The 43,224-nt window shown below is 65.5% G+C and carries 37 protein-coding genes (1 of these 37 cut by a window edge); 11 read left to right on the top strand and 26 right to left on the bottom strand.

The features are described 5' to 3' along the window. The 9 genes from HB681_RS25950 to HB681_RS25990 form a co-directional block, all read right to left on the bottom strand. Nucleotides 1-135, bottom strand: partial view of an acyl-CoA dehydrogenase gene (locus HB681_RS25950; RefSeq protein ID WP_213957752.1) — the beginning only. 849 nt of this gene lie to the left of the window's left edge; only the first 135 of its 984 coding nucleotides appear in the window; its start codon is at nucleotides 133-135; its stop codon lies off the left edge, out of view. A gap of 19 nt (nucleotides 136-154) precedes the next feature. Further along, on the bottom strand, nucleotides 155-1,315 hold the full coding sequence (locus HB681_RS25955; protein ID WP_213957753.1) for an acyl-CoA dehydrogenase family protein: 1,161 nt from the start codon (nucleotides 1,313-1,315) through the stop codon (nucleotides 155-157). Between the two features lie 58 nt (nucleotides 1,316-1,373). Beyond that, nucleotides 1,374-2,324 carry an SDR family oxidoreductase gene (locus HB681_RS25960; protein ID WP_213957754.1) on the bottom strand — a complete coding sequence of 317 codons (951 nt, stop codon included), beginning with the start codon at nucleotides 2,322-2,324 and terminating at the stop codon, nucleotides 1,374-1,376. Between the two features lie 14 nt (nucleotides 2,325-2,338). Next, a complete protein-coding gene (locus HB681_RS25965; RefSeq protein ID WP_213957755.1) occupies nucleotides 2,339-3,331 on the bottom strand; it encodes a tripartite tricarboxylate transporter substrate binding protein in 993 nt (330 codons plus the stop codon). 23 nt (nucleotides 3,332-3,354) lie between these two features. Further along, on the bottom strand, nucleotides 3,355-4,479 hold the full coding sequence (locus HB681_RS25970; RefSeq protein WP_213957756.1) for an acyl-CoA dehydrogenase: 1,125 nt from the start codon (nucleotides 4,477-4,479) through the stop codon (nucleotides 3,355-3,357). Nucleotides 4,480-4,485: 6 nt separating this feature from the next. After that, nucleotides 4,486-5,658 carry an acyl-CoA dehydrogenase family protein gene (locus tag HB681_RS25975; RefSeq protein WP_213957757.1) on the bottom strand — a complete coding sequence of 391 codons (1,173 nt, stop codon included), beginning with the start codon at nucleotides 5,656-5,658 and terminating at the stop codon, nucleotides 4,486-4,488. Nucleotides 5,659-5,674: 16 nt separating this feature from the next. Further along, nucleotides 5,675-6,862: a lipid-transfer protein gene (locus HB681_RS25980; RefSeq protein ID WP_213957758.1), complete on the bottom strand. Its 1,188-nt coding sequence runs from the start codon at nucleotides 6,860-6,862 to the stop codon at nucleotides 5,675-5,677. A gap of 24 nt (nucleotides 6,863-6,886) precedes the next feature. After that, nucleotides 6,887-8,026 (bottom strand): acyl-CoA dehydrogenase family protein, encoded by a 1,140-nt coding sequence (locus tag HB681_RS25985; protein WP_213957759.1) that lies wholly within the window; start codon nucleotides 8,024-8,026, stop codon nucleotides 6,887-6,889. A gap of 84 nt (nucleotides 8,027-8,110) precedes the next feature. Then, nucleotides 8,111-9,139 (bottom strand): LacI family DNA-binding transcriptional regulator, encoded by a 1,029-nt coding sequence (locus tag HB681_RS25990; RefSeq protein WP_213957760.1) that lies wholly within the window; start codon nucleotides 9,137-9,139, stop codon nucleotides 8,111-8,113. A 150-nt stretch (nucleotides 9,140-9,289) separates the two neighbouring features. On the opposite strand from HB681_RS25990, the gene HB681_RS25995 reads away from it, so the two are divergent. Genes HB681_RS25995 through HB681_RS26005 form a run of 3 tightly spaced genes read left to right on the top strand, consistent with a single transcriptional unit; the run spans nucleotide 9,290 to nucleotide 12,791 of the window. Further along, nucleotides 9,290-10,654: a nucleobase:cation symporter-2 family protein gene (locus tag HB681_RS25995; RefSeq protein ID WP_213957761.1), complete on the top strand. Its 1,365-nt coding sequence runs from the start codon at nucleotides 9,290-9,292 to the stop codon at nucleotides 10,652-10,654. Further along, nucleotides 10,651-12,081: an amidohydrolase family protein gene (locus HB681_RS26000; protein WP_213957762.1), complete on the top strand. Its 1,431-nt coding sequence runs from the start codon at nucleotides 10,651-10,653 to the stop codon at nucleotides 12,079-12,081. Before HB681_RS25995 ends, HB681_RS26000 begins: the two co-directional genes overlap by 4 nt. Nucleotides 12,082-12,083: 2 nt before the next feature. Beyond that, nucleotides 12,084-12,791 (top strand): sulfite exporter TauE/SafE family protein, encoded by a 708-nt coding sequence (locus HB681_RS26005; RefSeq protein WP_345944747.1) that lies wholly within the window; start codon nucleotides 12,084-12,086, stop codon nucleotides 12,789-12,791. A 55-nt stretch (nucleotides 12,792-12,846) separates the two neighbouring features. Here HB681_RS26005 and HB681_RS26010 read toward each other — a convergent pair whose 3' ends face one another. Then, on the bottom strand, nucleotides 12,847-13,161 hold the full coding sequence (locus HB681_RS26010; RefSeq protein ID WP_213957763.1) for a type II toxin-antitoxin system RelE/ParE family toxin: 315 nt from the start codon (nucleotides 13,159-13,161) through the stop codon (nucleotides 12,847-12,849). Beyond that, nucleotides 13,158-13,427, bottom strand: coding sequence for a type II toxin-antitoxin system ParD family antitoxin (locus HB681_RS26015; RefSeq protein WP_213957764.1), 270 nt, complete (start codon nucleotides 13,425-13,427; stop codon nucleotides 13,158-13,160). Before HB681_RS26015 ends, HB681_RS26010 begins: the two co-directional genes overlap by 4 nt. A gap of 153 nt (nucleotides 13,428-13,580) precedes the next feature. Between HB681_RS26015 and HB681_RS26020 the strand changes: the two genes are divergently transcribed. Continuing rightward, nucleotides 13,581-16,412: a LuxR C-terminal-related transcriptional regulator gene (locus HB681_RS26020; protein WP_213957765.1), complete on the top strand. Its 2,832-nt coding sequence runs from the start codon at nucleotides 13,581-13,583 to the stop codon at nucleotides 16,410-16,412. A gap of 577 nt (nucleotides 16,413-16,989) precedes the next feature. Here the strand turns inward: HB681_RS26020 and HB681_RS26025 are convergent. Then, nucleotides 16,990-17,856 carry a toll/interleukin-1 receptor domain-containing protein gene (locus tag HB681_RS26025; protein ID WP_213957766.1) on the bottom strand — a complete coding sequence of 289 codons (867 nt, stop codon included), beginning with the start codon at nucleotides 17,854-17,856 and terminating at the stop codon, nucleotides 16,990-16,992. 778 nt (nucleotides 17,857-18,634) lie between these two features. Here HB681_RS26025 and HB681_RS26030 point away from each other — a divergent pair. The 4 genes from HB681_RS26030 (at nucleotide 18,635) to HB681_RS26045 (ending at nucleotide 23,442) form a co-directional block, all read left to right on the top strand. Further along, nucleotides 18,635-19,381: an NAD(P)-binding domain-containing protein gene (locus HB681_RS26030; RefSeq protein WP_213957767.1), complete on the top strand. Its 747-nt coding sequence runs from the start codon at nucleotides 18,635-18,637 to the stop codon at nucleotides 19,379-19,381. Further along, nucleotides 19,378-20,718, top strand: a complete 1,341-nt coding sequence (locus tag HB681_RS26035) for an MFS transporter (RefSeq protein WP_213957768.1) — start codon at nucleotides 19,378-19,380, stop codon at nucleotides 20,716-20,718. The genes HB681_RS26030 and HB681_RS26035 overlap by 4 nt, the downstream gene beginning before the upstream one ends. A 156-nt stretch (nucleotides 20,719-20,874) precedes the next feature. After that, nucleotides 20,875-21,849, top strand: a complete 975-nt coding sequence (locus tag HB681_RS26040) for a tripartite tricarboxylate transporter substrate binding protein (protein ID WP_213957769.1) — start codon at nucleotides 20,875-20,877, stop codon at nucleotides 21,847-21,849. 21 nt (nucleotides 21,850-21,870) lie between these two features. After that, entirely contained in the window at nucleotides 21,871-23,442 is a 1,572-nt protein-coding gene (locus HB681_RS26045; RefSeq protein ID WP_213957770.1) for an AMP-binding protein, read from the top strand. Nucleotides 23,443-23,551: 109 nt separating this feature from the next. Here HB681_RS26045 and HB681_RS26050 read toward each other — a convergent pair whose 3' ends face one another. From HB681_RS26050 to HB681_RS26070, 5 genes are all read right to left on the bottom strand, one after another. Continuing rightward, entirely contained in the window at nucleotides 23,552-24,124 is a 573-nt protein-coding gene (locus tag HB681_RS26050; RefSeq protein ID WP_256735109.1) for a M15 family metallopeptidase, read from the bottom strand. 150 nt (nucleotides 24,125-24,274) lie between these two features. Continuing rightward, the gene (locus tag HB681_RS26055; RefSeq protein ID WP_256735110.1) at nucleotides 24,275-24,895 is read right to left on the bottom strand and encodes a tripartite tricarboxylate transporter substrate-binding protein; all 621 of its coding nucleotides are present in this window, start codon (nucleotides 24,893-24,895) and stop codon (nucleotides 24,275-24,277) included. A gap of 112 nt (nucleotides 24,896-25,007) precedes the next feature. Further along, nucleotides 25,008-25,388 carry a VOC family protein gene (locus HB681_RS26060; protein WP_213957773.1) on the bottom strand — a complete coding sequence of 127 codons (381 nt, stop codon included), beginning with the start codon at nucleotides 25,386-25,388 and terminating at the stop codon, nucleotides 25,008-25,010. After that, the gene (locus HB681_RS26065) at nucleotides 25,385-26,380 is read right to left on the bottom strand and encodes a hydroxymethylglutaryl-CoA lyase (RefSeq protein WP_213957774.1); all 996 of its coding nucleotides are present in this window, start codon (nucleotides 26,378-26,380) and stop codon (nucleotides 25,385-25,387) included. Before HB681_RS26065 ends, HB681_RS26060 begins: the two co-directional genes overlap by 4 nt. A 20-nt stretch (nucleotides 26,381-26,400) precedes the next feature. After that, complete coding sequence (locus HB681_RS26070; protein ID WP_213957775.1) at nucleotides 26,401-27,567, bottom strand: CoA transferase; 1,167 nt, start codon at nucleotides 27,565-27,567, stop codon at nucleotides 26,401-26,403. Nucleotides 27,568-27,684: 117 nt separating this feature from the next. Between HB681_RS26070 and HB681_RS26075 the strand changes: the two genes are divergently transcribed. Then, nucleotides 27,685-28,614, top strand: a complete 930-nt coding sequence (locus HB681_RS26075) for a LysR family transcriptional regulator (RefSeq protein WP_213957776.1) — start codon at nucleotides 27,685-27,687, stop codon at nucleotides 28,612-28,614. A gap of 18 nt (nucleotides 28,615-28,632) precedes the next feature. On the opposite strand, the gene HB681_RS26080 is transcribed toward HB681_RS26075, so the two are convergent. From HB681_RS26080 to HB681_RS26090, 3 genes are all read right to left on the bottom strand, one after another. Further along, nucleotides 28,633-29,037 (bottom strand): type II toxin-antitoxin system VapC family toxin, encoded by a 405-nt coding sequence (locus tag HB681_RS26080; protein WP_256735111.1) that lies wholly within the window; start codon nucleotides 29,035-29,037, stop codon nucleotides 28,633-28,635. A gap of 8 nt (nucleotides 29,038-29,045) precedes the next feature. Next, on the bottom strand, nucleotides 29,046-29,312 hold the full coding sequence (locus HB681_RS26085; RefSeq protein WP_213957778.1) for an AbrB/MazE/SpoVT family DNA-binding domain-containing protein: 267 nt from the start codon (nucleotides 29,310-29,312) through the stop codon (nucleotides 29,046-29,048). Nucleotides 29,313-29,449: 137 nt separating this feature from the next. Then, entirely contained in the window at nucleotides 29,450-30,364 is a 915-nt protein-coding gene (locus tag HB681_RS26090) for a transporter (RefSeq protein WP_256354088.1), read from the bottom strand. Nucleotides 30,365-30,643: 279 nt separating this feature from the next. On the opposite strand from HB681_RS26090, the gene HB681_RS26095 reads away from it, so the two are divergent. Further along, complete coding sequence (locus HB681_RS26095; RefSeq protein ID WP_256735112.1) at nucleotides 30,644-33,652, top strand: PAS domain S-box protein; 3,009 nt, start codon at nucleotides 30,644-30,646, stop codon at nucleotides 33,650-33,652. A gap of 493 nt (nucleotides 33,653-34,145) precedes the next feature. On the opposite strand, the gene HB681_RS26100 is transcribed toward HB681_RS26095, so the two are convergent. From HB681_RS26100 to HB681_RS26125, 6 genes are all read right to left on the bottom strand, one after another. Then, nucleotides 34,146-36,044 carry an NACHT domain-containing protein gene (locus HB681_RS26100; RefSeq protein ID WP_213957779.1) on the bottom strand — a complete coding sequence of 633 codons (1,899 nt, stop codon included), beginning with the start codon at nucleotides 36,042-36,044 and terminating at the stop codon, nucleotides 34,146-34,148. Nucleotides 36,045-36,201: 157 nt separating this feature from the next. After that, nucleotides 36,202-37,443 (bottom strand): hypothetical protein, encoded by a 1,242-nt coding sequence (locus tag HB681_RS26105; protein WP_213957780.1) that lies wholly within the window; start codon nucleotides 37,441-37,443, stop codon nucleotides 36,202-36,204. Between the two features lie 680 nt (nucleotides 37,444-38,123). Continuing rightward, nucleotides 38,124-38,330: a hypothetical protein gene (locus HB681_RS26110; protein ID WP_213957781.1), complete on the bottom strand. Its 207-nt coding sequence runs from the start codon at nucleotides 38,328-38,330 to the stop codon at nucleotides 38,124-38,126. A gap of 179 nt (nucleotides 38,331-38,509) precedes the next feature. Further along, nucleotides 38,510-39,850, bottom strand: coding sequence for an MFS transporter (locus HB681_RS26115; protein WP_213957782.1), 1,341 nt, complete (start codon nucleotides 39,848-39,850; stop codon nucleotides 38,510-38,512). Nucleotides 39,851-39,880: 30 nt separating this feature from the next. Further along, nucleotides 39,881-40,990, bottom strand: coding sequence for a M14 family metallopeptidase (locus HB681_RS26120; protein ID WP_213957783.1), 1,110 nt, complete (start codon nucleotides 40,988-40,990; stop codon nucleotides 39,881-39,883). 41 nt (nucleotides 40,991-41,031) lie between these two features. Further along, nucleotides 41,032-41,832: a gamma-glutamyl-gamma-aminobutyrate hydrolase family protein gene (locus HB681_RS26125; RefSeq protein WP_213957784.1), complete on the bottom strand. Its 801-nt coding sequence runs from the start codon at nucleotides 41,830-41,832 to the stop codon at nucleotides 41,032-41,034. A gap of 100 nt (nucleotides 41,833-41,932) precedes the next feature. Here HB681_RS26125 and HB681_RS26130 point away from each other — a divergent pair, with 100 nt between their 5' ends. Continuing rightward, nucleotides 41,933-42,898, top strand: coding sequence for a LysR family transcriptional regulator (locus HB681_RS26130; protein ID WP_213957785.1), 966 nt, complete (start codon nucleotides 41,933-41,935; stop codon nucleotides 42,896-42,898). Nucleotides 42,899-43,224: the final 326 nt, after the last annotated feature.

Here is a 43,224-nt window from a genome sequence, read left to right on the forward strand (position 1 = left end):
GGCCATGAGTTCGAGGAACCCGTTCTCGGCCAGCGACTTCCACAGTTCGGCAGGTGAGCCGCCGCTCTCGATTGCACGGATCGCAGCCGGCGTGCACTGGTCCATGAGGATGGCCTCGATGGCTTCTGTAAACATGTTCTTGTCTCCTTGTGCTTCAGCGCAAACCGAGGCCGCGCGCGATCATGCCGCGCAGGATTTCGCGCGTGCCGCCACGCAGCGAGAAGGTCGGCGAGATCTGGCTCAGGTAGGTGAGGGTGCGGTACAGGTCGGCGTCGACTTCGCGCGTCGGGTCGGCGGCGACGGCGGCCTCGATGGCGGCTGGAATCGTCTGCTCGAACTCGGTGCCGATGTCTTTCACCAGCGCCGCTTCGACCACGGGGCTTTCTCCGCGCGCCAGCTTGGTGGTCACGGCGACCGACAGGCTGCGCAGCGTGGCGAGTTGGGTCGTGAAGCCGCCGATCAATCCCGCATCGGATGGCGAGGCGCCTGCCTTGCGCAGTGAAGCCAGCCACGTGTCGAGCAGCACGATGCTGGAATACAAGCGCTCCGGCCCGCTGCGCTCGAAAGCCAGTTCGGCGTTCACCTGCATCCAGCCGCTGCCCTCGTCGCCGATGAGCGCGTCGTCCTTCAGGAACACGTCGTCGAAGGTCACTTCCGAGAAGTGCGCATCGCCCGTCAGGTCGACGATCGGGCGGATGTCGATGCCCGGCAGCGAGAGGTCGACGATGAGTTGCGACAAGCCGCCTTGCCGATCCTCCGGCGCACCCGAGGTGCGAACCAGCGCGATCATGTAGTGCGAGCGGTGCGCATTGGTCGTCCAGATCTTGCGGCCGGTCAGGCGCCAGCCGCCGTCGACCTTGGTCGCGCGCGTGCGCACGCTGGCCAGGTCGGAGCCCGAGTTGGGCTCGCTCATGCCGATGCAGAAGAAGGCCTCGCCGCGGCAGATGCGCGGCAGGTAGAAGTCCTTCTGCGCCTCGGTGCCGAACTTGTTGATCAGCGGACCGCTCTGGCGGTCAGCAATCCAATGGGCGGCGACCGGCGCGCCGGCTGCGAGCATCTCCTCGACGAGCACGAAGCGGCGAAAGGCATCGAGCCCCGCGCCACCGTATTGGGCGGGCAGCGTGATGCCGACCCAGCCGCGCTCGGCCAGTCGCCGGCTGAACGCCGCGTCGAAGCCCATCCACGTGCGTGCCCGCACTTCAGGTGCGGCGGGGTCCATCTGTTTTGCGAGGAACTCGCGCACTTCCGCGCGAAAAGCCTGCGCCTCCTTGGGCAACTGCGCAAGGCGAAATGCTTCGAGCAACTGGGTCGTCATTCCAAAATCTCCGTGCAATGCGGGGTGTGCTTGAAGCAGTCTCGCATGGCGATGGCGCTCACGCCGCCACTCCATCGACCTGAGGAATCTCGCCCGTCGTCAACGCGTTCGGCGCAGCCGTGTTGACCAGGTCCGGAATCAGGTCACCCAACTCTTCCACTGTCCAGCGCCCCGTCTTCTCGATGCGCGGACCGGCATGCCAGCCTTCGGCCACCGTGATGCGTCCACCACGCGCACCGAACACACGCCCGGTGATGCCGCTCGAAGCCTCGCTGCCCAGCCACGCCACCAGCGGCGCGACGTTCGACGGGTCGAGCGGGTCGAAGCCGGGCGCTTCGTTGCGGATCGCCTGCCACTTGGGGCTGGCGAAGATGTCTTCGGTCAGGCGGCTCGTCGCAGTCGGGTAGATGGCATTCACCGTGACGCCGTAGCGGTCCAGCTCGCGCGAAGCTATCACCGACAGCGCGGCGATGCCGGCCTTGGCTGCGCCGTAGTTCGATTGACCTGCGTTGCAATACAGGCCCGACGAGGAACTCGTGTTGATGATGCGCGCGACGCGCTGGCGTCCGGCCTTCGACTCTTCGCGCCAGTACGCAGCGGCGTGGCGCGAGGGCGCGAACGTGCCGCGCATGTGCACGCGGATCACGGCGTCCCAGTCTTCCTCTTCCATGTTGACCAGCGTGCGGTCGCGCAGGATGCCGGCGTTGTTCACCAGCACGTCGAGGCCGCCGAAGGCTTCGATGGCGCAGTCGATCATGCGCTTGGCACCTTTCCAGTCGGCCACGTCGTCGGCGTTGGCGATGGCTTGCCCGCCCATGGCTTCGATCTCGGCCACGACTTCCAGTGCCGGGCCGGTGGCCGAGCCGGGGCCGCCGTCACCGCGGCCGCCCAAGTCATTGACCACGACCTTGGCGCCCTGGCGCGCGAATTCGAGTGCGTACTCGCGGCCGATGCCGCGGCCAGCGCCGGTGATGACGACCACGCGGTCCTTGCAAAGTTGCTTGCTCATGTCTTGCTCCTGAATCATTTCTGCGAGATGTCGACCTGCTTCGACAGGGCGCGGTAGCGCGCGGTTTCGGAGGCGATCAACTCTCCCATTTCCTTGCGGCCGACGGTGTAGACCTCGGCGCCTGCCGTCTCGGTGACGTAGGTCTTGAACTCGGGTTGCGCCATTGCCTTGAGCAGCGCGGCCTCTAGCGTCTTCACCACCGGCTCGGGCGTCCTGGCGGCGACGCCAAGGCCGATCCACACATACAGGTCGTAGTTGGGCTGGCCGCTCTCACGCACCGTCGGCACGTTGGCGAGCTTGGGGTGGCGCTCCTTGCCGGTCACCGCCAACGCGCGCACCTTGCCCGAGGCGATGAGCGGCAGCGCGCCGCCGACGTCCAGCAGCGCGAGGTCCACCTGGCCGCCCATCAGGTCGGACTGGACCTGGCCGGGCGTCTTGTAGGGGATGTAGTTGAACTCCACGCCCGCGCCTTGCTGCAACATCAGCGCGCCGATGCGGTAGTGGTTGCTGTAGCTGGCCATGCTCACGGTCCGGGGCGACTTCTTCGCGGCGGCCATCGCTTCGGCGTAGGTCTTGTAGGGCGACGAGGCGCCGGTCACGAGCACCGCGGCGCTGCGCAGCATGGTCGCGACGGGGCGCAGGTCTTTCTGCGCGTCATAAGGCAGGCTGTCGTTGATGAGCGGGTTGATCACCATCGACGAGGGCGAGAGCATCAGCACGCTGTATCCGTCGGCGGGCGATGCCAGCAGGGCCTGCACGGCGAGCACGGCGTCGGCGCCCGGCTTGTTGTCGATGAAGGTGGACTGGCCCTGGAGTTCCGGCGTCACCAGCTTGGCGACCAGGCGCGTGATGGTGTCCGAACCGCTGCCCGGGCCCAGCGGCACGATGAAGCGCACGGGGTGCGAAGGGAAGGGGTCGGCGGCCTGCGCTTGTTGCAAGGGCAGGGCGAAGGTTGCCAGCGCGGTCAGCGCGGCGCCCAGCAGGTTCAAGGGCTTGAGGTATTTCATGCTTTGTCTCCGTGATGGATGGGTTACATGCGGGCGAGGCGCGCGGCCTGCGCGTCGACGTCGCCGAACAACTGGTCGAGTACGTGGATGCGACGCAGGCAGTGGCCCACGGCGTACTCCTCGGTCATGCCGATGCCGCCGTGCGACTGGATTGCCTGTTGGCACAGGGCGCGGGCGTAGCGGCCGATGGCGAGCTTGGCGCGGGGCAGGTCGGTGGCCGAGTTGCTTGCGTCTGCGTCGTCCACTGCGACAGCTGCGGCGATGGCCATGCTGCGAGCCAGTTCCAGCGCGACAGCCATCTCGGAGATGCGATGGCGCAGGGCCTGGTACTCGCCGATGAGGCGACCGAACTGCTTGCGGGTGTTGACGTAGGCGGTCGTGAGCGAGAACGCGGCTTCCATCGTGCCGACCATGTCGGCGCAGACGGCTGCGGTTCCGGCGGCGAGGGTGGCGCGGATGGCCGAGGCGGCGCTTGCGTGATCTGTTGCGTTGCCGAGCGGCTCCGCTGCGGTGCCGTTCAAAGCAAGTTCGCCTGCCGGCGTGTCATCGATGAGGCGGAAGGTGCGCAGCTTGGCGTTGGGCGCGTCGACGAGGAAGAGGGCGAGGCCGTCTTCGTCGCCGGGCTGGCCGCTCACGCGGGCGCTCACCACGAAGCGGCTGGCCGCACCGGCGTGCAGCACGAGCGACTTGGCGCCGTCGAGGCGCCATTGGTCACCGTCGCGGCGGGCACGCGTTTCAACCCACAGCGATTCATGGCGCCCGGCCGCTTCGTCATGCGCCCATGCCATGCGCAGTTCACCGTGGGCGAGTGCTGGCAGCAGTGCGTGCTTCTGCGCTTCTCTGCCTGCAGACAGCACGGCCGTCGAAGCCAGCACGCTCGACGACAGATAGGGCTCCAGCAAGAGCGCGCGGCCAAAGGCTTGCATGACAGGGAGCCGATCGCTCGCGCCACCGTCGAGGCCGCCGAATGCTTCGGGAATGCCCAGGGCCGTCACGCCGAGTTCGGCGAGCTTGTCCCACGCCGCTTCGCTCCATCCCGTCTGGGATCCGGCAATCACACGGCGCTGCTCGAAGCCGTAGTGGTCTTCCAGCAGGCGCGACAGGCTTTCCGCCAGCGCCTGCTGTTCGTCGTTCAATTCAAATTGCATGGCGCTTCATCCCAGGAGTGTCTTGGCCAGAATGTCCTTCTGCACTTCGCTGGAGCCGCCGTAGATGGTGGCTGCACGGAAGAAGAAGTAGCGGGGTGAGGCGGCAGCGAGCGGGTGCAGGGCATCCGGGCCTTCGCCATCGCGGCGCTCCAGGCCAGCGGGGCCGGCGAGGCGTGCGATCAGCGAGCTCAGCTCCTGCATCGTCTCCGAGCCCTTCACCTTCAGCACCGAGGCGAAGCCCGGGTTCTTGCGGCCGATCTCCGGGTCGAGCAGGAAGCGCCAGTTGGTCAGTTCCAGCGCGCGCACTTCGGCGCCGAGCATGGCCAGTTCGGTGCGCACCTTGGCGTCGTCGATCAAGCGCTTGCCGCCTTGCTGGATGTTCTCTGCCAGTTCATGCGCATAGCCCAGACGCTCCCAGCACAAGCCGATGCTCGCGATGTTGGTGCGCTCGCTGGCCAGCAGGTACTTGGCGCAGTCCCAGCCACGGCCTTCCTCGCCCACGAGGTTCTTCACCGGCACGCGCACCTTGTCGAAGAACACTTCGTTGAGGTGGTGCTGCCCGTCGATGGAAACGATGGGCCGCACGGACACACCCGGCGTCTTCATGTCGATCAGCAGGAACGAGATGCCGTCCTGCTTGCGCGCGCACTGCCCGGTGCGAACAAGCGCGAAGATCCAGTCCGCGTGATGGGCCGAGGTGGTCCAGATCTTCTGGCCGTCGACCACGTATTCGTCGCCATCGCGAACTGCCTTGGTCCGCAGCGAGGCGAGGTCCGAGCCAGAGTCCGGCTCGGAGAAGCCCTGGCAGAACCAGAGGTCGAGGCGCGCCAGCTTTGGCAGGAAGAACTTCTTCTGCTCCTCGGTGCCGAAGCGCAGCAACACCGGCCCCAGCATCGCGACGTTGAAGGGCAGCGGTTGCGGCGCGGCGGCGCGTTGCAACTCTTCGACGAGGATCAAGCGCTCGGCCGTACCGAGTCCCGCGCCGCCGTATTCCTGCGGCCAATGCGGCGCAGCCCAACCACGCTCATGCAGGATGCGCTGCCACGCCACGACGTCCTGCTTGCGGGCCGCGTGGCCCTTGCCCAGGCGCTCGCGGATCTCGGCCGGCAGGCGGTCGCGGATGAAGCAGCGCACCTCTTCGCGAAAGGCCGATTCGCTCGGGCTCAGTGTGAGGTCCATGTCGTTGGCCGCGTGCTCAGTTCTTGCCGTACAGCGTGACGACGCAGGCGCCGCCCAGGCCGACGTTGTGCTGCAAGCCGAGGCGCGCGCCTCCGACCTGGCGTTGGTCGGCGCTGCCACGCAGTTGATGCGTGAGTTCATAGCACTGGGCCAGGCCCGTCGCTCCCAGCGGATGGCCCTTCGACAGCAGGCCGCCCGAGGGGTTGATGACGACCTTGCCGCCATAGGTGTTGTCGCCGTCGTTCACGAACTTCTCGGCGCCGCCTTCGGGGCAGAAACCCAGCGTCTCGTAGGTGATGACTTCGTTCTGTGCGAAGCAGTCGTGCAGCTCGCACACGTCGATGTCATCCGGGCCGACGCCGGCCGCTTCATACACGCGCCTGACGGCCTTGCTCGTCATGTGCGTGCCGATCCAGCTCAGCATCGATGGTGGCTCGAAGGACTGCACCGGGTCGGTGACCATCGATTGCGCGAGGATCTGCACGTCGCTGCGCAGGCCGTGCTTCTTCGCGAAGCGTTCCGACACCAACAGCGCCGCTGCGCCGCCGCACGTTGGCGGGCAGGCCATCAGGCGAGTCATCACGCCGGGCAGGATCACTGCGTCGTTCATGACTTCTTCGGTCGTCACGATCTTGCGAAAGAGGGCGAGCGGATTGTTGGCCGCATGGCGGCTGGCCTTGGCGCGCACGGCCGCGAAGGTCTCCATGCTGCAACCGTACTTCTCCATGTATTCGCGGCCCGCGCCGCCGAAGGTGCGGATGGCTTGCGGCATGCCGTCCATGTCGGCCGTGAGGCCGCGCAGCACCGGCAGGAAGCGCTCGCGCGTCGGCGGGCGGTCGTCCCAGTGCGACTTGAGCGCGCCGGCCTGCATCTGCTCGAAGCCCAGTGCCAGCACGCAGTCCGCATCGCCGGAGGCAATCGCCTTGCGGGCGAGGTACAGCGCGGTCGAGCCGGTCGAGCAGTTGTTGTTCACGTTGACGACCGGAATGCCGGTCATGCCCACTTCGTACAGTGCGGTCTGGCCGCAGGTCGAGTCGCCGTACACGTAGCCCACGTAGGCTTCCTGCACTACGTCGTAGCTCACGCCCGCATCGGCGAGCGCGCCGCGGGTGGCCTCGGCGCCCATCTCGGTGTAGCTCAGGCTCTTGCCCGGCTTGGCGAACGGGATCATGCCGACGCCGGCGACGATTACTTTTTCAGTCATGTGATGGTCCTGGGGGATTAGGGGTCAGAGCTTGCGGCTGATGAGGTCGCGCTGGACTTCACTCGTGCCGCCGAACACCCGCGTGATGCGGTAGTCGGTGAAGGCCCGTGCAATCGGGTACTCCAGCATGTAGCCGTAGCCGCCGTGCAACTGCACCATCTCGTCGATGCACTTCCACAGTGTCTCGGTCGCGAAGAGCTTGGCGATCGCGGCTTCCTGCACGCTGATGCGGCGTGTCATGTGCTCACCGATGTAGTAGTCAACGAGCGTGCGCGCGGCCACGGTCTGCGCCTTGATGTCGGCCAGCTTGAACCTGGTGTTCTGGAAGTCCCACACCGTGCCGTCAAAGGCCTTGCGCTCCTTCACGTATTCGAGGGTCTGCTCCAGCAGGCGCTCCAACTTGGCCACGGAGTAGGCGGCGATGATCAGGCGCTCCTGCGCCAGTTCCTGCATCAGGCAGACGAAGCCCTTGTTCTCTTCGCCCAGCAGGTTGTCGACCGGCACGCGCACGTTGTCGAAGAAGAGTTCGGTGGTGTCGGCGGCGGGCTGGCCCACCTTGTCGAGCTTGCGGCCACGGCGGAAGCCGGCGCGGTCGGCCTCGACCATGATCAGGCTCACGCCCTTGGAGCCGGCCTTCGGATCGGTCTTGCAGGCCACCAGGATCATGTCGGCGTTGAGGCCGTTGCTGATGAAGGTCTTGCTGCCGTTGATGATGTATTCGTCGCCGTCGCGCACGGCGGTGGTGCGGATCGACTTCAGGTCGGACCCGGTGCCGGGCTCGGTCATGGCGATGGCCATGATCGTCTCGCCGCGGCAGATCTTCGGCAGCCAGCGCTGCTTCTGTTCCTCGGTGCCGAAGCGCACGATGTAGGGCGCAGTGATGTCCGAGTGCACCGACAGGCTGAAGCCCGAGACGCCCGAGCGATGCAACTCTTCGGCCAGCACGCAGGAATGGCCGAAGTCACCGCCACCGCCGCCGTATTCGGTCGGCACGGTCACGCACAACAGGCCTTCGCGGCCGGCCTTGAGCCAGGTCTCGCGGTCGGTGCGGCCGGCCTTGTCCCACTCGGCCTGCCGCGGCAGGCATTCACGCTCGAAGAACCGGCGCGCGGTGTCGCGCAGCATTTCGTGGTCTTCGCGGTAGACGGTACGGTTGATGTTCACAGGGTCTCCTTGTCTTGCAAGGATTCTGTGAGGCGGCACCCGTGGGGCAACTACCCCGATCGGGTGGCGGGGCGGGGTGGCCGTTCAGCCGCGCCGCACCGACGACTGCCGCGCCACCAACTGCGCCATCGGCCCCGAGGCCGAGCGTCGCGAGGTGTCGCCGCGCAGATGGTCGAACAGCAAGTCGATCGCCTGGTGCGCGACCTCGTCGAGGTGCAGGTCCACGGCCGTGAGCGGCGGCTCGCAGGTGCGGGCTCGCAGGCCGTCGTAGCGCGTGGCGACCATCACGTCGTCCGGAATGCGCCGGCCCGCGGCGCGGATGGCGCGGACCGCGCCCACCGCAAAGGCGTCGACCGGCACGCAGAACGCATCGATGTCGGGGTGCTTTGCGAGGAACGCCGCGGCAGCCTCTTCACCGCCGCCTTCGCCCTGCGACTCGTCGGCGGTGGCGAACAGGACAGGCTGCCCATGCTCGCCCGCGAACTCTTCATACGCCGCCCGAGCCTGCACATAGGAATTGCGCTGCGCCGAGCCCAGGATCATCGCGACCTTGCGCGCGCCCTGCGCGTGGAAGTGGTCGAGCAGGAGCCGTGTGGTCTCGCGCGAATGGATGTCCACGTGCGGCACGGCCTCGCGGGCGCCGTAGGGCTTGCCGATGGCGACCACCGGCAGGCCGCGGCGCTTCAGGTACTCCAGATTGGCGTCGCCCGCCGAGGGCTCGATGACCAGCGCGCCGTCCACCTCCAGCAATTCGAGCGGCACCTTGCCGTTTTCCATCGGCGGGGCGAGCACGAGGGCGAGGCTGCGGTCCAGCGCCGCAGCGGCCGCGACCGCGGCAATCTCCATCATGAAACCCAGCCGCGACGGCCCGCCCGCTACCGCGAACGGCATCGAGGACAGCAGCACGATCATGTGCGCCTCGCCGGTGCGCAGGCGCTGCGCATGCCGGTTGGGCCGGTAGCCGAGTTTCAGCGCGGCCTTCTCGACCCGCGCCCGCGTCTGGGCGTCGACCTGCCCGCGCGCGTTGAGCGCATGCGACACGGTGGTGGGGGACACGCCAGCCTCCCGGGCCACGTCCTTGATGTTGACTCGCCTGGCCTCGCCTGAAACCATTTTTGTTGACCTTTTCTTGAAACGGTGATTCAATCCCCAAATCGTTTTGGGCCACGCCCTGAAATGTACCCCACCCCGCCACCCGGCGGATTTTTTTGAGCTGGCGCCCAAATCGATTTGGGCGTCGGTCCGGTCAGAAGGAAATCGATCATGTCCCGTGCTTCCGATACGCCTCCCGTGGATGCCGTCCTGCCCTGGTCGCAGATGCTGCTGTTCGGCTTGCAGCACGTGCTGGTGATGGCGGCCGTACCGATCACCTCGGTCTTCCTCGTGGCCAAGGCGCTCGGCTTGTCACCAGCGCTGACCGTGAACCTCATCAGCGCGACCTTCCTGCTGTGTGGCATCGGCACGCTGCTCCAGTCCTTCGGGCCGGGCAAGTTCGGCGCCAAGCTGCCCTTCGTCATGGTGCCCGGCGGCGCGCCGATCGTGATGTTCCTGACCATCGCGCAGCAACGCGATCTGCAGACCGCATCGGGCGCGGTCATCCTCACGGCGCTGTTCTACTTCCTCGTGCTGCCGGTGTTCTCGCGCTGCATCCGCTTCTTTCCGAAGATCGTCATTGGGACGTTGCTGATGCTGGTGGCGATCAACCTGGTCAAGGTGTACGGCGGCATCATCGCGGGCAAGGCCGGGACGCCCGGCTTTGCGGACCCGGCCCACATCGGACTGGCGCTGGCAACCATTGCCTTCACGCTGCTGTTTGCGCGGATCTTCAAGGGCATGCTCGGTCAACTCGCGGTGTTGCTGGGCTTGGTGGCGGGCACGGTCCTCGCGGCGGTGTGCGGCATGATGGATTTCAGCGGCGTCGCAGCCGGGCCGGTGTGGAGCGCGCCGAGCCTGCTGCCTTTCGGCATGCCGCACTTCGACGTGGTGGCGGCCTTGCCGCTGCTGATCTTCAGCGTGATCTCGATGGTCGAAGCCACCGGCCAGACCATCGCCGTCGCGGAAGTCGTCGGCAAGAAGATCGAACCGCGCGACGTGGTGCCGCGCACCATCCGTGGCGATGCGCTGATGTCGCTGGTGGGCGGGTTCTTCGGCACCTCGATGATCATCACCAGCGGCGAGAACATCGGCATCGTGCGCGCGACCAACGTGCGTTCGCGCTACGTGACGGCCACCGCGGGCGCCATCCTCGTGTTCATCTCGCTGACGGCGCCGCTGGGCCGGCTGGCCAGTGCCATTCCGGAGGCGGTGGTCGGCGGCACGGCCATGGTGGTGTTCGCGATCATCGGCACCATCGGCATCGACATCCTGCGCAGGGTCGACCTGCATGAGCGCAGCAACATGTTCGTGCTGGCCGGCGCGCTGACGATGGGCTTGCTGCCGATCCTCGTGCCAGGCCTCTACAGCAAGTTCCCGGCGACCCTGCAACTGGTGCTGGGCAACGGCCTGGCCATGGGCGCGATCACCGCGATCGTGCTCAACATCGTATTCAATCACCTCGCCGTGGCGCGCCGCGACGACAACCCCAACAACGATACGGCGGCGCCCGAGCAGGTGCCGGCAGCCCAATGACCACTTTCCCTCAACATGACGCGCTGTGCCACGGCGCATTCGCGGCCGATACCTTGCTGCTTGCCCCCGATCACCTGATGCTGCGCGAAGGACTCGTGCGCGACCATGCGGTCCTGGTGCAGGACGGCCAGTTCCGCGACATCGGCCCGGAGGCGGAGATCGCCGCGCGCCATCCGCAACTCACACCCATCCACTTGCCGGGCAAGGTGCTGATGCCCGGCATGATCGACGCGCACCATCACCTGACGCAGTCCTTCGGCAAGTCGCTGGCCTACGGCGAGCCATCCGAAATCTTTCGCCGCGTGTGGGTGCCACTGGAAGCGAGCCTGGACGATGAGTTCGTCCACGGCGTGTCCAAGCTGGCCGCGCTCGAGTCGCTGCGCGGCGGCTTCACGACCGTGTGCGACGCCGGCACGCGCGCCAAAGGCGACATCGCCGCGCTGGCCGCCGCCACGCAGGAGGCGGGGTTGCGCTGCGTGCTGGGCCTGATCTGCAACGACGGCGGCAACGACAGCGCGCCGGAGGTGCGCCGCGCCCTCAAGGCACGCGCAACGCAGTTCATGCAGGAGTGGTCGGGCGCGCGGCTGGTTCATCCTTCGCTGGCGATATCGGTGCCGGAAGCGGCTTCGGACGAGATGCTGGTGGCCGTCTCCGCGCTGTGTGCCGAAGCCGGCGCGATCTTCCAGACGCACGTCAACGAGCACCTGGCCTCGGTCGAACGCTCGGTCGTGCAGCGCGGCATGCGGCCGCTGGAACTGCTGGCGCACCTGGGCGCGCTCGGACCGCAGGTGCTCATCGCGCACGGCACGCTGGTCACGCCGTCGGAGCTCAACCTGCTGCGCCAGACCGACACCGCCGTCAGCTACAACCCGGTTGCCAGCCAGTGGAAGGGTAACGCGGTGGCGCCGGCCAACCTGATGGCCGCGCTGGGCATCCGCTTCGGGCTGGGCACGGACGCGACACGCAGCGACGCGTTTCGCCTCATGGACGCCGCCGAGGCCGCGCAGAAGCTGGCCTTCGGGCTGGCCACCGGCGATGCATCGTGCGGCGGCGGCTGGACCTGGCTCGACCATGCCACGCATGAAGGCGCACGGGCCATCGGCCTGGGGCACCTCATCGGCGAGATCGCGGTTGGCAAGGAGGCAGACTTCCTGCTGGTCGATGTCGATACGCCGGAGCTGTGCACCTCGGTCGACCTGATCTGGGACCTGGTGCGGCTGGGCAATCGGGACCAGATCGACGCGGTCTTCGTCGCGGGCAAGCTGCGCTTGTGGAAGGGCTGGCCGACGGATTGGGACGCGCGCGCGCTGATGCGGCAGGTCTCCCGCATGGCCGGTGACGCGATTGCTCGCGCGCCGATCCAGCGCCTGCATCCGACGGCGCAGAAGCATCGGGAACGGGTGATGGCCGGGGAGGCCGTCCAGTGAGCGTGCAACAGTTGCTCCTCATCTCGATGGTCGTGGTATTTGCGGCATTCGTGCAGGGCGCGACCGGCGTGGGCTTCGCGCTGATCGTCGCGCCGGTGATCGGCATCCTGAAGCCTGAGTTGTTGCCGGTGTGCGTGCTGGTGTTGATGCTGCCGCTGAACCTCTATGTGCTGTGGCGCGAGCGTGGGGCGATCGACCGCATCGGCGCCAGCTGGATCACCGGCGGGCGCATCGTCGGAACGGCCGGCGGGCTGTGGGTGCTGGCGGTGCTGACTGCCAGCCAACTCGCCTTGTTCGTGGGACTGTCGACGGTTGCGGCCGCGGTCGTCACGCTGATGATGCCGGCCTTCTCCCCCAACCGGCCGGCCTTCATCGGGGCAGGGCTGGTCACCGGCATCACGGAGACCGCCACCGGCATCGGCGGGCCGCCGCTGGCCTTGGTCTACCAGCACCATGCGCCGGCGATCATGCGGTCGACGATTGCGCTGTGCTTTCTGGTGGGCGAGCTGGTGTCGCTGGCCACCTTGATGGCGACGGGGCGTATCGAGGCGCCGCAACTCAGCGCGGCGGCGAGCCTGCTGCCGGCACTGCTGATCGGCGCGGGGCTCAGCCGGGTGGTGCATCACCGGGTCAACGGGCGGTTCCTGCGGGCCTTTGTGCAGGTGTTCGCGATCGTGTCGGGGGTGGTGTTGTTGGTGCGGGCGGCGTGAGGGCGGTCGGCTGAATCCATGTCGCGCCAGCAGTGCTCAGGGCCGCTCCAGCGATTCAGTGATCGAGGTCGTCCTGAAGAACCGATTCGTAGTCCTGGCTGCCGTAGAACACACCGATGATGGACACCTGCTCGCCATCCACGCCAAATGCGATCACAGCGCGCTTCCTGTAATTGGTCATGCGAAGACCGGGCCGGACATCGTCACGCCGGGTGCCGCGATGCGGGAAGGTGGAGAGACCCTCGCAGTAGCTCACGATGGCTTCGGTGTACTGCATTGCAATGTCGGGCGAGGCCGCGTCTGCGATGTAGTGATGCAGAGCCACAAGCTGGTCTTCGGCCTCGGGTGAGAAGACGACGCGATATCTCATCGCGCCTTGTTGTGTTCGGCCGCAAGGCGGGCGCGCACCTTGTCGATGGTGACAGCCCGCGAGGGATCGGCTTTCAGCGCGTCGTAGGCGGGGCCCACTTGCTGGTGAAGCCAGCTTTCGACGGCTCGATCACGTGCAAGAAGAGCACGCAGTCCGTCGCGGATTACCTCGCTCTCAGTGGCGTACTCACCGGTTTTCACCTTGGACTTCACGACTTCGGCCATGTCGTTCGGCAGGGTGATGCTCAGTTGCTGGGTTGTTCGCATGGCGGGCCTCCGGATGCGGGAATGGGATTTAATCCTACTTGAATCGGTCATCCGGCGTCCAGTCCACGGCGCATGCAGGAAGGTGATCAAGGAAACCGTCAAGGTTCCCGTATGGCGTGAACACGCAAGCGCGCGCCACAATCCTTCCCGCCCATGCCCACCAAGCCCCAGCCCCGCAAGTCCGAACGACCGCCCGAAGCCTCCACGCTGAAGCCACTGGTCACCACCAAGATGGTCCCCCCGCGCAGCGCCGGCCGCATCGTCGCGCGCGAGTCGCTGCTCACCCGCCTGATGGAAGCTCGCCGCCGCCGCTGCCTCGTGCTGCAAGGCCCGGCTGGCGCCGGCAAGACCACCACGCTGGTCGCCTGGCGCCAGGCGCTGCTGCCGCTGGGCTTCGACGTCGCCTGGCTCACGCTGACCCCCGAGGACAACGAACTCACCCGCCTGCTCGACTACCTGCTGGCCAGCCTTGCGCAGGCCGCGCCCGGCGTCACGCAGGAGGCGGCAGACTTCGCCGGCCGCGGCGTCGACAGCGAGGCCGTCGAGCGCACGCTGATCGCGCTGGTGCGCTCCATCGCCGCGCACCCGCGCGACCTGGTGCTGGTGCTCGACGACCTGCACCACCTGACCGACCCGCGCATCCACGAGGCCTTGCAATGGATGCTCGACTACGCCCCCGCCAACCTGCACCTGATGCTGGCTTCGCGTAGCGCCGCGCCCGTGTCGCTGGAGCGCCTGCGCGCCGAAGGCCAGGTGCTGGAACTCGACGTGCGCGACCTGCGCTTTTCACCCGCGGAATCGGAGCGCTTCCTGCAATCGCAGCTCGGCAGCATCGAGCACCGCGACGCGATGCTGCTGCACGAACTCTCCGACGGCTGGGCCGCCGGCTTGCAACTGTTGGCCATCAACTGGAAGAAGCGCCGGCAGGAGCTGGCCGCAGGCGCGTCGTCAGCGGACGCCAAGGCTCCCGGCGACTTCGTGCGCACGCATGTGCAAGACCCGCAAGCCTTCGCCGCGTACTTTGAAAAGGAAGTGCTGTCGCGCCTCTCGCCGCTGGAACTGGACCTGCTCATCAGCGTGTCGGCATGCAGCCGATTTTGCGCGCCGCTGTGCGCCGTGCTGCTTGGCCGTTCCGAAGGCGATCCCGCCATGGCGCCCTTGCTCGCGCGGCTCGAAGCCGAGAACCTCTTCATCGTGCCCGTGGAAAGCGGCGCCGAGCGCGAGACCTGGTACCGCCTTCACCCGCTGCTGCGCGAAACCCTGCGCGAGCGCCTCGGCGCGCGCAGCGGGGCCGACCGGCAACAGGTGCACCGCATCGCCTGGCAATGGTTTCGCGACCACGGCCACATCGACGAAGCCGTGCGACAGGCCGTCGCGGCGGGCGAGGGCGCGGCCGCCGCGGCGCTGGTTGAAAAGTCCGCCAACGGCCTGGCCGTACGCGGCGAACTGCGCAAGCTCATCGGCGTGGTGCGCCAGTTGCCCCCCGCGCAGGTGCAGGCGCGCGTCGGCCTGCGGCTGTGGATGATCCGGGTGGAACTGTTCGCGCGCGAGTTCGCCGCCTTTGCCGACAACGTCGAGCGCCTTCGCAAGGACATCCCGCCCGACGACGCCGTCAGCCACTTCTCGCTCACGCTGGTGCAGGCCACGCTGGCCGTGCAACGGGACGACACCGACGCCGCCATGGCCCTGCTGCCGCGCCTGCTCGCAGCGCCCGAAGGCGCGGACGCCATGGCTATCGGCGGGCGCGACAACATCCTGTCGTGGCTCTGCATGCACCGCGGCGAATACGACCGCGCGCGGCGCATCCAGCAGGACAACCCCATCCGCCTGATCAACGGCGTGCCCTTGCGCGGCACGGCGTCGGGCACGCTGCAAGGCCGCGCCCTGGTCGGCCTGAGCTACGCCATGGAAGGCCGCATGACGCAGGCCGAGCGCATCTACCGCGACGTGCTGCGCGAAGCCAACGAAGGCGGCAGCGCGTGCGTCGATCCGGCCTACCTCGCCACCGCGCTGCTGGGCGAAGTGCTCTACGAACACGACGAAGCCGACGCCGCCTTGCAACTGCTGGAAGACCGCGTCGATGCGCTGGAGCGCGTGTCGATTCCCGACTCCGTGCTGCGCGTGCACCGCACGCTGGCCGCATCGCACTGGGTGGCGGGGCGCAGGATGGAAGCGATGGCGTGGCTGGAGCGGCTGGAGGACTACAGCGCTGGGCTGGGCCTGGACCGCCTGTTGGTGTACAGCCTGGTACTGCAGATGCAGTATCGCTTGCAGATGGGCGAGGTGGCGGAGGCTGAAATTGCACTGACGCGCGCCAACGAGATCGATGCGCGGCATGCGAATGCGGCGCAAAGCGCGCTGGGCGAGATCGCCGTCGTGACCGAGCGGGCGCGCATCAAGTGGGCGATGGCGCGCGGGGATCTGGATGACGCGGCAAGGCGCATCGAGCCGCTGATTGCGAACATCGAGCTGCGCGGGCGGCAGCGGTTGATTGCGCAGTTGAAGTTGATGCAGGCGACCATCGAGCGGCGCCGCGGGCGGATGGATGCGGCGAGGGAGTGCACGGTGGCTGCGCTGAGGCGCGGGCATCGGCTGGGGTTGGTGAGGAGCTTGCTGGATGCGGATCCGGGGGTGTTGGGGCTGGTGGCTGAAGTCGCCAAGGATGCGCGGTTGGATCCGGTGTTGGGGTTTTATGCTGAGAGGTTGGGGAGTGCGGGCAGGTCGGCGTCGGCGGGCGAGGGGACGGTCGGTAAAGGCGGAGCAGCGGATGCGTCAAGGCGACCCGTCGAACCATTGAGCGAGCGCGAGCGGGATGTGTTGGGCCTGCTCGCCCAGGCAATGCCCAACAAGAAGATTGCCCTGGCACTCGGGCTGTCGATCGATACCGTGAAGTGGCATCTGAAGAACATCTACGGGAAGCTCGGCGTTGCGGGGAGGGATGAGGCGGTGGCTTGGATGCGGGTCTCCGGGCTTGGGGGAGCCTGAAGTGCGACCGCTCGTTCTGACTGAATGCAGGCGGTGGGTTCGGACAGTCGTGCGGCTGAGTGGGGCCCATCTCAGACCGTCAGCATCGACCACTGTCCGGCGGGTCCGCAGCGTCAGCCGTCGACGATGACCGAACTGAGATCTCGGCACTCGGCCATGAGCGAGTATCCAGCCGGCCGCCGCGAACTGGCGCCTCAGACTGGTTGCAGACCTCTATGTCAAGAAAATGCATGCCCGCTTCTGCGCGAAGCGGATATTCGCCGCGGAGTCACTACGGCCAAACACCGAATCTCGCCCATGACTGAGGTGCAGTCGACCTTACAACGGTTAGGGCCGTCGTCTGATTGGTCCAGCACATCCCCCGGCATCGAGACCGCCAACTACCCCGACTTGGCGCGCGTGCGGCCACGAAAGTGTTTTAGATGAACTCAAGCAGCATGGACAATTCCGTCCGAGCGAGCGAACCGCGCTTCATCTGCACTGTGGGCTTCGTCACTCCCAAGCGTGCGCGCGGCGTACACCCGACATGTGCAGGGCTTCGCACCGGAAGGGAACTGTCGTCCTGTGGACTCGGCACTCAGGAGTTTGCTCGGAGGGAAACAGCGAGTCGCCGGGCGACCTCAGGGATACCAAGCTGAGCGGACACTCCCAACTTGTCGGCGAGGCTTGGGCTGTATTCGTAGACTTCCTTGGCGCCCACGTTGAGCCATACGGGCAAGAAGACGCTTTGCTTCTCAAGAATCTCGCGGGTGAAAACCGAATTGAATTCGACCTTCCCCCAGCCTGAGTTGCTCAGGAAGTTAGGGGAGAGGATCACGATGCACTTCTTGGTTTCTCGGAGACCACGTTCGATGGTTTCGCGCAGGCTGTCGCCGACCTTCAAGGTGAATTCGTCGTACCACACCATGCAACCGTTCTGAATCAGCTCGTGCGCGAGTTCTCGCACGAACGCATCTTTGTCTCTCGAATCATGCGAGATGAAGGCCATGGGCTTCTCCATCTCGGATCGCCGTCTCGCATACTCCAAGTCTCGTACGGACACATGAAAACCCATCGCCAGCGTCTGATTCACAATCGACTGCCTGTCCTCGGGAGTCATCTCTGCTTCCAAGTACAGGTGCACGCGCCTCGTGAACATCAGCGGCTCGGTCGTTTGACGCTCCGTGTAGCCGGTGAAACCGGCTTCTACACGCACCCCATCGCCGTCAGGGCCGAGTCGGCAAGCCGCAACTTCGGGTGATGCAAAGAGACCAGCAAGTGCGGCGCTAAGGTCATTCCTTCGCGAAACGTAGAAGTACCAGTACTTCGCGTTCGCCTCGAAGTCGTAGGCCACCTTGGCGATCACCTCGCCAGCGGGCGCGCCGTCCGCCGTCGTCATGCCCCATGGCGCATGCATGGTCATGGCGTGGGCTTGCGTATCAAACAGTTCGCGGATCGTCGCCATGTGCAGAAGCCCTGTAGAACGCGCACGTACCGCGCAAGGCGATGATCATAGGTGCGACGCGCAATGGGAGGCGAGGCCGGCGCTTGCTTCCTGCCGCCTGCGGCTGCCTGATTGGGGCTCGGACTTCCACTTGGCTGGTCAAGATGGCGGTCGTTCTATGCCGCAATTTCCAATCGCCCGAAAGCATTTAGCCGAACTACGACCTCATTGCCTTGTGTCTAGCAGTGGACGTCGAGATCGTCTTCACACTGGGACGGCCGCAAGCTGGCTCACAGCGTGCGCTGGCCCCGCGCCCGTGAACAGCCGCAACAGCTGTGAACCCGCCGGACAGTGGTCGATCCTGACGGACTGAGATGGGCCCGGCCCAGCCGCACAGACTGCTGAACCCAACGACTCCAACCAGTCTTCAGCGCCAGTTCGCGGCGGCTGCACGAATACCCGCTCATGGCCGATCTGAGCCGGTTGGCGGGCCGGAGTCTACGACCGCTCCCGCGGAGCATCCGTAGCAATGTCCCCGGCCCACCCAACGAGGTTGGTCGCGCAAAAGCGCTTGCGCTGCCTGATCGCGTTTGCTTGCTAAAAGAACGACAGCACATGTGAGAACGAAAAGTCCGGCAGCCATGCACCCCAGCCCCAATTGCCTTCATCAAGGCTCGACCCCGGCGTTTCTTGGGGCCGGTTAAGCACCCTCGTCTGTGGACTTGCGCGGCCGACTCCCGCGGAACATGATGCTTCGCGAGCCGTCGTTTCAAGGCTTCGCCAACGCAAGAGGTTTTCAATGCCCCCACATCAACCCTTCGACGCCACTCGCCGCGCCTTCGTGGCTGCGGCGAGCGCCTGGACCGCGCTCACGGCGCTGAAGCCAAGGCCCGCACGGGCACAGGCGCCCGCGCGTGGCATGTCGATCGGCATCATCGGCTCCGGGCGCATTGGCGGCACCATCGGCGGCCTCTGGGTCAAGTCCGGCCACCCGGTCCTCTTCTCCTCCCGCCACCCCGAGGAACTCAAGGACCTTGTCGCCGGCCTCGGCCCGCTCGCCAAGGCAGGCACTGTCGAGCAAGCCATCGCCTTCGGCGAAGCCCTCTTCATCGCCGTCCCCTACGGCGCGCTGCCGCAGATCGGCAAGGACTACGGCAGCACCCTCAACCGCAAGGTCATGCTCGACGCCTGCAACGCCGTCGCATCGCGTGACGGCTCCGTGGCCGACGAGGTGGAGCAGGAGGGCATCGGCGTCGTCTCGCAGAAATACCTCTCCGACGCGCGGCTGGTGCGGGCGTTCAACACCATGTCGTACACGATCTTCGCCCGCGAGGCCAACCGGCCCGATCCCAAGCTGGCGATCCCTATCGCCGGCGACGACGCAGACGCGTTGAAGGTCGCGTCGCAACTGGTGCGTGACGCCGGCTTCGACCCGGTGGTGGTCGGCAAGCTGGCCGACGCCAAGCGCTTCCAGCGCGGCGGGCCGGGCTATGGCCAGTCGGTGAGTGCGGCGGAACTGAAGCAGAAGCTGTCGCTGGCGCCATGACGCCGGCGCCTCAGCGCGGGCTGCCGGGCACGTTGCAAGGCTTGTTGCGAAAGGCCGTCCCCGCGACGCCGCAGGAACTGGCGGCTGCGCTGTGGTCCTTCGGCTATTTCTTCGCGCTGCTGGCGGGCTACTACGTGCTGCGGCCGCTGCGCGACCAGATGGGCATTGCTGGCGGAACGCGTGCGCTGCCGTGGCTGTTCACCGCCACCTTCCTGACGCTGCTGGCGGCGCAGCCGGTCTACGGCGCGCTGGTCGCGCGGCTGCCACGGGCGCGCTTCATCCCGATCGTCTATCACTTCTTCGTGCTCAACCTGGCACTGTTCTGGCTGCTGCTGGCGCTGGACGTCGCGCCTCTGATCGTGGCGCGCGTGTTCTTCGTGTGGGTGAGCGTGTTCAACCTGTTCGCAGTGGCGGTGTTCTGGTCGTTCATGGCCGACCTGTTCACGAGCGAGCAGGGCAAGCGGCTGTTCGGCTTCATCGGTGCGGGCGGCACGGCGGGCGCGCTGCTGGGGCCGGTGATCACGATCGCGCTGGCGGTGCCGCTGGGGCCGCACAACCTGCTGATCGCGGCCATCGTGTTCCTGGAGATCGCGGTGTTCTGCGCGGCGCGTCTGGAGCGCAGCGCGGGCGTGTCACAGGGGGCGGGGCAGCGGCGCGATGACGGCGCGACGCAGCGCGTGGGCGGGAGTGCCTTCGCGGCGCTGACGGGGCTGGTGCGCTCGCCGTATCTGCTGGGCGTGGCGGCGTGGGTCAGCCTGCTGTCTTTCGGCGCGACGATCCTCTACCTGGTGCAGGCCAACATGGTGGCCGAGCACGTGCAGGGCGCCGGCGCGCAGACGCGGATCTTCGCGAGCATCGACCTGATCGTGGGGCTGCTGACGCTGGCCACGCAGGTCTTCGCGACGGGGCATTTCCTCAAGCGCTTCGGCACCGGCATTGCGGCGGCTGCGCTGCCCGCGGTGTACGTGGTCGGCTTCGTGCTGCTGTGGTGGAGCCCGGGGCTCATGGTGGTGCTGGTGTTCCAGGTGGTGCAGCGGTGGATGAACTTCGCCATTGCCAATCCGGCGCGGCAAGTGTTCTTCACGGTGGTCGGGCGCGAGGAGAAGTACAAGGCGAAGAACATGATCGACGTGGTGGTCTATCGCGGCACCGACGCGCTCTATGGCTGGGTGTTCAGCAGCCTGCAGGCGATGGGGCTGAAGATCGGCGCGATCGCGTTGTGTGCGTTGCCGGTCGCGTTGCTGTGGACGGTGCTGTCGACGGCGCTGGGGCGCCATCAGGAACGACGCGCGGCCTTGCACGACAGCGGCGACGCGCAAGGCGATCCCGCTCGCTGACCCGCCACCCATTCGGGGTGGTCACCCTTTGCCGGGTCGTCTGTCTACTAGTCCTCGTCTCGCAACTATCACGCGCCGCTCTGCCGCATGAGGCTGTAGCGCCCCCTTGTCCGGGGCGCTGCATTCGCACGGGCCATCACGACCGGAACCCACGCCATGCCGATCTATCGCTCCTTCCTTCCAGCCCTTTGGCTTGCCCTGTGCGCGGCAATCAGCGCTCCGACCGCCAACGCAGGCGACTTCCCCACGCAACCCGTCAAGCTGGTCGTCGTCTACCAAGCCGGCGGTGCCAACGACATCGTGGCGCGCGTGCTCGGCGATCGCATGGCGGTCACCCTCGGCCAGCCGGTCATCGTGGTGAACAAGCCTGGCGCGAACGGCGCGATGGGTGCGCAGTTCGTCGCGTCCAGCCCGGCCGACGGGCACACGGTCCTCATGGGCGGCATGCCGCTGGTGGTGGCGCGTGCGATGTACAAGACGCCGCCGGTCGACTTCGAGAAGAGCCTCGCGCCGGTGGGCAAGGCTGTCAACCTCAGCATGGTGCTGGTGGCGCGCAAGGAGTTCCCGGCACAGACCTTCGGCGAGACGATGGCGATCGAGCGCAAGAAGCCCGGCAGCGTGTCGATGGCGGTGACGGCATCGACCTACGAGTTCTACTACGCGCGCATCAACAAGCTCGCCAACGTCGACATCCTCAAGGTGCCTTACTCGGGCGTGCCCGCGGCGATGCAGGACCTGGGCGGCAACCGCGTCGACCTGTTGATCGACACGCTGGCTGCGCAAAAGCCCTTCATCGAGAACGGTGTGACCAAGCCGCTGGCGGTATTCGGCGACAAGCGCCTGCCCGACCTGCCCAATGTGCCCGCACTCACCGAGCTTGGTCTCAAGGGCTTCAACGATCAGCCGTACGTCGGCATGCTGGTGCCCAAGGGCACGCCGCAGGTCGCGGTGCATCGGCTGAACCTCGCATTGAACGAAGCGCTGGGCCGGCCCGAGGTCAGGGACCGCCTCCAGCAGCTGGGCCTCACCGTGGCGCCCGGCACGCCGGAAGCGCTCTTCAAGGAAATGAAGGCGGATTCCGACCGCTTCGTGGAAGTCGGCATCCAGGCCGGCATCGAGAAGCAGCAATAGCCATCACGGCGAGGCAAGCAAGTGCAGCATCCTTCATCCGGACTTCATCAGGGCTCGACCTTCGCCGAGCTGTACCGCTCCGCCTTCAAGGGCTTCGCGTCGCGCGAGGCGCTGGTCGGCGGCGGTGTGCGCATGACCTACCGCCAGCTCGAGCAGGCCTGCCATCGCATGGTGCGTTGCTTCGAGTCGATGGGCCTGAAGCGGCGGGACGGCATCGCGGTGCTCGCTACCAACCGCCCCGAGTCGGTGGCAACCATCATCGCGGCACACCTGATGGGCCTGAGCTACACGCCGCTGCATCCGATGGGCTCGGAAGAGGACCAGGCTTTCATCGTCGCCGATGCGAACGTGAAGGCGCTGGTGGTCGATGTGCCCCGCCATGCCGATCGCGGGCTGGCGCTGGCGCGGCGTAGCATCGTGGATCATGTGCTGACGCTGGGCCCTGCCAGCTACGGCATCGACCTGCTGGCCGCGTCCGCCGGGTTCGACGGCAGCGACATCGAATTGCAGGTGCGCCCCGACGACATCCTCAAGATCGCCTACAGCGGCGGCACGACCGGCAAGTCGAAGGGCATCGTGCATCACCAGCGCACCGTGGTGACCTCGGCGCTGCAGCAGCTCGCGGGATGGGAGTGGCCGCAGGAGGTTCGCTTCCTGGCGGCCACGCCGGTGTCGCATGCGGCGGGCGCGATGATCCTCACGACCTTCCTGCAGGGCGGCACGGTGCATCTGCTGGACCGCTTCACGCCGGGTGGCTTCTTGAAGATGGTGCAGGCCGAGCGCATCACCACGACCTTCCTGGTGCCCACGCAGATCTATGGACTGCTCGATTCGCCGGAACTGGGCGCGCACGACATCGCGAGCCTGGAGCTGGTGCTCTACGGCGCCGCACCGATGGCGCCGGCGCGGCTGCGGCAGGCCTTGAGGCGCATGGGCCCCGTGTTCGCGCAGGTCTACGGCCAGGCCGAGGCGCCCATGACCATCAGCTACCTGCGCCGGGACGAGCACGACCTGGACCGCCCGCATCTGCTGGGCAGTTGCGGACGCAGCCTGCCGGGCAACCAGGTGCGGCTGCTCGATGCGGACCACAACGAGGTGCCTGTCGGCGAGATCGGCGAATTGTGCGTGCGCGGCCCGTTGTTGATGTCGGGCTACCTCAACCGCCCCGATGAAACGGCCAAGGCTTTCGCCGGCAACTGGCTGCACACCGGCGACATGGCGCGCCGCGATGCCGATGGCTATCTGTACCTCGTCGACCGGGCCAAGGACATGATCATCTCGGGCGGCTTCAACGTGTATTCGAGCGAGGTGGAGAACTGCCTTGCACTGCACCCGGCCGTGGCGCTCTCGGCCGTCATCGGCGTGCCGCATGAGAAATGGGGGGAGGCCGTGATGGCGGTGGTGGTGGTGAAGGAGGGCGCGTGCGTGGAAGCCGATGAACTGGTCGCGTTCGTCACCGCGCGCAAGGGCGTGGTGCAGGCGCCGAAGGTGGTGGAGTTCGTGGAGGCGCTGCCGTTGACCGCGTTGGACAAGGTGGACAAGAAGGCGCTGCGGGCGCGGTATTGGGAGGGGCGGGACCGCGCAGTGGCGTAGCAAAACCTGGCCAGCTGCCAGTCCTGGCTCCGTGTCAGGAGGACCCCTGTCCGTGGCCGTCACGAGATCCGCCAGATCCTTCATGAAAAGAGTCCTTGCGGCGGAGGGCTCAGAAGGGGGTGAGGTCCAGCGTTCCAGCCTCGAAGCGTTGGCGCAGTTGACTCACCGAAAGGCCGAGCGCCAGCTGGTAGTGCGGACGGTCCACGAAGGTGGTCCAGTTTCCTCCCCATTCGACGTTTCCTCCGCCCGCGGGCAAGCCCAACGCTGCGGCCTTGTCGTATCCCGGCCCGTCGTCCAGATAGCCTCCCGCCGTTGTGAAGATCCCGATGTCCCACGCCACGCCAAAGTTGTGATTGCTCTGTCCGCCGCGCGCATTGGTCACTCGAGGCCCCGGATTGCCGAAGCGGCCCTTGCGGAACAGCGCATCCTGCTCGGCATAGGTGCGTGTGCCGGAAATGATGCGTGCGATGACGCCGCCATCAAGCACCTTTGCGAGGAACTCGCGGGCACGTCGCTGTGCAGCAATGGAGAGCGTCAGGATGCAACCTTCGCTGCGCGCATCGAAGGTGCGCGTCTGCGAGCGGATCTGCTGGGCTGCAGCGTCGTAGTCCCTTGCAGCCTTTTCGGTGTTCGGCCCCCAGTCGCCATCGAGGTCGTCATGGTAGAAGCCGTCGGCACGCAAGAGTCGCTGGAAGAACAGGACATCACCTGCGAAGAGAGGAGCACTCATGGAAACACCTTTCACCCGAGGCCGGCACCGTGGCGGCACTTCGGAAGTGCAGTCATTGTCCTGACATCACTTCGCCTCCTGCATCCTCAGTCCGGAGGAGCTTCAATCCGCCCTGATGTTCCCGTCCTTGATCACCTTTGCCCACAGCGCCGTCTCCTGCTCGACGAACTTGCCGAGCGCCGGCGGGTCCATGTAGACCGCGAAGGCGCCTTGCTCTTCCACCTTCTTCCTGAAGGCTTCGCTCTCGACGATGGTCTTGACCTGGGCGCTCAGGCGCGCGACAAGTTCCGGAGGCGTCTTCGCCGGTGCGAACAGGGCAAACCACGACTCGACTTCATACCCGGGCAGGCCGGCCTCGGCCGCGGTGGGCACCGTCGGCATCGAGGGATGCCGCCTGGCGCCGGCATAGGCCAGCGCCTTGAGCTTGCCGGCCTGCACCTGCCCGATGACGGAGGGCGGCGTGGTGATGAACATGTCGACCTGGCCGCTGATCAGGTCGGCGACGACCGGGCCGGAGCCCTTGTACGGGACATGCGTGGCCTGCACCTTGGCCTGCTTCGCGAACATCTCGCCGGCAATGTGCTGGATCGAGCCGTTGCCCGACGATGCGTAGAACAGTCCCTTGCCGTTCTTCTGCCCATAGCCGATGAAGTCCTTGAGCCGCGGCGGTGGGCACGACGATGGTGATGGGTTTGGAGGGATAGCTGTCGGCCTGCGCGGCAAAGGCGCAGAGCGAAGTGGCGATGGCGGCAAGGGAGCCGAGGCAGGCTTGTTTCATGGTTTGTCTCCGAAGGGTGTTGTTGGATTCAGGAAGGCTGGGCTTGTTGGGTGCGCTTCAAGGCGCCAGCTCGGAAATCTCGATGAGGTTCAGGTCCGGGTCGCGCAGGTACACGGAGCGGATGCGCGAGGTGGCGCCGGTGCGCATCACGGGGCCTTCGATGATGGCGAGGCCCTCGCGTTGCAGCGTGGCGATCACATCGTCCAGCGGCACGCTGGCGATGAAGCACAGGTCCAGCGCACCCGGCACCGGCAGGTGCGCCTTGGGCTCGAACTCCCGGCCCTTCACATGCAGGTTGATCTTCTGGTTGCCGAAGCGGAAGGCCTTGCGTCCCTCGCCAAAAGATTCAAGCGTCATGCCCAGCCCTTCGATGTAGAAGGCGAGGCAGGCCCGCTCGTCGGTGGTGGTGAGCACCAGGTGGTCGAGATGGTCGATCACGACAGCGTCTCCGTCGTGTCGCGCTTCGCATCCCTCGCGGCGGCGCGGGCGACGATCTCGGGGAAGTCGGCGGGCGGCTGATGCCGGGTGAGGCGGTGGCCGGCCCGGGGCAACTGGCTCGGCAGGTCGTGCTGCACGAGCCGGCCAACCTGGGCCGCGGCGGCGAGGAGGCCATCGAGGTCCATGCCAGTGTCGTAGCCCATGCATTGCAGCATGTGCACCACGTCCTCGGTCGCGACGTTGCCCGTGGCGCCCGGCGCGTAGGGGCATCCGCCGATGCCGCCCAGCGACATGTCGATGCGCCGGATGCCGGCCTCCACCGCGGCCACGGTGTTGACCAGGCCCATCGCGCGGGTGTTGTGGAAGTGCGCCGTGAATTCCAGCCCGGGGTGTCGCGCCATCGCTGCGCCGCACAGCGTTTGCACCTGCGTGGGATAGGCCATGCCAGTGGTGTCGCACAGGGAGATGCCCTTGACGCCCAGCGCGGCGAAGCGGTCGATCCAGCCCATCACCGTCTCTTGCGGCACCTCGCCCTCCGTCGGGCAGCCGAACACGCAGGACAGCGACACGTTGACCGGCACATTCGCGCCACGCGCCAATCCGATGACTTCGGCCAGTTGGGCGAAGGACTGCTCGCGCGTCATCCGCAGGTTGGCGAGGTTGTGCGTCTCGCTGGTCGACATGACCACGTTGAACTCGTCGATGCGGACGTCGAGCGCACGTTCCGCGCCGCGCAGGTTCGGCACCAGCGCGGTGTAGACCACGCCGGGCTGGCGGGCGATGCGCGCCATGACTTCCTCACCGTCGCGCAGCGCCGGAATGGCCTTGGGCGAGGTGAAGGAGGTCACTTCGATCTTGGCGTAGCCCAGCGTGCCGAGCTGGTCGATGAGGGCGATCTTGTCGTCGGTGGGGATGAAGTGGCCCTCCATCTGGAAGCCGTCGCGCGTGGCGACTTCGTTGATGTAGAGGCGCTGGTTGTTGCCGAGGTTCATGGTGTTTTGCTCCTTGCGTTTCAGGCTGTGCAGGCTGTGCGCGCGGGCCAGCCGCCGCGTTGCAGGTCTGCGGTGTGCTGGCCGAGGCGAGGCGCCGCATGGGCGATGGCGCCCGGCGTGGCACTGAGCTTGGGCACGACGCCCGGCACCCTGAGCGTGCGGCCATCGGATGTCGGGGACTCGACGATCATTTCGCGGACCAGGTACTGCGGGTCGGTCGCGATGTCGGCGACCGAGTAGATACGGCCGACCGGCACGCCCGCGCCGTCGAGCACGGCCAGCACCTCGTCGCGGCTGCGCGTCTTCGTCCACGCCTCGATCGCGGCGTCGATCTCCTCGACGCGGCGCACGCGGCCGTCGTTGTGGGTCAGGTCCGGATCGGTCTCCAGGTCCTCGCGGTCGATGGCGCGCATCAGCCGGCGGAAGATGCTGTCGCCGTTGCCGGCCACCAGCACGTACTGGCCGTCGATGCAGCGGTAGGCGTTGGTCGGCGCGATGCCGGGCAATGCGCTGCCGGCGCGTTCCCGCACGGCGCCGAAGGCATCGTGCTCGGGCACCAGGCTTTCCATGATGTTGAACACCGATTCGTAGAGCGCCACGTCGATGAACTGGCCCTCGCCGCCGTGGGCCGTGCGGTGGTGCAGGGCGGTCAGCACACCGATCACGCCATGCAGCGCCGCCAGCGTGTCGCCGATGGACACGCCCACCCGCACCGGCACGCGGCCCGGCTCGCCGGTGAGGTGCCGCAGGCCGCCCATCGCTTCGCCGAGCACGCCGAAGCCGGGCTTGTCGCGGTACGGGCCGGTCTGGCCGTAGCCGGAGATGCGCAGCATGATCAGTCGTGGGTTGAGCGCATGAAGCTGCTCCCAGCCCAGGCCCCAGCCTTCCAGCGTGCCGGGCTTGAAGTTCTCGATGAGCACGTCGGCTTCCAGCGCCAGTGCGCGCACGGCGTCCTGGCCTTCGGCGCTTCGCAAGTCGAGGCATACCGAGCGCTTGTTGCGCGACTGCACCTCCCACCACACGGAGGTGCCGTCGCGCAGCAGCCGCCACTTGCGCAGCGGATCGCCGACGCCGTGGGGCTCGACCTTGATCACGTCGGCGCCGAACTCGGCCAGCGTCTTGCCGGCGAACGGGCCGGCGATGAGTTGGCCCAGTTCCAGGACCTTGAGGCCTTCCAGTGCTTTCATGTCTCTTTGCTTTCGTGTGCTGCGGAGACGTGAATCTAGGGGTCAAGGCCGCGCAGGAGGAATTGCCATGTCGGCATGTATCCTTCGCGTTTTGAGAAGCCCCAAGGAGGCCGTTCGATGGCGAAGAGCCCGATGAACCCGGCGCGGGTCGACTTCGTGACGCTGCGGCTGTTCTGCGCCGTGGTCCAGACCGGCAGCATCACCAAGGGCGCGGCACAGTGCCACCTGGCGTTGTCGGCCGCGAGCCGGCGCTTGAGCGACTTCGAGGCGGCCACGGGCATGCAGCTACTGGAGCGCAGCGTGCAGGGCGTGAGCGTGACGGCAGCTGGCCATGCGGCCGCGCAGCATGCCTTGCGGCTGTTCCAGGGCTTCGAACTGTTCAGCAGCGAGCTGGCGGACTACTCCGAAGGCTATCGCGGCCATGTGCGGCTGTGGGCGAACATGTCCGCGCTGACCGAATTCCTGCCGAAGGCGCTGGCGGACTTCATGGCGCAGCAGCCGGGGATTCGCGTCGACATCGAGGAGCAGTTGAGCGCGGACATCGTGCGCGCGCTGCTCGACGGCCTGGCCGACGTCGGTGTATTCGCCGAAGGCACGCCGGCCGAGGGCCTCACGCTCGCGCCGTTTCGCAACGACGAGCTGGTCCTGTTGTGTCCCCGCACGCATCCACTGGCCAAGCTCAGGAAGGTGGCCTTCGCCGATTGCCTCGACCACGATTTCGTCGGCCTGAACCGGGGGAGTTCTTTGCTGGAACTGACATCCCGCGCCGCCGCGGACGCGGGGCGCACGCTGCGCATGCGGGTGCAGGTGCGCAGCTTCGACGCGATGTGCCAGATGATCGCGGCCCGACTCGGGGTCGGCGTGCTTCCCTTGGCCGCGTGCAAGGAAACGCCGGGGCCGCAGGGACTCAAGGCTGTGCGCCTGACCGATGCCTGGGCGCAGCGGCAGTTGATGCTGGGCTACAGCGCGAGCAGGCCGCTGTCGGCTGCGGCGCGGGTCATGGTCGATCAGCTCTTGCCGCCGCCTGGTCGTGACCGGGCGACGTGAACGGCGCAGTGAATTCGATCAGTGACCCGTTGCCGCCCGCAACCAGTTTTCAATCACGAGGCCAGGCACCCGTGCAAAGTGCTTCGTGTTGTCGGTGACGACCACCGCACCGGTCGCCAATGCATGCGCCGCAATCATCTCGTCGAAGTCACCGATGGGTTTTCCGCGTGCCTTGAGATCGGCTCGCAGCACGCCGTGCCTTGTTGCGGCTTCGGCGTCCCATGGAAGGATGGGGACGATGCGCAAGAACTCGCTCACGATCTGATGGAGGCGCACTGCCTCGGGGCGTCGTGCCAGGCCGTAGCGGAGTTCGGAGCAGGTGATCGCCGACACGCACCATTGACCGGGCGCAAGTGCCTGCGATCGTGCGTCGAACGCGGCATGGCCGCGCAAGGCTTCGCTCGCCGCGTTGGTGTCGAGCATGTAGAGCGTCATTCCTTCCAGTCCTTGAAAGGATCGCGTTGCTCCTGCCCTTGTTCGCGGTCGGCGAGGAAGTCCTTGGGTATGGGGCCGAGTTGCTGGCGCAATTGCATGAATGCACGCCAGTCCACCGGAGAGCGTGTGGACAGGATGACGTCGCCAGTGCTTTCGTCCCTTCGAATGTAAACCTCGGTGCTGCCCTCGAAGCGAAATTCAGCCGGCAACCGGACGGCTTGGCTACCCCCCGTTGCAAAGAGCTTGGCAATTGACTGATGCATGGCGGCCTCCTTGATGTATCTATTAATGTAGATACAAAATCAGGGCGTGTCAAATGCCGCCCGGTCATGCAACGCCCCTGCCGAGCTGCAGCAATATCTCGCGCGCAAGTCGATATGGCCCAGCCGGCCCGACTTGCTCAGAAGATCAGCGTCGCCGTCGCCATCACCGTCTTGCGGCTGTCGATGCGGTTCTTGCTGCTGACGGTCGGAACCCAGCGCAGGCTCATCGACAGCGGCGCCTTGCCGCCGAGCTTGGTGTCGTAGCTCACCACCGGGCCGAGCGCCCAGTCGTGGCCCTTGAAGCCGTTGAGCCGGTCGGCGGTGGGGCCGCTGTCGCCGCCGATCTGCTGCACGGTGCCGACGATCAGGCCAGCGCCGACTCCGTTGCTGAACTTCTTCACGCCCATCACGTCCATCGCGAACAGCGGCGCGTTCTTGTAGTCGGTGTCCTTGTTGCGCGTGTAGAACTGCAGGTTGGCGACCGCGTCGAGTTGCCAGCCGCTCTCCGGAAAGATCCGCGTGTAGGCGATCTGCGGTACGAAGGTCCAGTTGTTGAGGCTGGGGTTGGCCAGGTTCGCGGGGTCGTACTTGCCGGTGGGCGCCCAGAAGTTGAAGCTGAGCGCCATGTGCTCGGTCTGCGAGAAGTGGTAGCCCGCGATGATCGGCGAGAAGTAGAGGTCGAAGGCGTTGGACGCCACGTCCTGTGCGTTGCCCTGGCGCGCGCCGGTCGTCAGGTTGGCATTGATCTTTTCGTAGACGTACGGCACGGTGATGCTCGAGGCGAAGTTCCATTGGCCGGGCCCGGTGTCCCACACCTTCATGACCGTCGCCAGGGTGAACGAGATCTTGGCGTCGATGCCGATCGAGGTCTGGCCGACCAGCGGCACCAGCCTGCTGCCGCCGATGGAACCGTCCAGGTAGATCTCGCTGAAGTTGACGGCCCACACCGGTTCAGGCGGGACGATGCCGCCGCTGGCCTGCACGGTCGTGCCGCTGACCGGGCGACCCAGGCCGCCCTCGGTGGCGTTGGCGGCCATGCCGCAGAGGCCCATCGCGAGGCCCGACGCAAGGCGCAAGCTCAGTCGCATACCCCGGATATTCATGTGGCTCTCCTGACAGGACATCACCGGAGTTTGCGGTGCGGGGGTGCGGGCCTGCAAGGGTGTCGGACCGGTCCGGGCGCAGATCAGCACCAAGGTGCAATTGGCTGCGCCAGCGGCCAGGCGCGGGCGCATGCCGCGCAAGGTTTGTCCGGCACCGCGGCGCGGCCCCGGCTGACGCAAAAGCAGGCCGAATCCGACTGAAAATCGCTCACCCCCTGCTCCGCAAACATGGCAATTCACCCAGTCGAAAGTACCTGGCCCTTCCTGACCGGAGGCGGGCAACTCGCCGGATTGATTGCCAGCAGGGACTGGAGCCGCACGCCCGTCGGCCCGCTCGGCCACTGGCCGCCCCACATGAAGGCCGCCACCGCGCTCATGCTGCGTTCGGTCGTGCCCATCGTCATGCTCTGGGGTGACGACGGCGTCATGGTCTACAACGACGCCTACTCCGTCTTTGCCGGCAAGCGGCATCCGCAGTTGCTCGGCTCCAACGTCCGCGAGGGCTGGGACGAGGTGGCCGACTTCAACGACAACGTCATGAAAGTCGGCCTGGCGGGCGGCACCCTGAGCTACAGCGACCAGGAGCTCACGCTTCATCGAAACGGCAGGGCCGAGCAGGTGTGGATGAACCTCGACTATTCGCCCTTGCTCGACGGGGACGGCGTGCCCGTCGGCGTCATGGCCATCGTCGTGGAAACGACCGAAAAAGTGATGGCCGAGCGGCACCTGCAACGCGAGAGCGAGCGCTTCGAGCAGCTCTTCGAGCAGGCGCCCGGCTTCATGGCGATGCTCTCGGGGCCGCAGCACCGCTTCGTGCTCGCCAATCCGGCGTACCGGCGCCTCACTGGAGATCGCGAGTTGCTGGGGCGCACGGTGGCGCAGGCGCTGCCCGACGCGGCCGCGCAAGGCTATGTCGATTTGCTCGACAAGGTCTACGCCACCGGCGAGGCCTTTACCGCCCACGGCTCCCGCTACGCCATGCAGGTGCACGAAGGCGGGCCGGTGCAGGACCGCTATGTCGACTTCGTGTTCCAGCCCATCCGCGACGCCGCCGACGCCATCACCGGCATCTTCGTCGAGGGGGTGGACGTCACCGGGCGCATGGCCTCGGAGGCGGCGCGACGCGAGACCGACGCGCGCCTGGCGCTGGTCATCGAAGGCGCGAAGGACCACGCGGTCCTCGCGACCGATGCGCTGGGCTTCGTCACCGACTGGTCCGCCGGCGCCGAGGCCATCTTCGGCTGGCGTGCGCAGGAGATCGTCGGGCGCACCGCCTCCACGCTGTTCACGCCCGAAGATCGCGCCAGGCGCGTGGACGTGATGGAACTGGAGACGGCGGCGCGCGAGGGCTGCGCCACCGATGAACGCTGGCACCTGCGCAAGGACGGCACGCGGGTGTACATGAACGGCTCCGTGCGGCCCCTGCCCAATGACGAGCGCGGACGGCCGCGGGGCTTCCTGAAGATCGCGCGGGACGAAACGGCGCGCAAGCGCGCCCTGGCATTCACGGACGCGCTCGCCTCCCTGCCCGGGCGCCTGCGCGACCTGGACGACCCCGCAGACATCACCTATGCGGCGTTGCAACTCCTCGGCGAGACCCTGGGCGCGAGCCGCGTCGGCTTCGGCACCATCGACGCCGTGGCCGACACGCTGCATGTCGAGCGCGACTGGACCGCGCCCCGCGTTCAAAGCCTCGCGGGGGTCACGCCGCTGCGCGATTACGGATCCTTCATCGACAGCCTCAAGCGCAACGAGTTCATCAGCATCGCCGACGTGCGCGAAGACGCGCGGACCTCATCCGCCGCGCCCGCGCTGGAAGCACTCGACAGCCGCGCCTTCGTGAACGTGCCCGTGGTGGAGCAGGGCGTGCTGGTGGCGGTGCTCTATGTCAACAACACGAGCGTGCGCCAATGGTCCCCCGAAGAGCTGACCTTTGTGCGCGAGATGGCCGAGCGCACCCGTTCGGCCGCCGAGCGCGCGCGCGGCGTGGTCGCGCTGCGCCTGAGCGAAGCGCAGTTGCGCGAGGCCAATGAAACGCTCGAGGCCAACGTGCGTGCGCGCACAAGGGAACTGATGGCCGCCGAAGAAGCGCTTCGCCAGTCGCAGAAGATGGAAGCCATCGGCCAGTTGACCGGCGGCATCGCCCACGACTTCAACAACCTGCTGGGCGGCATGAGCACCAGCCTGCAGGTGCTCGAGCGCCGCATGGCGGCCGGCAAGCTCGACAACGCCGCGCGCTACCTTGGCATGGCGCAGGATTCGGTGAAGCGCGCGGCCGCGCTCACGCACCGCCTGCTGGCGTTTTCCCGTCGCCAGACGCTGGACCCGCGGGCGGTCGACGCCAACCGGCTGATCGGCGGCATGGAGGACCTCATCCGCCGCACCATGGGGCCCAGCGTGGAGGTCGAGGTGGTCGGCGCGGGCGGCCTGTGGGCCATCAAGGTCGACCCCTCGCAACTGGAAAACACGCTGCTCAACCTGTGCATCAACGCGCGCGACGCGATGGCGCCCAACGGCGGCAGGCTCACCATCGAGACCGCCAACAAGTGGCTCGACCAGCGCGCTGCCTCGGAGCGCGACCTGGCCTCCGGGCAGTACATCTCCATCTGCGTGACCGACACCGGCGCCGGCATGTCGGCCGACACGATTGCCCGCGCCTTCGACCCGTTCTTCACGACCAAGCCGATGGGGCAGGGCACCGGCCTGGGCCTGTCGATGGTCTATGGCTTCGTGAGGCAGTCGGGCGGGCAGGTGCGGGTGTATTCGGAGCTGGGCAAGGGCACGACCATGTGCCTCTACCTGCCGCGCCACCTGGGCAACGCGGAGGCTGAACCCGAACAGCCTCTGGCCGAAGCGGCGGAGCCGGGCGACGGCGAAACCGTGCTGGTGATCGAGGACGAAGCCACCATCCGCATGCTGATCGTCGAGGAACTGGAGGGCGCCGGCTACCGCGTGCTGTCGGCCGAAGATGCGCCCGGCGGGCTGCGCCTGCTGCAGTCCGACGCGCGCATCGACCTGCTGCTCACCGACGTCGGTTTGCCGGGTGGCCTGAACGGCCGCCAGGTCGCCGACGCCGGCCGCGTGGCACGGCCGCAGCTCAAGGTGCTGTTCATCACCGGCTATGCCGAGAACGCCGCCGTCGGCAACGGCCTGCTGGAGCGCGGCATGGAAGTGATCACCAAGCCCTTCGACATTGCCGCGCTGGCGCGCAAGGTGCGGGACATGGTCGAGCGGTAGGGGGCTGTTGAAGCACGCTTGGGGTCCGAAGGATCGACGTTGGGAGGTGGCTCGGATGTGTTGACAGGGGCTCCGATTCGCAGCGCTTCAAGGCGACTTGGCCGGTGGTGCCGAGCGTCGCGCCTGTTGCTGGGTGGCGATTCGGGCTTTAGAGACCGGCGCGCGCAAGGCGGCTGGATTCGGCATGGAAAAGCGGCAGCCGGCCATGAGCGGTCCTTGGGTCGCGCCGTTCGTCCGGCAGGTCAAGACTGCTTGCGGCTATTCCAATTTTCTAACGGAGTGACGGCGACTTCTGAATACTGACTTTGGCACCCTTGCAAACGCACGACCGGTGCTCCTCGGAACTTGACTTCCACGCAGGTGGCACATGCAGCGGCCATCACAATCGCGTCGAATGACCGCTGCGACATGTAGCGAACTGACGCTCCGGGCACGTGCAGAGGTTGCGGCCTGACGAAAGCGGACATCCGCGAGTCGTGGCGGCTTCGAGCCCTTATTCGCCTAGCGTGAATATAAGTTCCTTTTTATCTTCTGCATCTACAACTTCTTGAGCGGCGGTGCGAAGTTTTTCAAGTCGCGTTTCATAGAGTCCAAGTCCGGTGCAGATTTCTTTTGTTCCAAACGCGTGAATGATAGATCTTCCTGGGATGAATATTTCTTCTGCGTCGGTTGCATCCGCCATGACATGGATTTTAAATAACTCTTCTATTTCTTTAATAGGAAATGGGGACGGCATCATAGCATCTAAAGCATCCATGATCAAAAACACTAGGCCAGCGAGGTGCTCGCCTGCGCGGCCCCGCTCCGTTTGAAACGAAATGATAGTCGCCGTGTCTGCGGGCGAGGCATCGCGCTGGAAGCACAGGCCAAAATTAGGATATGCGGCCTCAAGAATATTTGACAACTCTGCAGGACTCTTTTTCGAGAGGTCGCAGCAGAAAATCTCTCTTTCCGCTGCAACGAAAGGCAGAATGAATTTCTGGGAATAGCGGAAGGAATCTATCGATTTAAGAAATGACAACATGTCTTCCCATCCAAGCGTTTTCTTTAACATCGCTTGATAGAAATGCGAGGAATTCTTTTCGTTCAGTTTTCGCACAAAAGACGCCGCATAGTAATCTAAAATGCTTTTGTGCAGATAAGTGATGGAATCTATCCCTTCTACTAACATGAGGCATGCGGTATTTGTGATATCTGCCTTAAAATTATCCGCGTCGCATTTCAGTCCGTCGGAATAATTTATCGCGTATTTGAAAACTTCTTCGAACTGATCCGCGGTCAGCGTTCGGTTGTGCCCAAGCTGAAGCGTCATAAAGCAAAATGCCTCGAAAACTGTCTGCAAGCCGCGCTCGGACAGGCCACTTTGATGGACACGCGTAAAACCCCCTTTCAGTCGATCATGGTTGGAGACGACGACCTGAAAAAGCCGGTCAAAAAATTCCGGCAGCGTCTCAGGAATTCGTACTTCAGCCTCATAAACAATAACGACCAAAGTTAGCATTAATGGCGTTTTTATAAGATTGCTGAGCTTGCTTGGGCTATTACGAATGGCCTGCCGCAATTCAAGCGACTTTTCCGAGCTCACACCTAATTTTGTCAAAAATGCCGGGAACTCGGCAGGAGTTAGCTCGGCGATTCGGAGTGTCTTGAAAGTTGGAGACTTTTGTATCTCATTTCCCGGACGAGAAGTGACGATAACTAATAGCTCCGGATAGCGCCGGGCAAGATGTTCGATGTATAAATACGCTGACTTGACAAATTTTTCTTCAATCTCATCGAAGCCGTCGAGTAAAAGGGAAAACTTTCCAGACTTGAAAAGAAAATCAATCGTATCGTCATCAATGTCAATATCGTAGCTTTCCAAAGCTCGAAGGATGGCACCTTGTAGATCTGTTTTAACGCTTAAGTCTTTGAGTTCAATAAAGAGCGGAAGACGTTGAGCGTCATTGCTGGTGATTTCATTGATTGCAAGGCTGCGCAGGAAGATCGATTTGCCTTGGCCGACGATGCCTTCGATGATGATGGCATTATCTTGGAATGCTGCCAATCTAGTCACAAACTCCGGTTTGTTTTCGAAAGCTAGCTTTGGTGGATGGAAGAATGTTTGCAAAGATAAAGGCTGAGATTTCCAAATCGTTCGCACTGTGTCGAGGCTTTTGATCCGACTAGCAATTTTCCGCGGAAAGGAGTTGGCGTCCCATTTCTGCAGTCCTCTGGCCCCGGCTTTTCTAGATAGCTTTAATAATTCCTTAACAAGAGGCGCAGCGAGTCGCGCAAGGCTCATGAGCGAGATAGGTTCTACAGCCACAATTTTTCTCTTTCTTGAAAAGTTATCGTCGTTGGAAGCAGCGTCGAGCGGCTGCTTCTTGGCATTCACATTGATGGCCGGCATGGCCGGGACTGCCTTTTGGTTAAGGTCGGAGATAGCTGCCCTTGGTCAAGCGGGTGATCGCGGCGAAAATTCAGCTGTCAGGCGAGGCCGCGAATTTAAGCTCGCACATGCGGTCACCGCCCACCGACGGCTTCCTGTTTGATCGAGTCAAACGCGGTCATTGCGCCGATTGCTTACTCATACTCTGAGATAGATGGTCGACCAACAGATCCAAGGCGCGGAAGAAGACGTCCGTACTGAATCCGACGAGGAAAGCGAGGGCGAAGGACGTCAATGCCACAAACTCACCTTGCGAGACCTTCTGGCTGGACGGTGTCCAGAACCAGACTACGATGATTCCGGCAAATGCCCCAAGCACCACCCGAAATGTAATTCTCATCCATGACGGATCCGGCATTGAAGGATTCAGAATCCGGCGCATGTGGAAGATGACCGCGCCGAGCATACCGTACAGCGCCGGCAAAACCCAGAGGCCAACGAAGCTGATGCCGTTGCGAAGCCTGAAGAGCATTGAAAAGTAATCCTGTGGCTGGAGCGGATCGATGTACACATTGATGCTCAAATTGAATCGACGCAGCTGGCTTAAATAGCTGTCGAGCAGAGCCTGGACATCGGGCGCTAGGTTGGAACGTGCGCCATTCGGAGCTGACGGTTTGCTCATCGCCCCCCCATTCGACTTCTCCAACTCCTCGCGAAGTGCGAGAGGCGGGCTGGGACCATAGTTGCCCTTGGAAAGAGCTTCGCGCACCAGAGGATCGTTGGTTGGGTTGCTCGGGTTTCGAAGCCGCTCGATTGCCACAGAAGGGCTGCTGAGCATCTCCAGATCGTTCAAAGTGGCCGCAGCTATTGGCGCATAAGACTGATTCTTGAGGTACATCGCCTTAAGATCGAACAGTGCCTTTCCAAAAACCTCGTAAAGGAACTCTTTTTTGCCCGTGCTTAGCGATTCCACGACATCCTGCTGATTTCGCTTGAGCATGCCAAATAGGCGCATCGCTTGCTCGGCACCCCGAGCATCTTGCAATTCCACCGTAGTTGCGTACATCGCTCGCGCTCGCTCGTAAACTTGCGTCGCGTACGCACTGAACGCCATCAGCACGACGGAGAACACGAAGAAGGCAAAGATGCTTAGTCGTCTAGATCTGGCCGTTTCATAAGGGCGCCACCCTCGGCGCAGATCGTCTAGTGTGATCGGCGCGATGACTCTAATCGTGGCGTTCAGCGCCTGCCGTAGTCGCTGCTTTACCACCGCGACTTCACTGCCATCCAACGGCAACGCCTCTGCTGCAGCTAATGCAGGGAGCAAGTCGGAAGTGGCATCCAGTACGCCAAGCCGGGAGGCGACCTCGCCAACAAGTGTGGCGTCGTCGATCAATTCTTGGAGGACGCTCTTCGCCATCCCAAGCTACCCACGAGTGCCCGGCACCCACCCCCACTGGGTCGGACATGCGCATGAACTACCAGGTGGTCCCGGCGGTTGAGCCCAGCACCAGAATCTCGGCGTGAAGCAGATGGTCCCAGGCGCATGTGGCGGTACCTGTGCGCCAGCAGGCAGCGTCGCCATCGTCAAGGCTGCGCCGGCAGCCATAAGCATCCTCTTGTTCACGATTCAGTTCCGTTGGGACCTCGCATAAACAGGATACTGAGCCGATGAACGTCGGTTGTCCTCCACTGGAATAGTGAGACTCCGGTGCACGGCGTGATTCGCACCGCTATGCGGGCGAACGACCCGTCGCGGTCATCGAGCCCTTGCCAATGACAGGCCCGACGCGCTGGTCGATCAGGCGTTCGCACTGAGGAATGGGTTCGCCTGCGATGGCCTTGACGGATGGCAAATTTCCCTTGTTTTCACGATTGAACCTTAGCTCCTACCCATTCGAACGACCGGCTTGGTGACGCCGATGCCGTTGGCTCGACGTCAGGGGTGGGCCCTGACCTCCATTTGGGTGGCAAAGAAAGCGATCGCTCGACTGTGCGATAGCGTGGTCCCCCTCGGATGCAGACAGGCTACGACTGCAATACCTTCGAACCGATCTCTCACACCGAGGACTTCTTGGCCTTGGACGACAGGAAGCGGGCTTACAGCGTGCGTTCGGCGAGCGAACGCAAAGACCGCAGACGCTGCGGACCCGTCGCGCCAAGGCCGATGCTGACTGACTGCGTCGGGCCCATCAGCGACACCCACGATCCACGCAATCGCCAAGGTCCGGCCTCGTCGCTGAGCGGCGCTTTTGCGACGAGCTTGGCGCCGGGTTCCTTGCAGGCCTCCTCGTTGCGGGCAGGCATGCGCTCAGGCGACTCAATCGACCGTCGCGCCCGACACCTGCACCAGCTTCTGGATGATCGGCCCGCTGGCCTCCAGGTTCTTGCGGACCTCGGGCGAACTGTTGCCCATGGCCACGAGCGCGCGCGGTCAGCATGAGGTAGCTGGCGGCCTTTCGCAGGCGTAGCGGCCAGCCCGCAGTTCAGCGGCTCACGTCGACGTTGCGCGACTCCGGCAACATCCACATCGCAACAAGGCTCACGGCGCTCATCGCGACGACGTACCAGGCCGGCGCCATCGGGTTGTGCGTGACGGCCAGCAGCCAGGTGACGACGAACTGCGTGGTGCCGCCGAACAGCGAAGTGCCGATGGCATAGACGAGCGAGAGACCCGTGCTGCGCACGGCGATGGGCAACAGTTCGGGTACCTGTACCAGGCCAGCCGTTCCGAACACGGCCGTGAGCGCCGCAAGAAGTGCGGACACGGTGAGCAGGGTGGCCGCACCGGGCGCTCCCGAGAGCCACATGAAGAGCGGAACGATCGACAGCATCAGCGCCAGCCTCGGCAGCATGTTGACGACGCGCCGGCCGTAGCGATCACACAAGAGGCCGCCAACAAGCGCAAAAGCGAATGTCGTGGCGCCGCCCACCAGCACACTGCCTTGCGCCAGCGCGGCGGGCAGCTTGAGAACCTGCACCGCATAGGTCACCATGTAGTTGCCGACTTGCGAGGCCACGGCGGTGGAGGCCGTCGCAAAGACGCCCAGCCACAGGATGCGGCCGTGCTTGCGAAACACGGCGCTGACGATCGAGGCGCCGCTGCGCTCGGTGTCGCCGCCGTGGGTTTCCGGCAGGCTGCGCCGGATGTAGATCGCGATGGGCACCAGCACCAGGCTGAAAAGGAAGGGAATGCGCCAACCCCAGCCTGCCAACTGCTCCGGCGAAAGCACCAGCGACAACGTGACACCGAAGATGCCGCCCACCGTCACTGCCAACCCCTGGCTGGCGATCTGCCAGCTCGAATAGAAGGCGCGCTTGCCGGGCGGCGCTGCCTCGATCAGCAGCGAAGTGGCCGGGCCCACCTCGCCGCCCAGCGCCAGCCCCTGCAGCAGGCGGCAGAAGACCACGATGATGGGCGCGGCGATGCCGATGCTCGCGTAGCTGGGCGTGGCCGCCAGGCCCAGGGTGCCCACGGTAATGAGGGTCACGGTGAGGATCATTGCGGGCTTGCGGCCCACCTTGTCGGCAAAGGCGCCGATCAGCACGCCGCCGAGCGGGCGGGTAAAGAAGCCAACGCCGAAGGTCGCCACCGCGACCAGCAGGCTGCCGAATTCACCGGCGACCGGAAAGAAGGTCTTGCCGATGTAGACGGCGAAGTAGGCGTAGATCACGAAGTCGTAGAACTCCAGCGCGTTGCCGGCCACGGCCGCCGCGACCGCCTTGCGGCTGATGGACGGGCCGGCCGACGGCGCGCTGCTGGCGGCCTCGATAGAGCTGGGGAATTCGCGCATGCTTTCGTTGCGCGCAAGTGTCGTTGCACTCATGGTGTCTCCGTGTAGTAGGTCTTGTGGGGGTCAGGTGGCGAGCGACGCCAGGGGTGCTTCTTCCTGCAGGCCGCGCAAGGCCTGCAGGCAGGCTTGCGAGCCTTGCTGCCATACCGTGCGCTTCCAGTCGGGCTCGTCGGGATAGAAGGCATCCTTCATTTCCTGCTGGATGCCGGCGGCTTGTGCCGCGTCGCTGCAGCCATGGCGATGCAGCCAGTGCTCGGCACGCATGGCGGCGCTGACGCGCTCCATCGGGTACGTGCCGTATTCCAGGCAGATGCCCACGTGGCGGGCCTGCGGGCACTCGTCGGTGAGCGCGCACTGGATGGGGCCGGTCAGCGGGATGCTGGTGGAGGTGCCGGTGGTGACCGATGTCAGCTCACCCCACCAGCGCCTGCCGCTTGCGAGCACTGCCGGGTCTTCATCCATGCTGGCAAAGATGCGCTCGCCCACGCCATAGGGGCCGAGGCCGGTATGGATGTCGATCGAGGCCAGCTGTCGCACTTGCGCGGCGTAGCGGCGCAGGATGCTCCGAAAGGTCTTGTTGCTCCATGCCGGTTCCAGCCCGCCATAGTGCAGGCCGTCCGCATGGCTGTGCTGGCCGAGCGATATCGCCCGCTGCAGGCCGCGTGCGCCGTGGCGTTCGCGGTATTCGGCAATGCGGGCCTCGTTGTCGGGCAGCGGTGGCCATTGCGTGGGCAACAGCGAGTCATGGATCTCGCCATAGCCGGAGTTGATCGGCAGCGGCTTCGTGAAGTCGACGAAGTTGCGATTGAGGTCGATGTTTTCCTGCGTCGCGCGGCGCAGGTGCGAAAAGCCGTAGGGATTGACCGCGTGCACGTACAGCACCGACGTGCCGGGCGGAAGCACGCCGCCTCCCATGCGCAACATGCCGGTCTGGATGGCCGAGCCACAGAAGCCTTCCACCCCATGAACGCCACTGATGACGATGAGCACCCTGGATGCATCGGCCGGGCCGTCCAGCACCACGTCGGTGGCGAGGACTTCGCCCTGCGCGCCGGGCAAGGGCAGTACGTGGCTGTCCACGGACAGGCCACGCGCCTGCGCGGCCTGCATGAACTGGCGGCGGGCTTGGGCGTAGTCGGGGCTGAACAGGTCGATGACCTGGGTGTCGTTCATGTTTCGATGTCTCCGTAGTAGTTGTGTAGTAGTCGTCGGGATCAGGCGGTGGCCATGGCGCCGAGGCGCTGCTGCTGGCGCGTCCGGCAGGCCTCGCCGAAGGCGGCGAAGATGGCGTGCGCAAACGGGCTGTCGTCGATGCGCATCTCGGGGTGCCACTGCACCGCCAGCGTGAACTGGGGCGCAGCCTCGATGGAGAACGCCTCGACAAGGCCGTCCGGGGCCCTGGCCTCGACGCGCAGGCCCTGGCCCAGGCGCTCGATGCCCTGGTGATGCAGGGAGTTGACGAGGGCATGCGTACCACCGGCAAGGGTCGCCAACCGGGTGCCCGGGACGATGTGCAGCGCGTGGCTGTCGTCGTACCAGCGTTCGATGGGCCGCCCGTGATCGCCTTCGCGGTGATCGAGCGCGCCGGGCAATTCGTGGACGGCGGGATTCAAGGTGCCGCCGAAGACGACGTTGAGTTCCTGGAAGCCTCGACAGATCCCCAACACCGGAACGCCGGCATCGATGAGCCGCGGCAGCAGCGGAAGGATGGCGGCATCGCGGTCGCGGTCCAGCAGCATGGGCGCATGCGGCTTGGGTGCACCGTAGCGCGCCGGGTCCACGTTCGAGGGGCTGCCTGTGAGAAGGATGCCGTCGATCGAGGCGATGAGCGTGTCCGCATCCAGCGCGTCGCCGAGCGCGGGCAAGACCAGGGGCATGGCCTGCGCCGCCTTGGCCACGGCCCGCAAGTAACCGTGCGTCGCCGCGTGCGAGGGATGACCATGACGCTCGATACGGTCGGATGCGACGGCGACCATGGGTCGCAAGACAGGGAAATCAGGGGTGAAGGGCTTCATCGAAGTGCGCTTTCCGGCTTGGGAATCGCAGTCTAGAAATCCTTTCGATTTGCGTAAATCGCAATATAGTTTCGTATGACTTGCAAGACATGCAACTGACATGAACACCCGGCAGCTGCGGCACTTCCTGGCCGTCATGGACCTCGGCTCGCTCAGTGCTGCTGCCAATAGCGTGCACCTGAGCCTGCCAGCCCTGTCGCGCAGCCTGCAGGCGCTGGAGGATGAACTGCGTGTGCCGCTGTTCGATCGGCAGGACCGCCGACTTCGCCCCACCGCTTATGCGCTGGAATACGTCCAGCGGGCGAGGAGCATCGTGTTCGACGAGAAGGAAGGCGCCCGCTCGCTGGCGCTCATGCGCGCGGGGGAACACGGTCCTCTCTCGTTCGGCATGGGTTCTTCCATCGCACTGAACCTGCTTGGGCCCATGTTGTTGCGGTTGCTGGCCGATGCGCCAGGGCTGTATGTCACGACGCTGGTGCAGAGCACCGACGTGCTCGCCGCGGCGCTGCGCCGGGAGGAACTGGATTTCTTCGTCGGCGACGTTCGCGTCGCCGCGCACGATCGTGACTTGATCGCCGAGCCCTTGTATCCCTGCACCTTCGGATGGTTCGCCCGCAAGCGGCACCCCCTGGCCGGGCGCGCGCGCGTCACCGTCGAACACCTCGCCGAGTACCCGTTGATCATGTCGGGCTACGCCGACGACGCCGTGATGCGGCGCATGGCGGAGCTCTACGGCTTCACGCTACCGCTCCAGCAGCACTTCGCGGCCAGCACGAACGACGTCGCCACCGTTCACACCCTCATCACCGCCAGCGACGCCATTGCGCCATCGACGGACATCGCGGTGATCTCTGCCGTGCGAGCCGGCACCGTGGTCCAGCTCGACGTGGCGCCAGCCCTCGACCTCGAACTCACCCTCGGAATCGTCGAGCGGGGCGGCCGAACACGTGTGCCTGCTGCAGAGCGTGCGTTTGCCCTGGTGCGGGCATTCTTTGCTTCAGCGGCGCAAGAGGTCGCGGTGCACCTGCCGCCCAGGAAAACGGTGCGACGGGCAAAGGCGCGCTGAGGGCGTCCGGGAGATCCAGGGCCTGACACCGGGCGCAAGCGGCCCGGCCTCCTTGTCGAAGTTCGTTGCGGGGGCGCCGCTGCAGGCAACGGCCTGCTGGAGCGCGGCATGGAGGTGATCGCCAAGCCTTTGAACCTTGCCGCGCTGGCGCGCAAGTGCGGGACATGATCGAGCAGTAGCGGGGTGTCGAGGAACGCTTCTGGCCCGAAGGGGCGGCCGCTGGGGGGGCGCGGATGTGTCGACGGGGGTTCCGATGGCGGTGCTTCAGTATTCGGGCTTGAGAGACGGACCCGTGCAAAGCGAGTGGATCCGGAAAAGACGGCAGC

Source organism: Variovorax sp. dw_954, from assembly GCF_018449755.1.
Taxonomy (GTDB): domain Bacteria; phylum Pseudomonadota; class Gammaproteobacteria; order Burkholderiales; family Burkholderiaceae_C; genus Variovorax.

Coding starts and splice junctions, on each gene's coding strand:
- HB681_RS26085 (WP_213957778.1), bottom strand. CDS start 29,312: ATGCATCAGTCAATTGCCAAGCTCTTTGCAACGGGGGGTAGCCAAGCC.
- HB681_RS25955 (WP_213957753.1), bottom strand. CDS start 1,315: ATGACGACCCAGTTGCTCGAAGCATTTCGCCTTGCGCAGTTGCCCAAG.
- HB681_RS25990 (WP_213957760.1), bottom strand. CDS start 9,139: ATGGTTTCAGGCGAGGCCAGGCGAGTCAACATCAAGGACGTGGCCCGG.
- HB681_RS26020 (WP_213957765.1), top strand. CDS start 13,581: ATGCCCACCAAGCCCCAGCCCCGCAAGTCCGAACGACCGCCCGAAGCC.
- HB681_RS26070 (WP_213957775.1), bottom strand. CDS start 27,567: ATGAAAGCACTGGAAGGCCTCAAGGTCCTGGAACTGGGCCAACTCATC.
- HB681_RS26010 (WP_213957763.1), bottom strand. CDS start 13,161: ATGAGATATCGCGTCGTCTTCTCACCCGAGGCCGAAGACCAGCTTGTG.
- HB681_RS25965 (WP_213957755.1), bottom strand. CDS start 3,331: ATGAAATACCTCAAGCCCTTGAACCTGCTGGGCGCCGCGCTGACCGCG.
- HB681_RS25970 (WP_213957756.1), bottom strand. CDS start 4,479: ATGCAATTTGAATTGAACGACGAACAGCAGGCGCTGGCGGAAAGCCTG.
- HB681_RS26080 (WP_256735111.1), bottom strand. CDS start 29,037: ATGCTCGACACCAACGCGGCGAGCGAAGCCTTGCGCGGCCATGCCGCG.
- HB681_RS26130 (WP_213957785.1), top strand. CDS start 41,933: ATGAACACCCGGCAGCTGCGGCACTTCCTGGCCGTCATGGACCTCGGC.
- HB681_RS26100 (WP_213957779.1), bottom strand. CDS start 36,044: ATGCCGGCCATCAATGTGAATGCCAAGAAGCAGCCGCTCGACGCTGCT.
- HB681_RS26090 (WP_256354088.1), bottom strand. CDS start 30,364: ATGGGCCTCTGCGGCATGGCCGCCAACGCCACCGAGGGCGGCCTGGGT.
- HB681_RS26035 (WP_213957768.1), top strand. CDS start 19,378: ATGACGCCGGCGCCTCAGCGCGGGCTGCCGGGCACGTTGCAAGGCTTG.
- HB681_RS26110 (WP_213957781.1), bottom strand. CDS start 38,330: ATGCCTGCCCGCAACGAGGAGGCCTGCAAGGAACCCGGCGCCAAGCTC.
- HB681_RS26075 (WP_213957776.1), top strand. CDS start 27,685: ATGGCGAAGAGCCCGATGAACCCGGCGCGGGTCGACTTCGTGACGCTG.
- HB681_RS25975 (WP_213957757.1), bottom strand. CDS start 5,658: ATGGACCTCACACTGAGCCCGAGCGAATCGGCCTTTCGCGAAGAGGTG.
- HB681_RS26015 (WP_213957764.1), bottom strand. CDS start 13,427: ATGCGAACAACCCAGCAACTGAGCATCACCCTGCCGAACGACATGGCC.
- HB681_RS26025 (WP_213957766.1), bottom strand. CDS start 17,856: ATGGCGACGATCCGCGAACTGTTTGATACGCAAGCCCACGCCATGACC.
- HB681_RS26120 (WP_213957783.1), bottom strand. CDS start 40,990: ATGAACGACACCCAGGTCATCGACCTGTTCAGCCCCGACTACGCCCAA.
- HB681_RS26000 (WP_213957762.1), top strand. CDS start 10,651: ATGACCACTTTCCCTCAACATGACGCGCTGTGCCACGGCGCATTCGCG.
- HB681_RS26105 (WP_213957780.1), bottom strand. CDS start 37,443: ATGGCGAAGAGCGTCCTCCAAGAATTGATCGACGACGCCACACTTGTT.
- HB681_RS26095 (WP_256735112.1), top strand. CDS start 30,644: ATGGCAATTCACCCAGTCGAAAGTACCTGGCCCTTCCTGACCGGAGGC.
- HB681_RS26030 (WP_213957767.1), top strand. CDS start 18,635: ATGCCCCCACATCAACCCTTCGACGCCACTCGCCGCGCCTTCGTGGCT.
- HB681_RS25980 (WP_213957758.1), bottom strand. CDS start 6,862: ATGACTGAAAAAGTAATCGTCGCCGGCGTCGGCATGATCCCGTTCGCC.
- HB681_RS25960 (WP_213957754.1), bottom strand. CDS start 2,324: ATGAGCAAGCAACTTTGCAAGGACCGCGTGGTCGTCATCACCGGCGCT.
- HB681_RS26115 (WP_213957782.1), bottom strand. CDS start 39,850: ATGAGTGCAACGACACTTGCGCGCAACGAAAGCATGCGCGAATTCCCC.
- HB681_RS25995 (WP_213957761.1), top strand. CDS start 9,290: ATGTCCCGTGCTTCCGATACGCCTCCCGTGGATGCCGTCCTGCCCTGG.
- HB681_RS26040 (WP_213957769.1), top strand. CDS start 20,875: ATGCCGATCTATCGCTCCTTCCTTCCAGCCCTTTGGCTTGCCCTGTGC.
- HB681_RS26125 (WP_213957784.1), bottom strand. CDS start 41,832: ATGAAGCCCTTCACCCCTGATTTCCCTGTCTTGCGACCCATGGTCGCC.
- HB681_RS26065 (WP_213957774.1), bottom strand. CDS start 26,380: ATGAACCTCGGCAACAACCAGCGCCTCTACATCAACGAAGTCGCCACG.